Origin of the sequence: Clostridium sp. UBA4395 (genome assembly GCF_002390995.1) — a bacterium.
In the GTDB taxonomy this organism is placed as follows: domain Bacteria; phylum Bacillota; class Clostridia; order Clostridiales; family Clostridiaceae; genus Clostridium_J; species Clostridium_J sulfidigenes.
In genome coordinates, this window is record NZ_DGRF01000050.1 from 115,343 (window position 1) to 173,013 (window position 57,671).

General features: G+C 29.9%; 48 protein-coding genes, 2 pseudogenes and 2 riboswitches (2 of these 52 running past the window's edge). Of the genes and pseudogenes, 7 read left to right on the forward strand and 43 right to left on the reverse strand.

The window, feature by feature from the left end; translation table 11 throughout:
• The 14 genes from recJ to B2694_RS08915 form a co-directional block, all read right to left on the reverse strand.
• On the reverse strand, nucleotides 1-519 hold the 5' portion of the coding sequence (gene recJ, locus B2694_RS08850) for a single-stranded-DNA-specific exonuclease RecJ (RefSeq protein WP_346885410.1). 1,257 nt of this gene lie to the left of the window's left edge; the window shows 519 of its 1,776 coding nt (coding positions 1-519); it begins with the start codon at nucleotides 517-519; the stop codon falls past the left edge of the window.
• Nucleotides 520-534: 15 nt separating this feature from the next.
• Nucleotides 535-1,860 (reverse strand): pitrilysin family protein, encoded by a 1,326-nt coding sequence (locus B2694_RS08855; protein WP_346885411.1) that lies wholly within the window; start codon nucleotides 1,858-1,860, stop codon nucleotides 535-537.
• A gap of 21 nt (nucleotides 1,861-1,881) precedes the next feature.
• Complete coding sequence (locus tag B2694_RS08860; RefSeq protein ID WP_346885412.1) at nucleotides 1,882-4,797, reverse strand: DNA topoisomerase IV subunit A; 2,916 nt, start codon at nucleotides 4,795-4,797, stop codon at nucleotides 1,882-1,884.
• An 11-nt stretch (nucleotides 4,798-4,808) separates the two neighbouring features.
• The gene (locus B2694_RS08865; RefSeq protein ID WP_346885413.1) at nucleotides 4,809-6,764 is read right to left on the reverse strand and encodes a DNA topoisomerase IV subunit B; all 1,956 of its coding nucleotides are present in this window, start codon (nucleotides 6,762-6,764) and stop codon (nucleotides 4,809-4,811) included.
• Nucleotides 6,765-7,183: 419 nt separating this feature from the next.
• The gene (gene mnmH, locus B2694_RS08870; RefSeq protein WP_346885414.1) at nucleotides 7,184-8,218 is read right to left on the reverse strand and encodes a tRNA 2-selenouridine(34) synthase MnmH; all 1,035 of its coding nucleotides are present in this window, start codon (nucleotides 8,216-8,218) and stop codon (nucleotides 7,184-7,186) included.
• 181 nt (nucleotides 8,219-8,399) lie between these two features.
• Nucleotides 8,400-9,341 (reverse strand): alpha/beta hydrolase, encoded by a 942-nt coding sequence (locus B2694_RS08875; RefSeq protein WP_346885415.1) that lies wholly within the window; start codon nucleotides 9,339-9,341, stop codon nucleotides 8,400-8,402.
• A 148-nt stretch (nucleotides 9,342-9,489) separates the two neighbouring features.
• A complete protein-coding gene (locus B2694_RS08880; RefSeq protein ID WP_346885416.1) occupies nucleotides 9,490-10,890 on the reverse strand; it encodes an MATE family efflux transporter in 1,401 nt (466 codons plus the stop codon).
• A gap of 203 nt (nucleotides 10,891-11,093) precedes the next feature.
• Nucleotides 11,094-12,368, reverse strand: a complete 1,275-nt coding sequence (locus tag B2694_RS08885; RefSeq protein ID WP_346885417.1) for a serine dehydratase subunit alpha family protein — start codon at nucleotides 12,366-12,368, stop codon at nucleotides 11,094-11,096.
• Nucleotides 12,369-12,667: 299 nt separating this feature from the next.
• Nucleotides 12,668-14,425 (reverse strand): ABC transporter ATP-binding protein, encoded by a 1,758-nt coding sequence (locus B2694_RS08890; RefSeq protein ID WP_346885418.1) that lies wholly within the window; start codon nucleotides 14,423-14,425, stop codon nucleotides 12,668-12,670.
• Nucleotides 14,426-14,517: 92 nt separating this feature from the next.
• The gene (locus B2694_RS08895; protein ID WP_346885419.1) at nucleotides 14,518-16,380 is read right to left on the reverse strand and encodes a YcaO-like family protein; all 1,863 of its coding nucleotides are present in this window, start codon (nucleotides 16,378-16,380) and stop codon (nucleotides 14,518-14,520) included.
• Nucleotides 16,381-16,438: 58 nt separating this feature from the next.
• A complete protein-coding gene (locus B2694_RS08900; RefSeq protein WP_346885420.1) occupies nucleotides 16,439-16,615 on the reverse strand; it encodes a hypothetical protein in 177 nt (58 codons plus the stop codon).
• 199 nt (nucleotides 16,616-16,814) lie between these two features.
• Nucleotides 16,815-17,684, reverse strand: a complete 870-nt coding sequence (locus tag B2694_RS08905; RefSeq protein ID WP_346885421.1) for a radical SAM protein — start codon at nucleotides 17,682-17,684, stop codon at nucleotides 16,815-16,817.
• A gap of 200 nt (nucleotides 17,685-17,884) precedes the next feature.
• A complete protein-coding gene (locus B2694_RS08910) occupies nucleotides 17,885-18,682 on the reverse strand; it encodes a hypothetical protein (protein WP_346868479.1) in 798 nt (265 codons plus the stop codon).
• A 210-nt stretch (nucleotides 18,683-18,892) separates the two neighbouring features.
• Nucleotides 18,893-20,068 carry an FprA family A-type flavoprotein gene (locus B2694_RS08915; RefSeq protein ID WP_346885422.1) on the reverse strand — a complete coding sequence of 392 codons (1,176 nt, stop codon included), beginning with the start codon at nucleotides 20,066-20,068 and terminating at the stop codon, nucleotides 18,893-18,895.
• Between the two features lie 447 nt (nucleotides 20,069-20,515).
• Between B2694_RS08915 and B2694_RS08920 the strand changes: the two genes are divergently transcribed.
• Nucleotides 20,516-21,094 (forward strand): sigma-70 family RNA polymerase sigma factor, encoded by a 579-nt coding sequence (locus tag B2694_RS08920; protein WP_346885423.1) that lies wholly within the window; start codon nucleotides 20,516-20,518, stop codon nucleotides 21,092-21,094.
• A 193-nt stretch (nucleotides 21,095-21,287) separates the two neighbouring features.
• Here B2694_RS08920 and B2694_RS08925 read toward each other — a convergent pair whose 3' ends face one another.
• Nucleotides 21,288-22,103: an SGNH/GDSL hydrolase family protein gene (locus B2694_RS08925; protein WP_346885424.1), complete on the reverse strand. Its 816-nt coding sequence runs from the start codon at nucleotides 22,101-22,103 to the stop codon at nucleotides 21,288-21,290.
• A 138-nt stretch (nucleotides 22,104-22,241) separates the two neighbouring features.
• Nucleotides 22,242-25,085, reverse strand: coding sequence for a M4 family metallopeptidase (locus B2694_RS08930; protein WP_346885425.1), 2,844 nt, complete (start codon nucleotides 25,083-25,085; stop codon nucleotides 22,242-22,244).
• 289 nt (nucleotides 25,086-25,374) lie between these two features.
• Here B2694_RS08930 and B2694_RS08935 point away from each other — a divergent pair, with 289 nt between their 5' ends.
• The gene (locus B2694_RS08935; protein ID WP_346885426.1) at nucleotides 25,375-25,803 is read left to right on the forward strand and encodes a CBS domain-containing protein; all 429 of its coding nucleotides are present in this window, start codon (nucleotides 25,375-25,377) and stop codon (nucleotides 25,801-25,803) included.
• A gap of 65 nt (nucleotides 25,804-25,868) precedes the next feature.
• Here the strand turns inward: B2694_RS08935 and B2694_RS08940 are convergent, their stop codons facing one another.
• Nucleotides 25,869-26,891: a PTS sugar transporter subunit IIC gene (locus B2694_RS08940; protein ID WP_346885427.1), complete on the reverse strand. Its 1,023-nt coding sequence runs from the start codon at nucleotides 26,889-26,891 to the stop codon at nucleotides 25,869-25,871.
• A gap of 94 nt (nucleotides 26,892-26,985) precedes the next feature.
• Nucleotides 26,986-27,089, reverse strand: a riboswitch (glycine riboswitch).
• Nucleotides 27,090-27,487: 398 nt separating this feature from the next.
• On the opposite strand from B2694_RS08940, the gene B2694_RS08945 reads away from it, so the two are divergent.
• The 4 genes from B2694_RS08945 (at nucleotide 27,488) to B2694_RS08960 (ending at nucleotide 29,680) form a co-directional block, all read left to right on the forward strand.
• Nucleotides 27,488-27,892, forward strand: a complete 405-nt coding sequence (locus tag B2694_RS08945) for a zinc ribbon domain-containing protein (protein ID WP_346885428.1) — start codon at nucleotides 27,488-27,490, stop codon at nucleotides 27,890-27,892.
• A 143-nt stretch (nucleotides 27,893-28,035) separates the two neighbouring features.
• Nucleotides 28,036-28,422, forward strand: coding sequence for a DUF2085 domain-containing protein (locus B2694_RS08950; protein WP_346877331.1), 387 nt, complete (start codon nucleotides 28,036-28,038; stop codon nucleotides 28,420-28,422).
• A gap of 29 nt (nucleotides 28,423-28,451) precedes the next feature.
• Nucleotides 28,452-29,303 carry a zinc ribbon domain-containing protein gene (locus B2694_RS08955; protein ID WP_346885429.1) on the forward strand — a complete coding sequence of 284 codons (852 nt, stop codon included), beginning with the start codon at nucleotides 28,452-28,454 and terminating at the stop codon, nucleotides 29,301-29,303.
• 32 nt (nucleotides 29,304-29,335) lie between these two features.
• Entirely contained in the window at nucleotides 29,336-29,680 is a 345-nt protein-coding gene (locus B2694_RS08960; protein WP_346885430.1) for a zinc ribbon domain-containing protein, read from the forward strand.
• 80 nt (nucleotides 29,681-29,760) lie between these two features.
• On the opposite strand, the pseudogene B2694_RS08965 reads toward B2694_RS08960, so the two are convergent.
• The 22 genes and pseudogenes from B2694_RS08965 to B2694_RS09070 all read right to left on the reverse strand — a co-directional run.
• Nucleotides 29,761-29,973, reverse strand: a pseudogene (locus tag B2694_RS08965) (polysaccharide biosynthesis protein); the annotation flags it as partial.
• A 286-nt stretch (nucleotides 29,974-30,259) separates the two neighbouring features.
• On the reverse strand, nucleotides 30,260-30,667 hold the full coding sequence (gene tagD, locus B2694_RS08970; protein ID WP_346878695.1) for a glycerol-3-phosphate cytidylyltransferase: 408 nt from the start codon (nucleotides 30,665-30,667) through the stop codon (nucleotides 30,260-30,262).
• Between the two features lie 282 nt (nucleotides 30,668-30,949).
• Entirely contained in the window at nucleotides 30,950-31,288 is a 339-nt protein-coding gene (locus tag B2694_RS08975; protein WP_346885470.1) for a HepT-like ribonuclease domain-containing protein, read from the reverse strand.
• Between the two features lie 268 nt (nucleotides 31,289-31,556).
• Nucleotides 31,557-32,537, reverse strand: a complete 981-nt coding sequence (locus tag B2694_RS08980; protein ID WP_346878694.1) for an Rpn family recombination-promoting nuclease/putative transposase — start codon at nucleotides 32,535-32,537, stop codon at nucleotides 31,557-31,559.
• A gap of 247 nt (nucleotides 32,538-32,784) precedes the next feature.
• Nucleotides 32,785-33,831, reverse strand: a pseudogene (locus B2694_RS08985) (UDP-N-acetylglucosamine 4,6-dehydratase family protein); the annotation flags it as partial.
• Between the two features lie 16 nt (nucleotides 33,832-33,847).
• Nucleotides 33,848-34,393 carry a dTDP-4-dehydrorhamnose 3,5-epimerase gene (rfbC, locus tag B2694_RS08990; RefSeq protein WP_346885431.1) on the reverse strand — a complete coding sequence of 182 codons (546 nt, stop codon included), beginning with the start codon at nucleotides 34,391-34,393 and terminating at the stop codon, nucleotides 33,848-33,850.
• 22 nt (nucleotides 34,394-34,415) lie between these two features.
• Nucleotides 34,416-35,297 (reverse strand): dTDP-4-dehydrorhamnose reductase, encoded by an 882-nt coding sequence (rfbD, locus tag B2694_RS08995; protein ID WP_346885432.1) that lies wholly within the window; start codon nucleotides 35,295-35,297, stop codon nucleotides 34,416-34,418.
• 92 nt (nucleotides 35,298-35,389) lie between these two features.
• On the reverse strand, nucleotides 35,390-36,298 hold the full coding sequence (gene rfbA / locus B2694_RS09000) for a glucose-1-phosphate thymidylyltransferase RfbA (RefSeq protein WP_346885433.1): 909 nt from the start codon (nucleotides 36,296-36,298) through the stop codon (nucleotides 35,390-35,392).
• 26 nt (nucleotides 36,299-36,324) lie between these two features.
• Nucleotides 36,325-37,380, reverse strand: coding sequence for a dTDP-glucose 4,6-dehydratase (gene rfbB, locus B2694_RS09005; protein WP_346885434.1), 1,056 nt, complete (start codon nucleotides 37,378-37,380; stop codon nucleotides 36,325-36,327).
• Between the two features lie 353 nt (nucleotides 37,381-37,733).
• Nucleotides 37,734-39,134, reverse strand: a complete 1,401-nt coding sequence (locus tag B2694_RS09010) for a mannose-1-phosphate guanylyltransferase/mannose-6-phosphate isomerase (RefSeq protein WP_346885435.1) — start codon at nucleotides 39,132-39,134, stop codon at nucleotides 37,734-37,736.
• Between the two features lie 508 nt (nucleotides 39,135-39,642).
• Nucleotides 39,643-40,596, reverse strand: a complete 954-nt coding sequence (locus tag B2694_RS09015; protein WP_346885436.1) for an O-antigen ligase family protein — start codon at nucleotides 40,594-40,596, stop codon at nucleotides 39,643-39,645.
• Nucleotides 40,597-40,873: 277 nt separating this feature from the next.
• Nucleotides 40,874-41,539, reverse strand: a complete 666-nt coding sequence (locus B2694_RS09020; protein ID WP_346885437.1) for a CatB-related O-acetyltransferase — start codon at nucleotides 41,537-41,539, stop codon at nucleotides 40,874-40,876.
• Entirely contained in the window at nucleotides 41,536-42,975 is a 1,440-nt protein-coding gene (locus B2694_RS09025) for a polysaccharide biosynthesis C-terminal domain-containing protein (RefSeq protein ID WP_346885438.1), read from the reverse strand. Before B2694_RS09025 ends, B2694_RS09020 begins: the two co-directional genes overlap by 4 nt.
• A gap of 3 nt (nucleotides 42,976-42,978) precedes the next feature.
• Entirely contained in the window at nucleotides 42,979-44,166 is a 1,188-nt protein-coding gene (locus B2694_RS09030; RefSeq protein WP_346885439.1) for a Coenzyme F420 hydrogenase/dehydrogenase, beta subunit C-terminal domain, read from the reverse strand.
• Nucleotides 44,150-45,352: a polysaccharide pyruvyl transferase family protein gene (locus tag B2694_RS09035; RefSeq protein ID WP_346885440.1), complete on the reverse strand. Its 1,203-nt coding sequence runs from the start codon at nucleotides 45,350-45,352 to the stop codon at nucleotides 44,150-44,152. Before B2694_RS09035 ends, B2694_RS09030 begins: the two co-directional genes overlap by 17 nt.
• A gap of 23 nt (nucleotides 45,353-45,375) precedes the next feature.
• Entirely contained in the window at nucleotides 45,376-46,221 is an 846-nt protein-coding gene (locus tag B2694_RS09040) for a hypothetical protein (RefSeq protein WP_346885441.1), read from the reverse strand.
• Nucleotides 46,222-46,244: 23 nt separating this feature from the next.
• Complete coding sequence (locus tag B2694_RS09045; RefSeq protein ID WP_346885442.1) at nucleotides 46,245-47,300, reverse strand: glycosyltransferase; 1,056 nt, start codon at nucleotides 47,298-47,300, stop codon at nucleotides 46,245-46,247.
• 119 nt (nucleotides 47,301-47,419) lie between these two features.
• Nucleotides 47,420-48,061 carry a sugar transferase gene (locus B2694_RS09050; RefSeq protein ID WP_346885443.1) on the reverse strand — a complete coding sequence of 214 codons (642 nt, stop codon included), beginning with the start codon at nucleotides 48,059-48,061 and terminating at the stop codon, nucleotides 47,420-47,422.
• Nucleotides 48,062-48,219: 158 nt separating this feature from the next.
• Nucleotides 48,220-48,303, reverse strand: a riboswitch (cyclic di-GMP riboswitch).
• Nucleotides 48,304-48,423: 120 nt separating this feature from the next.
• On the reverse strand, nucleotides 48,424-49,194 hold the full coding sequence (locus B2694_RS09055) for a tyrosine-protein phosphatase (RefSeq protein WP_346885444.1): 771 nt from the start codon (nucleotides 49,192-49,194) through the stop codon (nucleotides 48,424-48,426).
• A gap of 36 nt (nucleotides 49,195-49,230) precedes the next feature.
• A complete protein-coding gene (locus B2694_RS09060) occupies nucleotides 49,231-49,884 on the reverse strand; it encodes a CpsD/CapB family tyrosine-protein kinase (protein WP_346885445.1) in 654 nt (217 codons plus the stop codon).
• 50 nt (nucleotides 49,885-49,934) lie between these two features.
• The gene (locus B2694_RS09065) at nucleotides 49,935-50,609 is read right to left on the reverse strand and encodes a YveK family protein (protein ID WP_346885446.1); all 675 of its coding nucleotides are present in this window, start codon (nucleotides 50,607-50,609) and stop codon (nucleotides 49,935-49,937) included.
• 51 nt (nucleotides 50,610-50,660) lie between these two features.
• The gene (locus B2694_RS09070) at nucleotides 50,661-51,335 is read right to left on the reverse strand and encodes a YveK family protein (protein WP_346885447.1); all 675 of its coding nucleotides are present in this window, start codon (nucleotides 51,333-51,335) and stop codon (nucleotides 50,661-50,663) included.
• 429 nt (nucleotides 51,336-51,764) lie between these two features.
• Here B2694_RS09070 and B2694_RS09075 point away from each other — a divergent pair, with 429 nt between their 5' ends.
• Nucleotides 51,765-52,736 (forward strand): LCP family protein, encoded by a 972-nt coding sequence (locus B2694_RS09075; protein ID WP_346885448.1) that lies wholly within the window; start codon nucleotides 51,765-51,767, stop codon nucleotides 52,734-52,736.
• 67 nt (nucleotides 52,737-52,803) lie between these two features.
• Here the strand turns inward: B2694_RS09075 and B2694_RS09080 are convergent, their stop codons facing one another.
• From B2694_RS09080 to B2694_RS09095, 4 genes are all read right to left on the reverse strand, one after another.
• Nucleotides 52,804-54,129: a nucleotide sugar dehydrogenase gene (locus tag B2694_RS09080; RefSeq protein ID WP_346885449.1), complete on the reverse strand. Its 1,326-nt coding sequence runs from the start codon at nucleotides 54,127-54,129 to the stop codon at nucleotides 52,804-52,806.
• Nucleotides 54,130-54,247: 118 nt separating this feature from the next.
• Nucleotides 54,248-55,372: a DegT/DnrJ/EryC1/StrS family aminotransferase gene (locus tag B2694_RS09085; RefSeq protein ID WP_346885450.1), complete on the reverse strand. Its 1,125-nt coding sequence runs from the start codon at nucleotides 55,370-55,372 to the stop codon at nucleotides 54,248-54,250.
• Nucleotides 55,373-55,660: 288 nt separating this feature from the next.
• Complete coding sequence (locus B2694_RS09090; RefSeq protein WP_346885451.1) at nucleotides 55,661-56,620, reverse strand: hypothetical protein; 960 nt, start codon at nucleotides 56,618-56,620, stop codon at nucleotides 55,661-55,663.
• Between the two features lie 9 nt (nucleotides 56,621-56,629).
• Nucleotides 56,630-57,671 carry the 3' portion of an MBOAT family O-acyltransferase gene (locus B2694_RS09095; protein WP_346885452.1) on the reverse strand. The gene runs 428 nt beyond the window's last position, so the window shows 1,042 of its 1,470 coding nt (coding positions 429-1,470); its start codon lies beyond the right edge, outside the window; it ends in the stop codon at nucleotides 56,630-56,632.

The window sequence follows — 57,671 nt, forward strand, 5'->3', positions numbered from 1 at the left end:
CTCCTCAAAAGGAAGCTCATGATGATCTGTGATAATAACCTTTAATCCAAGTTCCTTAGCTCTTTTTACCTCTTCTATAGCAGAAATCCCATTATCGCAACTTATTATAAGATTAAAGCCTTCCTCTGCTATGGTCTCTATTCTAGAAATACTCATACCATAGCCTTCATTTTCCCTATGTGGTATATGATAAGCTACTATTCCACCACAGCTTTTTATAGCCTTATAAAGAATGGCAGTACTAGTAACTCCGTCTGCATCATAATCTCCGTAGACCATAATTTTTTCCTTATTATTTATAGCCTCCACCATAATTTCTATGGCCTTATCCATATCCTTCATAAGATAAGGGTTATATAGCTTATTCAAAGAAGAATTTAAAAATTCATCTACCTTTTCCTTAGTATCTATTCCTCTATTCATAAGCACCCTAAGAGTAATAGGAGTAACCTTTATATCCTTAAGTAGCTCCTTTAAAACCTCCATAGAGCACTGACTATCTTTCCAAACAGTATTCACCAAATCACCTTACCTTTAATTCCTTATGATTCCTATTGTTTCCTTAATAAATACCTTATCTATTACACCAAGGATTTCTTCTTCTGTGCAATTACTTAGGTTATAAAACTCATTTAAAAGTAGTTCTCCACCACTGTGCATTATTTCATAAACAGCTAGGTGCATAGATAAAACTATGGATTTCTCTAGAGCTAACATTCTCTTTAAATTTTGACTCTTTATATATTTTTTAAAGAAATCTTCAGTAAATATGCCCTTTAAAGCTTTTACTTTATCAATGTTTTCTTTAATTATCTCTCTAACCAAATCAATATTTTCCTTAGATGTAGATAAAGTTATGGTATATAGTTTTATGCCCTTTTCTCCCTTAACTTTTCCTTGAATATCATATACTAAACCTCTCTTAGTTCTGATTTCATCATAGAGCAAGGAGCTAGTGCCCCCTGCAAAATATTCATTAAATAATTGAAGTAAGGTAACTTCCCTTTCACTTAGGTTATGAATGGGAAATATATATTGAACCTTGCATCCATTAATTGAGAGATTCTCTTCAATATACACTCCAGCCTTGGGATTCTCGTAAAGGGAAAAAGTCTTTTCTTCTTGACTTTCCATTGATGAAACTATTTCAGAGCTCTTTTGGGTGAAGGATGATTTTATCCCTTCCAGCCCTAGGGCTTCTATTTCACAGGTGTTATGCGTTAATAAAGGTTTTGTCTTATTCAAGGATGCTATTTCACCTTCAATAATTTCAATAACCTCACTTAGGTCTAAAGAAGTTACTACAGAAACTACACAGTTATCTAGGGTGTAAAACTTCTCATGATACTCCCTTATCTCTTCTAAGGTTAGAGCCTTTATAGTTTCTTCTCTACCTATGATTAACTCCTTTATTCTTCTTTCTTCAAAGGTTTCATAGAATAAAAAATCTTCACAGTGCTGAACTACATCATCACTCCACTCCTTAAGTTCCTCTATGATAACTGCCATTTCTTCCTTAAAACCCTCTTCTCTAAAGGCTGGATTAAATACTATATCAAAATATATATTAAAGGCATTTTTAAAATCTTCCTTTAAGGAGCTTCCATAATAAACTACATAGGGATAATTAGTCATAGCATTATGAAATCCTAGGTACTCATTGCATATCTCATTGATTTCCTTCTCGCTTTTACTATGGGTACCCTTAAATACCATGTGTTCTACAGCATGGGCAATGCCCAGATTATTAGAATTTTCACTATTAGCTCCTGCTTCTAACCCTATGGTAAAAGAAGTTATATTCCCTGGAACTCTTTCATAAAGCAACCTAACTCCATGTTTTAAAAATATCTTATCCATGCTACCCCCACTTCACTTCTATTACTTAGTTAGCTCTACCTTTTCTATAAAGTCATCATCCATAAATACAATGACATTTTTACCTCTACCAGCTCTATTTTGAATTGGTAAGGCTCCTAAATCCACTATGTTCTCTTGACCATTTTGGGTAGTTATTTTCAGGTTTTCTTCAAATAAATCTACGCATAATTCATTATTTTTATTTGAAACAGCACCGCTTCTTGCTTTTGCAAAGATAACTTTATCATCATCCTTTAAGCTAATTCCCATAACTCCAGTGGCATTTTTCCCCATGACATTTATAGCTTCTAAATCAAATTTAAGGCACATACCCTTTCTTGTGAAGAGTAACCCTTCTCCTTTGTCAGCTTCAACCTCTACTTTAATTAGCTTATCCTCCGGAGTCTTAAATTTATATGCTGAGATATTAGTAAAATCACCAGTGAATTCTTCTATACTAGTTTTCTTTACTACACCCTTTTCAGTAAAGAAGTAGAACTTTTCTTTAGAGCTTCCTTCATTATCCACAGATATTATTGCAATCACCGGATCCTTAGAATTATAACCTTCAAATAGCTTTTCCAGTTCAATACCCTTTTTATCTATGTTTTGTATCATTAAGGCTGACATTTTAAATAACTCTCCACCAGCTGTAAATAGGAATAACTCACCGTTAGAGTTTGATGTAGTTATAACCGGTTCTCCGCTTCTTCTACTTGAAGTTCTCAAGATCCCCTTTTTATTAACAGTTATATAAAACTCTTTATAATTAAATTCATCTACATAACTACACTGAGTTATACTATCTCCATGGGTTAAATTAACTATAGGTTTTCCAACTATACCTCTATCCACTGGCTCAACCTTAGGCTCCTGTGCAATGAAGTTTAATCCCTTAGCCGTAGTTATTTCAATAAATCTTTCTTCTCTATCTTTATCTACTAATTCAGCACTTATCAATTCTTCATCCTTTTTAAGCTTAACACCTTGAAGTCTTGAATTATTAGTAATAAACTTGCTAAGTTCAGTTTTCTTGATAAGACCTCTAGAGGTCATAAGAAGCACATCCCTAGTAATAGAGAAATCCTGTACTACAAAGGCATTTACTATGTGTTCCTTATCTAAATCTAGAGTTCTAATAAATCCTTGAATTCTCTCACCCTTGTCTCTCCACTTAAACTCAATTAAATTTGCAACCTTACATTGATACATATTTCCCTGATTTGTAAAGATACATAGGGTATCTCTGGTATTACATTCAAAGAAGAATCTATTAAAGTCTCCTTCTCTATATTCTATATCCTCAGTATTTTGTGTTGTTCTAATAAAGGATTTTAAAGCAGTTCTCTTAACATATCCATCCTTAGACATGGTTACTACCACATCTTCCTCTACTATAAGTTCTTCTAATTGAATATTAGCATCACTATCATCTTCTAAAATAGTAGTTCTCCTTGGGTCATCATATTTTTCCTTAACCTCTAGAAGCTCCTTTTTAATAACTTTAATAAGCTCCTTTTCACTACTTAATACCTTCTTAAGTCCCTTAATCTTAGTCTCTAATTCCTTATGTTCCTTTTGGAATATCTTAATTTCAAGACCTGTAAGTCTATAAAGCATCAACTCTAAAATAGCTTCTGCTTGAGGGTTAGTAAAGCCAAATTTGCTTATTAAATTTTCTCCTGCATCCTTTTTAGATTTAGATGCCCTAATAGTTTTAATTATTTCATCCATGATTCCAATAGCTTTAATAAAGCCTTCTACAATATGGAATCTCTTTTCTGCTATTTCTAGCTCTCTTTTTGTTCTTCTTGTAATAACTTCCTTTTGATGCTTTATATAGTATTTAATTATAGTCCTAAGTCCCATGGTCCTAGGCTTTCCACCAGCTAAAGCCACCATGTTAAAGGATATATTACATTGAAGCTCCGTTCTCTTAAATAGATATTTAAGGACTCTATCCGCCGTTTCCTCTGTAGTGTTTTTCTTAAATTCTACAACGGCTCTAATACCATTTCTATCAGATTCATCTCTAATATCCGCAATGGCTTCCACTGCTTTGCTATGCTTTTTATCCCCTGTTAAATCAGATATGGCTTGAAGAAGCTTAGCCTTATTTTTTCTATAAGGAAACTCTGAAATAACAAGACCAAGTCTACCATTATCCAAGGTTTCAAAATGAGTTTTAGCTCTTAAAACCACTTTTCCTTCCCCAGTTTCATAGGCAGCCACTAAAGAATCCTTTCCCATTAATATTCCACCAGTAGGTAAATCCGGTCCCTTTATGTATTCCATAAGTTCTCTAGTGGTTATTTCCTCATTATCTGCATAGGCAATGGCTCCGTCAATAACCTCTCCTAAGTTATGGGGTGGAATATTAGTAGCCAATCCTACAGCAATACCAAAGGCTCCATTAACTAAGAGGTTTGGATATTTTGCAGGTAAAACTGTAGGTTCCTTTTCTGTATCAGAGTAGTTATCCATCATATCAACTACATCTTTATCAATATCTTTAAGCATTTCTAAAGCAATGCCAGATAGTCTAGCTTCTGTATAACGCATGGCAGCTGCACTATCTCCATCTATAGATCCCCAGTTTCCATGACCATCTATAAGAGGCTTTCTTGTAGTAAAATCCTGAGATAAAATTACCATGGCATCATAAACTGATGTATCTCCATGGGGATGGTACTTACCTAGAATATCTCCTACTATTCTGGCAGACTTATAATATGGCTTATCTGGGAATGCCTTAAGCATATAAGCTCCATATAAAATTCTTCTATGAACAGGCTTTAGTCCATCCCTTACGTCTGGAAGAGCTCTATCCTTTGATACTTCTACAGCATAGGGAAGATAGTTCTCTGGCATAGCCTCATCTATAGAAACATCTATAATATTATTATCTATTGGAATTGGTTCTTTTTTCTTTGCCATTGTAACACCTCCTAAAATTCACCGTGATTGTACATATAGTTTCTTCTTGGTTCTACCACATCTCCCATGAACAAGGAAATCATCTTTTCAGCCTTAGTAGCATCCTCAATGGTAACTCTTTGAAGAGTTCTAGTAGCCGGGTTTAATGTAGTATCCCAAAGTTGGTCTGCATTCATCTCTCCTAACCCTTTGTACCTTTGAATCAATGCACCCTTACCAATTTCCTTCTTAGCCTTATCTAGCTCTTCATCATTATAAACGTACTTACTAACCTCACCATTTTTGGTGATTTTATAAACCTTATAAAGAGGTGGTAATGCAATAAATAAATTTCCATTTTGAATAAGTTGTCTCATATATCTATAAACATAAGTCATCCAAAGGGTTCTGATATGATATCCATCAACATCGGCATCACTTAGTATAATTATCTTTCCATACTTTAATTCCTCTAGTTTAAAATTTTCTAAAACTCCAGTTCCTATAGCAGTATTAAAGATTCTAAGTTCTTCACTTGCAAGAACATTTTCTAATTTTTGTTTTTCCGTATTCATAATCTTACCCTTAGAAGGCATTATGGTTTGGAATCGTCTATCCCTTGCTTGTTTTGCAGAACCTCCCGCAGAATCTCCCTCCACCACTATAAACTCAGTAAATTCTCTGTCTTTCAAGGTACAGACAGCTATTTTTCCTGCCAGTGGTGCAGTACCATTTCCTATCTTTTTCTTCTCTGCTTCATTTATTTTCTTAATTTTCTCTCTTCTAGCTGCAGCTGAAATGGCATTGTTAATAATTACAGTAGCTAGTTCTTTGTTATCCTCTATCCATTCACCTAGCTTAGTATAGGCAAGTTCATTCATTGCAGAATAGGCTTCAACATTTCCTAGCTTAGTCTTAGTTTGACCCTCAAAGACTGGATTTGTAATTCTTACCTTTACAATGGCAGTCATACCTTCTCTAATATCGTCCCCTTCAAAGTCCTTATCCTTTTCCTTTAAAAGATTTAACTTCTTACTACCTTCTTTAAAGGCTCTAGTCATACCAGTCTTAAATCCTGTTTCATGAGTGCCAGCTTCCTTAGTAGGAATATTATTTACATAGCTAGCAATATGCTCTGCCGTAGAATCTGTAAACTGTATGCATATTTCTCCTGATACCATAAGTCCATTAATTTCTCTTTCTCCTTGGAAAATTATTGGCTCTTTGTGAAGTACGGTTTTACTTTCATTTAAATAATCTATAAAGTCTAAAAGGCCTCTCTCTGAATGATATACTTTTTCTACAACATCATCTTTCCTTGCATCTCTTAGAATTAAGGTAATGCCTTTATTTTGAAAGGATAGCTCCTTTAATCTTTCATCAATTATTTCAAACTTATAATCTACATTTCCGAAAACTTCACCATCTGCTAAAAAAGTTACTTTAGTACCAGTTTCATTAGACTTTCCTACAATCTTCAAAGGTGTAGCTGGGGTTCCCGGCATGTCCCTTTTAAGTTCTTTGTCATATCCATAGTGAAATTTTTGCAGATAAATATTTCCTTTTTGTTTAACTTCTACCTCTAACCACTTAGACAGAGCATTTACAACAGCAGCTCCAACTCCATGAAGTCCTCCTGAGGTCTTATAGTTATTATTATTGAATTTACCTCCTGTGTGAAGTTCTGTATAAACCATCTCCACCCCAGATTTATTTTTAACAGGATGTATTCCTGTAGGTATTCCTCTTCCATTATCTTCTATAGTAACGGTTTTATCCTTATTTAAAGTAACTATTATCCTGTCTCCAAATCCATTGGCAACTTCATCAATAGAGTTATCTAGTATTTCCCATATACAATGGTGCAGACCCTTAGTACCCGTTGAGCCAATGTACATTCCAGGCCTAACCCTTACTGGCTCTAATTTTTCAAGAGATGTGAGATCTGTAACTTCATAAGTACCTCTATTATTCTCCTTTTGCGCCATATTATCCCTCCTTAAAAGTTGAGTTACATTTGTTATTGTATAACTTTATTCCAAAGGAGTAAAGTTTTTTCTTAAAATTCCAAAACAAATGTTCTTATTTTTGCAGTATTTTTTTGTTTCTTTTCTAATTTATTTAAAAAAATTAAAATTCTATCCCTTTAATAAACCGCAAAGTTCTTTATTTAAAATATAGTAAATATTAAAATTTTACATGAAAAAGCCTATAATTACTGTTCTGCTATGTTTTCGTAAAATATTTATTAATCTTATATTGAATGTATAGCCTGTGCTTTAATATTATTGTTAGCGAATAATATTAGTACATGCTATACGTTCATTTAGATTAGTTTATTTTACGAAAGTCCCATAAACATTAATTATAAGCTTTACTTAATATACATATTTTATTCAGAACTCTGTTATTCTTCACATTTTAAATTATCTATAAAGCTTTTTAATTCTTCTACTCCTTCATCTATGGAGTTTATCATAAGCTTTTTGTCATATTCATACTTATCAGAGCTGTGAGTATATAGTGGGTCATAGTACCTTACCATAAGTTCCTTAACTACTTCTTCATACTGATCATTATTAACCATATCACAATATATTTCTATGTTTTTTTCACTGATGTGTTTCTTTAATCTTCTCAGTGCATCACAAATTTCTTCATTACAGCTATTATTTTTAGTGTATTCATCAATTATTATCTTACTTCTAAAATCTATTGGAGCATCTACAAATATGTGAAGTCCCCTTTTCATATCAGAATGTATATATTCCGGAATTAAAACCCTTCCTATCCTTCTACTTTCCGCTTCAATGAATACATATTTACCCTTAACAGCCTTTAATTCCTCATAGATATTAGATTCAAACTGCTTTTGACTAGTACCATCACCAAGGCCTACAGCACCTAATATGGAGCCTCTATGATTAGCACATCCTTCTAAATCCAATACATCATATCCATCAGCTCTAAGTTTTTTTAAAATCTCAGTTTTTCCAACTCCCGTATTACCATGAAGTACTATATAGGTAACTTTTTCATTAACCTTAGGCAACTCCTCATTTATGAAGGCTCTATAGCCTTTATAACCATCCTTGATTCTGCTAACTCTCATGCCAAGGGCACCTAAAAGCTCTGTAATAGATGCACTTCTCATGCCACCTCTAGCACAAAATAATACTACATTTTTATGTTGTTTTTCAAGCTCATGAATTTTATCATATATATAAGGTAGTTTTTTAGATACGGTCTCTACCCCTAATCTCTTTGCTTCCTCAGTACTTTTTCTAGTATATATGGTTCCAATAATTGCTCTTTCTTCATCATTAAAAAGAGGAATACTTACTGCACCGTTAATAGTAGCCTCATTAAATTCTCCTGTACTTCTCACATCAACAAGGACATAGTCTCCAGTTAGATCTTTATATTCTATGGTTTTTGACATAATCATTCCTCCAAATTAAGTAACATCTTTCCATAAGAAGTCATTTGTTTTACAATGGCAAAACTTCCTATAATTTTCTCGTAAACAACACTTGCAAACCATAGTAAATTCAAATAACTACAACTCTATCTATTCTATATTGTAATGATTGATATGTCAAACTAGCGATAATCCTACTAATCTAATTATCCCCTTTAACCCAACTGTTTAAACACGCCTTAATATCCTCTGTAACCATATCCCTATTTATTTCATTTAATATTTCATGTCTTCCACCTTCATATAGTTTATAACTTAAATTTTTAATACCTAAACTTTTAAAAGTATCAACTAGAGATAATATTCCCTTGCCATAGTTTCCTACTGGGTCCTTATCACCACTAAACATGGTTATAGATAAGTTCTTTGGTATGCTAGCAAGATTGTCCTTTTTATGTATTGCCTTCATTCCCTTTAAAAAATCATAGAAAAAGGATACCGGAAACACTCCTCCACAATAGGGGTCTAGAATATATTTTTCTACTTCCTCCTCGTCCCTACTTAACCAATCATATTTAGTTTTTTGATTTTCTACTAGCTTATTGTAATTTCCAAAGCCTAAATCATCCATTAACTTTCCACTAGATCTTCTACCCCTAAGATTCATTATAACCTTTGACAAAAATATTCCCATATTCATTGAAGTATTAGGTTTACCACCAGTTCCAGATAAAATTACACCCTTAACAGTGTCTCCATATATCTCCATATACCTTTGTGCTATGAAAGACCCCATACTGTGACTAAAAATATAAATATCTAGTGATGGGTTTTCTTCTTTTATAAAATTATTTATTTCACATTGATCATGAACCATGTCATGGAATCCATCATTGTCGCTAATATATCCTAAAGCACTTAGGCTTTCTGCAGATTTTCCATGGCCTCTATGGTCATCAGCATAAACTATAAAACCATCCTTAACTAATTCCTTTGCAAATCTATCATATCTGATACCATATTCAGCCATACCATGAATAAGTTGTATAACTCCCTTAGGTTTAACACCTTCATCTAGCTCCCATTTGTATAAATAAATCTCTTTTCCATCTCGCATTTTTAACTTCATTTCTTTATATGTCATAATATACCCCACCCAAAATATTTTATTTAAATAATTTTCAAATAATTCCCTTATAATAAATTATATATAATTTTTTTTCGGCTGACAACAGTTCACTAAAAAAATCGGTATGATAATTGCTAAGCAACACATACCAATACACAAAGAATTATATAACTATTTCTATACTTTCCTTAGAAACTTGATTAACTATATTATTTATCCACTTGTTACTTCTATATCTTCTAACTACAATAATACATTTTACAATCTCCTCTGCTGCAGTAACTGAAACCACCAAATATATTGGAAGATGTAATATAAAGGCTGCAACAAAAGATAACGGGATTCCGATGCCCCATAGAGTTATACCCTGTACAATAGCACCATATTTAGCATCACCACCTCCTCTTAAGATTCCAACTACCAAAATTACTGTAAATACTCTAAGAGGCATTAGAGCAGAATATACATATAGAATCCTTAAAGAATTTCTTAGCACTTCCTCAGAAACTTTAAACACAGTTAAAACTATTGGTGAAGTTATAGCTAAAACTACAGCTAATATAACTCCTGTAATCAAAGAAACTACACATAGTCTTCTAGCATAAAGTAATCCTCGTTTTTCTCTTCCAGCTCCAATTTCTTTACCAATAACTACTACCGCCACATTGGCAAGTCCAAAGGTTATAATCATAAATAGATTAAAGATGGTTGTACATATTTGTATAGATGCGGTAGCTTGAGTTCCTATTCTTCCATAAATTACTGCATAGGTTAGGTTCCCTAAACCCCAACAAGCTTCATTTAAAAGCACTGGTATCATAGTTACAAATACACTTTTAGTCAGCTCCCTTGTAATATTAAATAAATCTTTAACTTTGGCAGCTAAAATATTCTTAGAAGTATAGGTATATAAAACTAAAAGTGCACATTCTGAACATCTAGCTGTTATGGTGGCAATAGCTGCCCCCCTAACTCCCATTGCTGGAAAACCTAATAAACCAAATATAAGGACAGTATTAAGAACTCCATTTACAACTAGCCCTAAAAAACTAGCTAACATTGGAAGTACAGTATTTTCTACACTCCTTAAAGCAGCTGCATAGTTAAAAGATATAGCTGTAAAGATATAACTAAAACAAACTATTTTTAAATAGCTAGCCCCTATCTTAATAACTTCAGGATCTATGTTGAAAATTGAAATTATTTTCTCTGGAAATAATACTCCTACTAAATTAAAAACAGTGGTTATAAGAACACTACTTATAATTCCAATACCTAAAACCTTCTGTATATTATTTTTATCTCTCTTCCCCCAAAGTTGAGCTATAAAAACTGCACATCCTGAACTTATTCCCATTATAAATAAGCTAAATATAAAATAAAATTGATTAGCAATACCTACTGCTGCTAACTCTACTTCTCCAACTCTTCCTATCATCAAAGTATCTAACATATTTACTGAGGATGCTATTAGGTTCTGCAATATAATTGGTAAAGCTAGAAATAATACCATCTTATAAAATTTCTTATCATAAAATAATTCTTTTAAAGTTTTCTTAGTCATATATATTCTCCTTTCCGGCAAAAAAAATACCACTTTGAAGGTTATCAAAGTGGTTTGCTTCAGCACTTGTATAATTTAAAAAATTACACTTCTATTTAGTTTTACAAAACTTAATTTCCTATAAAATTATAGATAATTTAAACCATACTGTCAACTATTACGAGTTAAAAATTTATCCCTTCCAAGTTAAAAATTCATCCCTTTTATTTACACATCATCAAATTAAGGATAACTCTGTCTGCATCAGCCATTCCAACTACCCCTAAATCTGCCATGTTCTTTATAGTTCTCTCCACATCCTCATGAACAATTCCATCATGAGATGAAACTTCTACCCCTTCCAATGCAAGGGCTGCGCATAGCACTGATGTACCTACTGCTGTAGAAATTTTTAGAGCACATCCTGGCTTTGCCCCATCACAGACCATACCAGAAACGTCTGCCACCATATTTTTTATAGCTTTATTTATAGCACATAGTTCTCCTCCTAGCATATAAACAATGGCACAGCTAGCTCCAATTGAAGCTGCAACTCCACATCCACATAGAGCTGAAAGTCGTCCTATAAAGCTTTTTACGTGAATAGTTATAAGATCACTAAGGGCTACGGCTCTAACTAAAGTATCATCACTAACTTCCAGTTTTTCCGCCGCTGCAATTACAGGTAAAGTAGCTGTTAATCCTTGGTTTCCACTACCTGCTGTACTCATTACTGGAAGTGTACATCCATCCATTCTTGCATCAACACCTGCAGCAGTTAATCCCATAGCATAGGTTTGAAGTGAATCTGCAAACATCCTACTGTTCTTTCCATCTAATAAAATTTTTCCTGCTTTAAGTCCATATTCTTCTTTTCTTCCAGCCTCTGAAACTCTACGATTCATCTCTATACCTTCCATTAAGAACTCTATATCCTCATAGGGTACAGTTTTTATGAATTCATATATATCTTTAACAGATAGCTGCTCATCATCTCCATTATCATCTGTAGCTACAGTTTTAACTTCTTCGATTTCAAACAATATCTCTTCATTTCTAGTAATTAAAACTATATTGTTATGTTTATTTTTAATTATTACAGAAGAGCTATCATGGCCCTTATGTCCAATAACCTCTACATAAAGTTTTTCTGGTGCTTTAGTAAGGTCTATTGTAACCTTACCCTCTGCTATATATTCCTTTGATTTTTCAATATCTGATTTAGTAACATCCTTTAAAACCTCTAATCCTGCCTCTGCATTGCCACCAATAGCTCCAAGGGCTGCTGCAATATTTAAACCAACCATTCCTGTACCAGGTATCCCTACTCCCATACCATTTTTCAGAATATTACAGCTAACAAGAACCGTAACTCTATCTGGAACTCCTCCTAAAGCTTGACTACATTTCGCCGTTGCAAGGGCTAGAGCTATGGGCTCTGTACATCCTAAGGCTGGTATAACTTCTCTTTTAAGAATATTTATGTATGTATTTTTCATTATTAACATCCTTCCTTAATAGACTGTTTTTAATTTAACAGCTCTTTAATTTAAATAGTACATTAATATTTCGGCTCTGTTGAAATTAGGTAATGGTTTACATTTTGCGCTGACATTCTTCATTAGATTTTAAAGTTATTTAACATACTAATTATATCAAAGTAATTTTTCCATTTCAATGTATATTTAGATAACGGTGATTATGCATGATATTTTTACTATTATTTCAACAGAGCTTAAATTTTTCTCAAAAAAATAACTAGCTACTTTGCTAGTTATTCTTAAAAAATCTCACTATTTCAATATCCAATCAATGAAGCATAAATCCCCTTAAAACTAATAAGTTCATCTTCCGTTCCACTTTCAACTAATTTTCCATTGTCAAAAACTAAAATAACATCACAATCTTTTATATTTTCAAAGTTATGATCAATAATAAAAACTATCATATCTTTACTAAGTTCATCTATTGATTCTAATATCATGTTCTTAGATACATTATCAATATTTGATGTAGCTTCATCAAGAATTAGAATATCACACCCCTTAGCTAAAGATCTTGCAATTGATATTCTTTGCTTCTCACCTACTGATAATTTATTCCCACCTTCTCCTACTTTGGTATGGATTGAACCATTTAATTTTTTTACAAATTCATCTGCCTTAGCTTTCTTTAATGCATTATTAACTTTAGTTTTATCTACTTCTACTGAACCTATAGAAACATTTTTAAAAATACTCTCATTAAATAAAAAGGACTCCTGTGGAACTATTGAAACTTTTTTAGACAATAAATTTCTTGATTTTGAATTAATTATTAAGTCATTTATAACTATCTCACCCTGAAAATCATAAAATCCTGCTAATATTTTTGTCAAGGTTGTTTTTCCACATCCTGAATGTCCAACAATAGCAACCTTCATCCCTTTAGTCACAGTAAAACTTATATTATCTAGAACCTTTTTATTTTCTTCATAGGAAAAGCTAACATTATTTAACTTAATCTTTGTAATCTTCTCCTCATAGCAAACTTCATTGGAGTTATCCGTCTCCATAATAAGCATATTCCCTATCCGCAACAATGCAACATCTATTTTTTTAAGTTCAGGATAGAAAGATATAACTTCACATATAGAACCCACCGAAGTTGATAGTATGCTCATAAAGGTTATTAATAATCCCAAAGTGAAATTTGAGTACATTATATCATATACACCTATGGAAATAATTGTCATAGGTAAAATTGAACCTAAAATTCCCATAACAAGAGAATTGGCACATTCAAGTTTTCTTAATGATATACAGTGTTTTAATGTAACTAAACTTGTCCTAATATACCTAGTAACATTATAATTTGTAGCCCCAAAGTATTTACATGTTGGAATCATATTAATATTTTCATGTAAAGACTTACTTAGCAAAGATACATGCTCAAATACTTTATCAGCTTGTTTTTTTATTTTATTTCCATAATAGTGTACTGTATATACTAAAAAGGGTAATTGCAATATTGTAATAATCGCTAGTTTAAAATTAATAAATAGTAAGGCAACTATACTAATTGTAAAAACTACAACTTGTTTTAAAAGGTTAATAATTTGATCCCCAAAAAGTGCTGATACCCTAGGTGGATCATCTTGTATTCTTGACATTAAATATCCTGTACTAAAATTCTCTATATGTTTTAATGGAAGTTTATTAGTTTTTTCAAAAAGTCTTTTACGAATATCTATAGTAATCTTATTATTCACCTTAAAAAATATCATTTTTACATTATAATTAAAATATGTAATTAAGATTTTCAATAACAACATACATAAAACAAATATAATGAATATTTTGTAATCTTTCCCTGGTAAAATCCTATCAACTATTATTCCAAGAAAAAAGTAGTCTGGCAATGCTAATAGGGATGTAGTAATTATAAGAAAAGCACCCATAAATATTAACTTCTTATATTTTTTTATTTCATAAAAAACCAAGCCTAATGCCTTCTTCATTTTTAAGGTTAAAATTTGGTCATTTTTATATTTTCTTATCAATAATTTACTAATCATATTTAATAACAAAATATCATCCCCTTCAATCTAAAAAATTAAATTCATTAGATGGAGATTACTCCACCTAACAAATTTAAATTCCAATACTTTTATATAGAAACCCCTTGAACACATTCCTCTAATCTGCTTTGATCTAGTACATTCTTTTTCATTTCTTCATATAAAACATTAGAATAAATATATTGATACTTTGAAAGACACTCACTACCCAACTTACAGTTATCACAATCAGGACATTTAGGTAAAGCAATATATCTAAAAACATCACTGGTGGCTTTTAAATCATCACATACCTCTTTAACAAGTTCTAAATCAAAATCACAATTAGATAGCAATTTTAATATTTCATCTTCTTTAATATCATCTCTTTTAAATTCAATATATTTCTTAGCTACTGAATAATATGGATCATTTTTAGTTCCTTTAGATGTATATACTTTTAATGAATCTAAAGCTTTATCATATTCCTTTAATTCATATCTTAATAAAATTAAGAAAAAGGATAATGCCACTTTACCAATTTCACTTCCCTTTTTAACCTTTATACTAAATAAATCTGTTAAAATAGTATTTGAAAGTAATGGTGACAATACTTGATCTATTTTTTTTAACTCATATTCTCCACAATTATCAAAATCAAATAGTAAATTCTCAATTTTATCTAGTTCAACCAGATTAAACTTATTTGTACTACTTATTACTGGTACATTTTTTTTCCCTAATGCTGCTACTTCTGGTATGTATACCATTACTGAAGGAAATCCTAAATAAGAAAAATCTCTAATATAAACATCGTACCCTGCTTTATGAAAATTAGAAATTACACTTTCAACTTCCTTTTCATAGCTATCCTTAGGAATAAATACTTCTGGTTCAAATTCATAACTAGGATTATTACCAAATAAACTAGGTGGAAAAACCCCACTATCATTTTTACAAAACTGTGAGAAAACTACATATCTATCTAACTCACTTTTAGGACTATTATTTAAAAAATATTCTGGGACTTCTTTCGGAATATCATTTAAAGTACGTTCAAAGTTTTCTTTATTTTCTATTCCTTGATAAATTTCTGTAATGCATCTACTTAAAGCTATTTGAAAAGACGTATCCGAACCAACATTTAATCTATACTTATTAGTTTTTGGGTCAATTATTATAATTCCTACTGAAGGTAATTTTTTACCTGCTGAAAAATCCTTAACAATAATTTTGTATTGACCATCCCTTTGTATATTTTTAATAATGTTACATTCCTCTTTAAACTGTGATAAATATTCATCTGGAACTGTAGGTGGTGTAAGCTGCTTATAAAATATCTCTGCACTTCCCCATCTTTCCATAAGTTCACATAAGGCTTGAAATACAGCTTCGCTAACTGTATTTCCTGCAGCCATACCGTTAGATCCAACGCACATCAAAAGAAGATTATAAGGTATGCTAACTAACTCTTTAGTATTTGTATTATAAAAAGGAATAGCCACTATACCTTTCCCATTGTTTTGTGAATTTCTATTACAATAAGCACTAATAAAATTATCTTTATCTTTATCTTTAAATCCAATTAAATCTAATAAAATATTTTCAGGTAATTTTCTAAATTCCTTTTCTGTTATATATTCTTCATCTGGAACATAGTAAAAACCATGCTTTTCTTTAAGTTTCTCCATCATTGTTCTAGGCAAAGTAGCATATAAATTGTTTTGTAATCTCTCAATAAATTCTGCATATCCACTAGCAATAGAATATTCTTCAGTCCTACCCTTTCCATTACTACCAAAACCGCCCTTCTCATTAGGTAAAGCAACTCGAACTGAAAAAATTTCTGGATATGGGTTTGCTTGAAATTCATAATCAGGACACATATCTATTCTCTTTAAAATTGTTTCTATTAATTGTATAGTATCTTTTGCACTCTTATCTTTATATGGTCTTTTTAATGTTGAAAACATAATTAACACCTCATCAAATAAATTTTAGTGGATGCACAAAAGTGCATCCACATTCTGTCTAAAGAACAGGTCTGCCTACTTCACCGCCGTCATTTTCCAATACATTAGTTCCTAATACTATTTGGGTAGGAACTACTACTTTCTGTTGCTCAACATAGGCTTCCTTTGGTTTTAATTGTTCCATATTCTCTTCTCTAGCTACATCTTCTGCTGCTGAATTTGAAAAATATTTCATTTTTATTCCTCCTTTCATAAAATTTTTTTAATCAATTAAGACTAATAGTGGAAATTGAAACATTTTTGAGCTTCATTTGTTTCCTACTATATATATAGTATATTAAAATTATATGTTAAAATATTACATTCAAATATAAAAAGGGTCAGTTAAAAAAAACTGACCCTTTTGTGAAAGGATATTTTAATTATAAGTTTAATTAAAGCCCTCTAAAATATTCTGGTTTAAAGTTATTTTGTCCTGCTAAAAAACCTTCTATATCTGAAAGTAATCTTTCCTTTTCTTTACCTAGTACTGCAGCTAGTGGTGCATAGTTTGATGCATGATTGCTTCTAAATATGCAATTTGTAAGATCTAGTTCTTTAACAAGGTGATAAACCTCCTCCATTACTTCCCTAGGATTTAAAAGCATAAGAGCTCCTCTTTTTATTTCTTCACATATAGGTGCATCTTCAGGAGTCATAAGGGTTAAAAGGCCTAGATAATCTGGATCTATGGCATTAATAACCTTTGCTGAGTTTAATGCATGATTTTTCCAGTTCTCTACCCCACCTAAGCCACTTATTAGAGTGCAAGATAGTTTTATTCCACTATCCTTAATTTTTCTTCCAGCCTGAATAAGTTCCTTTGAGGTTGCTCCCTTATTCACTTTAAGCAGAACCTCATCATCTCCGCTTTCTATACCTAGATATACCATTGCCAAACCCTTACTTTTTAAAAGCTTTAGTTCTTCTGGAGTTTTAAGTAAAATAGACTTGGGACTAGCATATACAGTAATGCTTTTACATTCTGAAAATAATTCTTTAATTTTATCCAAAATTGTAATAAGTCTTTCTGTAGGCATGATAAGAGCATCACCATCAGCTATAAATATTTTTTCTATATATCCATACCTCTCCCTAGCCAAAACTAAATCCTCAATTACCTCTTCTAAAGCTCTCATTCTAAACTGCTTTGCCTTATACATATTACAAAAACTACATTTGTTGTGAGAACAACCAATGGTAGCTTGAACTATTAAACTTCTTCCTTCACTAGGTGGTCTATAAACTGCACCTTCATATCTCATAAATTTTCCTCCTTCATATATAGAAATCCTTATCCTAGGATATATCAGCTCTTTCCTCCACCTTTAAATAAGAAGGGAATACTAAAGCTTATAGTCATGGAATAAAAAAGGAATACATCAAAATTTAACTAACCTTAATAGTTAGCATTTAATTCTGATGGATCCCTTAATTTTTTAACAAATAGTCATGGTATACACTACTAATCATTAATATGTTCATGATTTTTCAAGTGATTCATACAATATTCCTTATGTCCACTACATTTTGAACAATATCTAAACTCCATATTAGGGTCATCTCTTTCAGTTATTCCACATACAGTACATCTATGACGTACATAATCTTTCATCTCTATGACTTTAAATTTTTCTTTATTCCTCTTAACTTTCTTCTTAGTTTTAAATAACTCTATAAAGTCTTTTCCAAAGAAAATAAAGTAGTTAGCTAAAGATGCAAGGATCATGAGTTTTATTCCAACTCCACCCATTATAAACTGTTGTGCCAAAAGTACTGCATTTAAAATTCCTAAATACTTAACTTTAACTGGTAAAATGAAAAATAGTAAAACTTCATGGTTAGGATATATGGATGCAAAGGCTAAAAATAAAGTTAAATTTATAAATACCCCTGTAGCAGGACTACCTCCAATTAAAGATACAATTATGGTAGCAATCATCCCTACTAAATAATATATATTAAATTTAAAGCTTCCCCAGGCCTGTTCTAACCCCATACCTATAATATAATAGAAATAAAGGGTAAAGAGTATCCAAAAGGCACTGGTTGCTGGTGGAATTAAAATAAAGGTAACTAACCTCCACACTTGACCTGCCATTACTGCCTGAGGTATTAACATTAGGTTTGCCTCTAACCCTGGATTTATAACCTCTAATAAAAACACAGCCAAATTAGCTGCTACAATGTATTTCATCAATCCACTAATGGCATACCTGCCATATTTTCTCTCTAATTTATTTAACCACTTCAATATAATCACTCCTATAAAAATGCAATGAAATTTATCAGCTTTCTTACATTTTACCATATTTTCTCTCTATAGCCTATTCCCTAATAATATCTTTCATGTAAACATATTATTAAGTTTGTAATTAGTATTGGCTATGAAAAAAAGGTATGTAATATAACATTTTTTATATTATATCTCATACCTTAATAATATACCATAATCTATTATTATATACTAAATTTATTTTAACATTCCAAGGAAGTTATCAGCAAATTCATCTGCTAGCTTAAGTTCTTCTTCACTTGGTACAAAGTTAAATTTAAAACCTGGATCAATTACATTAAATTTAAGGCTCTTTAATCTCTCTGAAAGCATAGGCACACTTTCTCCACTCCAACCATAAGATCCAAAAGCTCCAGCAATTTTACCTCTATTTACAATAGCACTAACATGAGCAAGCAAATTCCAAGCTGGCTCCACTGCATCTTGATTTATAGTAGGAGAACCTACTAATATACCACTTGATTTTTCTACAAGAGATACAAGTTCCTCTAAAGGTGTAGTTGTTATTTCATGAACTCCAGCCTTAATTCCTCTTTTTTCAATGGCATCCTTTAAATGATTTGCAACCTTTTCTGTATTTCCATAGGCAGAAACATAGAATATTTGGATGTTTTTTTCTTCGATATCAGCTTCCTTAGCCCAAGTTTTATATAAATTTTTATAATACTCTCTATCATCAATATGAATTGGACCATGGCTAGGAGCAATAATTTCAGCTTCCGTATTTTCAATCTTATCAAGAGCCATATTAACAAATCTTTTGAAAGGTCCCATGATAACATCAAAATAATACTTCATTTCAGTTTCATAGTTTCCAGAACAACTGTCAGTAATACATCCACTTGGTGAATAATGACATCCCATAAAATCACATGTAAATAATATCTTTTCATCTGGTAAGTAAGTAAATATACTATCAGGCCAGTGAAGATTTGGTGCATTTACGAATCTTAAGGTCTTCTTTCCTATAGATAGCTCTCCTGAAGCATCTATAGACTTAAATTCCATGTTTATAATTCCTTTAAGATATCTTACTGCAGCCTTTGATCCAACAACCTGAGCTTCTGGATATTCCTTTAATAGCTCCTTTAATGAACCACTATGATCAAGTTCTGTATGCTGAACTACAATATAATCTATTTTTTTATCACCAATAATAGATTTAATATTCTTTAAATATTGTTCAAAGTATCCATCCTTAACTGTGTCAACAATAGTGATTTTCTCATCTTCAATTAAATAGGAATTATATGTAGTTCCCATTTTTGTCTCCATTATTATGTCAAATACTCTAAGTTCAGGATTATTAACCCCAACCCAATGAACTGAATTAGTTAATTTTAAAGGTTTCATTTCATTACCTCCGCATTCATATTATCTTCCATACTTACATATTAACAAACAATTATTATCTATTGCAAGATATTCTGCATTATTTTAAAAATTTTTATAATACAGAAAGAATATATTCAGACCATTTAAATCTCTTATCTTTTGATAATATATATTATTCTGTTTTAATTATCAACTAATACAGTGTATCAACATCCTGTATATTTATCCCATATATATTTCCCTTATATATATTGTTCCTCTTTCACTATATATTATAAGAGAACATATAAATATAGAATTAAATTTTTAATCCAGATATTTTTATATGGATATTTTTTACCCAAATATTTCAATTATATATTTACACAAACTAATGTTTGTGTTAAAATTTCTTTATCAGTTATATTTCCACTTTTTCAAAAAAATGCATATATATTATTAAAGTATTTTAAGGGGGTTATATCTATGGATTATTCCAATTTAAAGAATCTTATATTAAAAGCAAAAAATAAAGACCAAAGTGCAATGGAAGAACTGATTAATGAATACAAATACCTAATAATTAAACAAGCTTCAAAGGTTCATGTCCGCGGCTATGAAATGGAAGACTTAATTCAAATGGGAAACATAACCTTAATGCGTTGCCTTGAAAAATACACTCCGGAAAAAGGCAATTTTACAGCTTATATATCCTATGCAATAAAAAATAATTTTAATTACCTAATAAGGCAAAGAGCAAAAGATAATGAAGTACAAACCATCGAAGCTCCAATTGAAACTAACCTTAGAATAGAGGATACTTTAATAGCTGATGCATCAACTGAAGATAGTTTTATAGAAAAAGAAATGTATAAACTTATGAAAAGAGAAGTGGACAACCTCCAAGATAACTTAAGAGATCTAATAACCTTCATATACATAAATTGTGAAGGCAACCTAAAAGATTATTCAAAATCCAGAAACCTTAACTATTCAACAGCAGCAAAAAGAAGAACCGTAGCTCTTAACAAGCTAAGGTCCTTACTTAATTCTTTATGTGTATAAATACTTTCAAAATAATAAGCAATTTAAATAATTCCTATTGAAAATTCTTATTCATGACAAGTTAATCATTTGAAACCAAAATTTAATGGTTTCTGCATTGATTAACTTTTGTCATTTCTAAGAATTTTCATATATATCACAAAACTACAATATTATTATGCATATCTACTATGTGTATCCAATTTAATATATCCTACTTAAATATCTCTTTTAAACCCTCGCTGATAGTCTTGGCTACTTTTTCGTTTCCAGCTTCATTTAGGTTCATATTATCTACAGTATAATCAGCTATGTTATCTGCTTCTATTCCACTTTCATTAAATAAGTCTATTACTGGTATAGAATTTTTATTACATACTTCTTTAATTGCCATGGAGTAATCCTCTAGACCAAGATCAATATTGTTTTTATCAGGATAGCTTGGCTGTCCTTCAATATATCCATGCTTTAATGGAGTTAAAAATACAAATTTTGCCTCTGGCTTAGCCTTTTGTGCTGTATTTATAACCGCTTGCACATCTCCGTAAAAAGATTCAATTTCTCCCCCATCATCTTTAGTTCCTAGAGCTCTTCCTTTAGTGTAGTCATTAGTACCTACCATAATAATTATAATATCTATATCCTTGAGGGCTTCTCCATTAATTAAGTTAAGCATACTACTCATAACTAAGCCATTATTAGAGTTATTTGTTACACTTTTTAAATTCAAAAGAGTTTTTACCTTTTCTTGATATGTACTTCCTTTTGAAACTCCATCTCCAAGAGAAAGTAGAGTTTTTCCTTCCAAAATGAATTTTTCTTCACTTTCTTTGGTTTCTCCCTCTACATTACCTTCTTTTTTCTCTTCTTCCAGTTTAGATGTTAGATTTATTGAGCTTTCATATAGCTTCTTACTTTCTAAAATCCTTTCTTTTTCCTTCTTAGATCTATTTATACCTAAAGCTAAAGTAGCAATTAATGCAACGGATAATACTATGCATAATATGGTTTGTATCCTATCTTTTCTCATATATTCCCCTCCTTACCAGTATATTATATCCTATATTTGTATGTTTTCAAAGTAATATTTGAACCCATAAAATGGAATGGGATCAGACCCCATCCCATTTTATGGGTGGGGGTCTGACCCCGTGGTATTAAATGATATCTATTGGGCTATGCAGCTTTTTAATGAGTTTACTGCTTTATCTGCAATTCCGCCACCAGTTCTTATGATGATATTTCCATATCTCTTATCTAGCACAGTTTTTTGTTCTGTTGTTAAGTCAACACCTGATAAAACCACTGGTGATCCATTAAGGGCTGCAACTGGACCTGCAGCTAGAGCATCTATTAGTTGTAGTCCTTTTGCTATATAGGTTTTATCTACAACACTTCCATAGAATTTATCTATAACCATGGCATTAGTTGCATATCTATCTTTGCCACCTAATCTATTCTTTGTTATATTTGTTGAAGTGATTCCATTAACTTTGTTTAAAACATTGTCAGAAACTACACCAGTACCACCTATGATATAGGCATTTTGTAAAGATTCTGATTGTAACCAACTATAAACTTTTGTTGGAACTACGTCCTTTTGTACTAAAACTATTGCCATCTTATCTCTACCTGCTACGGAAGCTATGGATAGAGCGTCTGCTTGGCCTAGTCCATTACTTATAACTACCTTATTTACATCATAGCAATTTTTATCAATATACTTAGCAATCTCTAAAGATGTGTCATATCTATCTCTTCCACCAATTCTTTCTACATTCGTTACACCTAGTAATTTTAATTCCTTTATTACACTGTCATTAACTACTCCACTTCCACCTACAATAATAGCATTTTTTGCACCTAACCTCTTTATTTCACCTTTAGTTCCTTCTGGAAGACTACTTGCTCCTGTTAAAAGTAAAGGTGCTTTTTTAAATGTTGCTAGTGGTGTAGCAGCTAATCCATCTGCTAAAGCTCCTCCATTTGCTATCATTACAGTGTTTGCAGTTGTAAATTGACCCTTACTTAGTCTAACTGCTGTATCGTATCTATCAGTACCTATTAATGCATTAATTTGTATATTTCTAGCAACAACATTAATAACTCTAGGTATACTTACTTTATTTCCATCGCTATCTGTTACTGTATAAGTTAAAGTGTATTTACCTACTTTATTTGTATTTATGGTTCCACTAACAGCTATTTTAGTAGTTAAGCTTCCATCTTCAAGATCAGCGGCTGTAACTCCAGCCTTAGCATCAAAGACATTTCCTACTGTTACATTCTTAGCTGTAGCTCCTGAAATAACTGGCTTTTGTCCTTTATATGCCACTCCAGTTGAATCAAAACTATTCTTTATTGCAGTAATCTCATTAGATCCTTTTCCATATAAGTCTGCAGTAGCTTGTACAAGGCAATATGCTGCTTGCTGAAAATTAGTATCTGGATGCATGTACTGAGTTAATGCTCTGTAATATATCTTTGCAGTCTTATCCATTCCTATATTACTAGCTATATTATATGCTGCTTTATTTGGAATCCCTGAGTTAATATGAACTCCTCCCCAATCTTCATCTTCTGTATCAGCAAACTCATAGTAATCAGTCATATGAGCTGGTTGTCCATATAGATCAGGATCTTTTAAACTTCTTAAAGCATCACCTTGAATGTGAGGAGTATAAATGTCATCTCCTACAACCCAATCAGCTGAGTCAAATTTCCAAGCTCCTCCATTAGCAACATTATACTTATCATAAGTTGAAATAAGTACTCCAAACACATCAGCCATAGATTCATTTAGTGCACCCGATTGATTATGATATGCAAGGTCGGCTGTATACTCTATTACTCCATGAGTCATTTCATGACCAACCACATCTAAATCTCCACTAAGATATGTAAATTCTACTCCATCTCCATCTCCATAAAACATCATATCTCCAGCCCAAAAGGCATTATTGTAATTTGAGCCAAGATGAGTAATTGAGTTTATTTCCATTCCCTTATTATCTATACTATTTCGATTAAATAAATTTTTATAAAAACCTACTACCTTATCTGCATTATAGTGGGCACTTACTGGAGCTTTATGTTCTTCAGCTGTAAACTCCTTAGTAGTATTTGATACTAAAAACATATTAAATTGCTTCTCAGTACTATTTTTTGCATCATAGGTAGCTATAGCTTCTGTGGCTACATTTGTTAAATTTACCATTCCATATTGTACTTTATCTTCAGCTTCATCTTTATATTCACTTAACTTTAGCTCTCTAGTTTTTCCTAGAACATCAATACCTGTTCCAGTTACTGGAGTATTATATCTTATCTTATTTTCTGTTTTTATTACCTTACCAGAATTTACTTCAACATAAACATTGTAACTTCCTATGGTAGGCTCCATAAAGAAAATATTTATCTTGTAAACTTCATAGTTCACACCATCTTCAGTTATTACTAACTTTTCAGCCTTTGGCGTCTTTTTTAATTTTTTAATTTCAAATTGACTTTTTGCTATTTCAATAGCTTCCTCAGGAGAAATAACCTTACTACCAAGAGTAGTGATTTCTTTATTTTCTTTGAGGTTACCGTTAACACTAACTATAACTCCATTTTTATCATAGTGCACATTTATTAAACTGTTATCTACTTCTGTTCCCTCAATAACTTGTGCAAACTTTACAAAAGTATCTCCTATGTCATCTTTATTTACTTCAACAACCTTTAGTTCCTCTTTTGTATTGTCAATTCCAAAGATCTCTTTGTTTTCCTCTAAAAATTTAGTTGCTGAACCCTCGCCTGGAACTTCTTTATCAGAAAGCTCTCCTGATAAAAAGACTTGTCCATCATTTTCCTTTAGTTCCACTGTTTCATCACTTAACTTTTCAAGTTTCTCTATAGCTTGTACTTTTTTTGCTTCTTTATCTACCTTTAATTCTGCAGCAAAGGCAGGTGCTGAAACAGTACAAGTTAATGATAAGCCTAAAATAAGTGAAATTAATTTTTTTCCCATAATTATCCCCTCATTTCTCTAGCAAATGGTCTGACTTTAATAATTCAGCCAAAACCTACTTATCATATTACCATAAATATTAAAAAATTGTAACTATTTTGCTAGGATTTATAGGTTGTTTTTAGGATATTTTGAATTTTTTAGGCTAATTAAAAAATTCTTTAGACTTTATTGCCATTTATAGCCTCATACATAGATCTATATCTAGTATGAATTTCACAAAAATTTCAGCATATCAAGCTAATAAATAATAATTTAATTGGTTACTCTATATATGGAGGTGAAATTTATGAAAGTAAAAGAAATCATGTCAAAAGATGTTGCTTGTTTAACCCCAGAGGATTCTATTGAAAAAGCTGCTCAACTTATGAAACAATATAATGTTGGTTCCATACCAGTATGTAGTAACAAAATGGTAAATGGTATTGTTACTGATCGTGATATTGCTTTAAGATCTGTAGCCTCAGGTCAGGATTCAGCTCAAACAAAAGTGAGAAATATCATGACTTCAAACCCTACTGTAGGGAACCCAGAAATGGATGTTCATGATGCTGCTGAAATAATGAGTAGAGAACAGATACGTAGACTTCCAATCGTAGAAAATAATAGTCTTGTAGGTATTGTTTCACTAGGAGATATTTCCCTTGAACCTATTCTTTCTGACAATGCCCAAGATGCTCTTAAGAGTATATCTGAACCAACAGGTAACCAAATGTAATTTTAAATTAGGGTCAGACCCCCTCCCATTTTATAGGAAGAGCTCTGACCCTATGTTATTAAATGTTAAACCACATCTGAACCTATTTTAACTTTTCTATATTTTCTTATTACAGTAGTTATTGTAGAGCCTATATATCCAGCTATTATTCCACCAATTATGGCAAAAGTAATAGCAAAGATAACATTCATAGGGTTATTGAATCCGAAAGGTGCTAATAAACCTGGTATTGGTGATGCAGTTCCGGGAGCATTATTTATAATATTGAAATGTGCAGCTGCAATTCCTGCTAATCCTCCACCAAAGAAGTTTGATACATAGATAGGTAATGCATTAGATGTTACAATATCTGCTTGAGTTAATGGTTCTAACATTACTGCCATTACATTACTTGAATCACCTATCTTAAGTCTTTTAAATACCATACCATTTGTAAAGGATCCCCCTACACATGCTATAGACGCTATTCCCATAGCAAGTCCCTGTAATCCAAGCATAGCTGTCAATGCCATTGAACTTAGAGGGGATGTGCAAATTACTTTAATTATTCCTCCTAATAAGAAGCCCATTAGAAGAGGTGATTGTTCTGCTGCAATAGCTATCATATTTCCTATATTACCTAAGGTAGAATCAACAACAGGTGCTGTTACACCAGCAATGACTCTTGATAGAACCGTAATTACTAAAGTGCCAACAATAACGTCTAATCCCTTTGGTAATTTCTTTTCTATATATGGTCCGACTAATCCTACTATATACCCTGCTATAAATCCAGGTAAAATACCATATCCTGCTACTGATACCCCAGCTGCAACTGCATATACTGGATTTAATCCCATGTTTAATGCTACCAATATTACTGCAGCTACACCTCCCATACTTCCAGATGCACTACCTACTTCACCTAAAAATCTAACTTTTAATAAGTCTCCACCTATATACTTGTGAATTGCCTCAATTAGAAATGTTGCTACAGCTGCATTTGCAAGTCCAGACATAGCCTTTTGTCCTTTAGGCATTTTTAAACTAAATACTGAAAACATAATTAAACTTAAAATTAGTAATCCCATTCCTTTTATAATTTCCATTCTAATTCCTCCTAATTTTTTCTTTAGTTTATTATGCTTAAATATGTCTGAACGCAGAAAAACAGGGAGTAAAACAGCATAGTAAACTAACGCTATTCTACTCCCTGTCCTTTTATCTGAAAGTTTCCTTATAAATATATAAGTCTATAAGTTTCTCCTTTGATGTCTCATTTAAGAGATCTCTCCAGGGGCGTGTCTAATCATTGTAATCTACCTGAAAGCTTCGAAATAAATCCTTAGCTAAATTTACTTCTTTCTTCTACGGTTATCCTTATGGATATCTCCAATAATCTTCATACACCAATATTTTATTTTCAATTTTATTGTATATTCATCTGTAAAGTTAGTCAATATAATTAACTTAAATTTATTATCAGTTTTTCTAATAGAATAATTAATACTTATTGAAAATTGCTCTCATATTATTTATGTAAAATGTAATAAAGTGATACCTTCTCCCATTTTTTAGGTGGAGTCTGCCTCCTCCAATAGATGTACAACAATAATTGTGAACAAGCCGTGAATATATCTTATTTTGCCTCAGCAGGCTTAGGGAGTTACTTTTGTACCTAAATTGTTTACTATTTCTACAATAAATGATACAATTGTTAATGGAATTTATACAATATTTTAATTTTAAGGGGGATATATACATGTTTTGTTCAAAATGCGGGAAATCAATTCCTGACAATGCCATCTACTGTCCTGAATGTGGCAATAATACAAATCCAACTAGCCAACAACAATCAATGGGAAATATTCAAAATACATATAACAATGGGCAACCAATTGTTAACGATGAGCCAAACACCCTTGCAAACATAGCAAGTTGTTGTTTTCCAATAGTTGGACTAGTACTTTATTTAGTTTGGAAGGATACAAAACCAAAGAGTTCAAGTGCAGTTTGCAAATGGGCCATCGGTGGGGTTATTGCCGTAGTTATTATATACATACTCTGTATTATATTAGGCTTAGCTGGAAGTTCATTTTATTCTTACTAGAATAACTATAAACTTTTAATTATTTTTATATTATAATGTTTTGATTAAAGTAGTAGCTTAATATATTAGCTACTACTTTAATCAAAATCCGCATGAAATCATAATTGCATACATATTATTCATTGTGTTTAGGCTAGCAACTAATGGGTTTTAATGAGAAAGGAAAAAATCAAAATATGAAAATACTTGACTATCTTTTTATATGTCACAAGCTACCTGAGCGTTCATTCTTTTATAAAGGAAAGCAGTTTCCTATTTGTGCTCGTTGCACTGGTATATTAATTGGATACTTAATAGCATTACTAATGGCATTTTTCATAGAAATACCCTTGATGTTTAGTTTTGTTCTATTGATACCTATCGGAATTGATGGTATAGGACAATACTTAGGAAAGTGGACAAGTACAAATACAAGAAGGCTAATCACAGGTATTTTAGCTGGCATTGCTACAATATATATTATTATTTTTATTGGGAAACTTGGTTATAGTCATGGAGTTAAATTACAAAAAATTTTGAGGGGCCTATAATATATGCCTCATTGGAGGAATTAAATAGAATGATTAATTATGATAAAAAATCCATTAATACTAAAAAAATAATTTGCCTTGCCATTGCCACGTCTATAGCTATAATTACATCTTTAATTATAGATTTTGTACCTTTTAATGATGTACTTTATGAAGTTATATTATGCTTCCTCTTAGCAATTCTAGTGTTTATAGGGTATGCTTCCTCTAACATCTTAGACGTGGGATTAAGTACTTGCATTTTTTTATTTCTAGGTCCAATTTTAGCTATACCCATAAATATGTTTAAAAATGATATTAGCATAGATAATGTGCCATTCTTATTATTAGAATTATGTTATTACGGAATATATATTATTACAATTCTAATATCATACTTGATAAGTTTATATTTCAAAAATAAATCTAAAACTATTGACTTAGTTATACAAATATTATTAATAAACCTTGGGATTATAACATCATTTTCATTATACTCTTTTATCAGATGTTTTGTATTGAGTATGACTTTTAATGATAATTATTTTACTGGCTTGGGTGATTTCATTTTTGGAAACCTTAAATATTCTCCAATACTTATATTGTTTGTTTCATTAACTTTATTTATTAGTAAATTGATATTTAAAAAGAGAGTTATCACAAATTCTATAAACTTTAATGAAAAACTTGTACTAAATAATCTCGATAATGTTTGTAGAAACTGTAAAACTCCACTTAACCCTGACAGTAAATTCTGCACAACTTGTGGTACTCCTATAGTGAGGGATACAAATGCCATTTCAAATATGGATGAAAATGAAACTCTTTGTAATAATTGTAAAAAAGTAATAAGTGTTGATGCTAAATTCTGTATACACTGTGGTAACCCAAAAATCAAATAAAAACTAACTTAATTTTTAAGGAGGATTCGCATATGTATTGTTCTAAATGTGGAAAAGAAATTCTAAATAACGTCACCTTCTGTCCTGAATGTGGCAATGCTACAAATCCAAATAACCAGCAATCAATGAATAATAATTCATATAATTATGGCCATCCAATAGTAAAAGATGAGCCTGACACTATTGCAAATATAATAGCTTGTTGCTTTCCTATCGTTGGAATAATAGTTTATTTTATGTGGAAGGATAATAAACCAAGAAGTTCAGATGCTATAGGTAAATGGTCATTGTTTGGATTCATAGCTTCAATCATTTTTACCGTTGCTATATATATATTCTTCTTTATAATTGCACTAGCATGTAGTACGCCTTACTAATAATATAATAAAATGTAATGGNNCCCCATTACATTTTATTATATTTAACTATTTAAAATTTTCCTTAGGAAACTATATAAATATAACCCTATTATGTTGTTTTTAATTGCATCAGCCATATTCTCTTCCATCAGAGGAACATGCTTATGAGCAGCAGCATGAAATACCACATCAGGTCTATACTGGCAAAATACCTGATCCATTCTCACCAAATCCCTCACTGAAGTAATTATCACACTTTTACACAGCTGAGGACATTCTCTATTAAGCTCCATTTGTAAATCATAATCATTATATATCCAAAATTACATATATTCACCTTTAGTTTTTGTAACCACATTATACACGATTGCAGAATTGCACTTTAATAAGGTTACTATCTAGATTTTCTTTGGTATCAAATATACCATTTTACCATACTTTCCGTCCTATATTAACATTCTATTCACATCCCCCGAGGGTCATTGCAAAAGGCTTGCCTTGAGCTTCCTAATTATTTAACTTATACTGTTTTTATTTATATCTTAGACAATAAAATTAGGACTAGTAAATCAATAACTAGTCCCATGATAATGTATATTATTTACCTATCGCAACTTGTCCTATACCTAGTTCCTGTTTTATTTTAGTTGTTGATATTTCAGGAGTTCTCCCTAAATATATAACTTTACAGTATTCTTTAAGAAAATCAAACTTTCCTTCCCAATCATCTCCAATGACAAAAGTATCTACATGAAATTCTTTTATATCATGAATTTTTTGTTCCCAATTATTTTCTGGAATAACTAAATCCACATATCTAATTGCTTCTAATAATTTTTTTCTCTCCTCATATGAAAAATAACACTTCTTACCTTTAACTTCATTAAACTCATTTGTCGATAAAGCTACTATTAAATAGTCTCCTTGCTCTTTGGCTCTCTTTAATATGTTTATATGACCATAATGCAATAAATCAAATGTGCCGTATGTAATTACTTTTTTCATTATTAAATTCCTCCCAAAAAATAAATTGCTTTATTTTTTATATTTCCCTTTATTACTTATTATAATACTATATATGGTAATCAGCAACTGTCTGGAATAATATTGACAAGTGCTATTACATAATTTCTAATTATTTTATCATTATTAAGGGATTTATCTTAATATAGCTTCCCTCCCCCTCGGAACCATCATAAGTTTTTAATTCTAGCTCCCTTACTACATTACCAATTAAAGTTACTTTATTCATAAAACATTACCTCCATAAGTTAATTTGCTAGTCTCTTAACCTTTGTCACTAACAACTAATCTTATTTTTTCAGAAGATGTTTCTAGAAATAAATCTAAAGTTATCATTTCAAATTTGCATATAGCTATAATTCTTTTCCTTACTAATTTCCTTTGATAAAAATCATGAGTATGTCTATTCCTAAGTCTCACTATTCCTTGAAGTTTCTTAGAATCCTCTGAAGATATGAATCCAAAGTTTGATGATAATTCTATTATATCAACTCCTGATTTATTAGGTATATAATTTTCTGTTGCTACTAAATATGTTTCACACATATCTAATATAAATTCACAGAAAGAATTAAAGTAAGATATCATGGCTTCATCTACTATTTCATCATCACTATTTGGATTTCTCTTTAAACACTCTCATATTCTCACTAAAAAGACTTTACTTTCTACAAGCTTTTCTTCTAGCTTTTCTTTTTTATATTTATAATATCCTCCACTCTCTAAATCTACTTATTTATATTATAACCAAACTCATTAAAACCTGCACTAGATTTCATGTTTTTATGTTCTTATGTTCTTCACGGTGTAAACCCTTATTACTACTAAAGTTAAGTCTCCTAGAAACAAATTAGAGACTAACTTTAATTTGCTAGTCTCTTAATCTTTTTACTTCTTCTATTGTTAAGCCTGTTTTCATAGAAATAGTTTCATCATCTAAAATATCTAATAAGTTTTTAGCTATCTCTATAGCTTTATTTTTTTCGCCTTTTTCGATGCCTTTTTCGATACCTTCCTCTATTCCTTTTTGAATTCCTTCTTCTCTTGTTTTTTCAAAAGTTTCTTTTATTGTCTTTGAAATGTTAGAAGTCATGATAGCCACCTCCTCTTTATTTGCAATTAAAATATCTTCTATTCTTTCTCCTAATTTATCTTTAATTTCATCTGATAAAGTATTCTTTAGCCAACGCCTTAACATGATTTTTTGTTCTTCACTTAAGGTATTAAATCCTATGGCAATATCCTTAACTCTACTTATAAATTCTTCAATGTCAACTTTTTGATCTAATAAAAACACTGCTGATGCTATATTCTTTAGTTCCATTAATTGTTCTTTTTCATATTTATTTATATCTATTAATATATACTCAAAATCGATTATGTTATTTCCAAATAATTCACTTTTACTTATAACATTTTTAAACTTTTTCTCTACTGTCCACTTATATTCACCATTATATAACACTATAGGTACTATTGCTGGTAATTTAAAGTCTTTGCTTTTTACTTCTACTTTTTTAGTGTTTTTTAAAACTTCTCTCCAAATTTCTGTCATATATAAAAATAATCTTATAGGCATACTATAATCCACATATGACTGAAATTCTAACAAAATATAAAATATAACTTCTTTATTTTCTATTGTAGCCTTATAAACTATATCAGATTCTAACTCCTCATAGTCTGAAAGAATATATGACTTATTTACTAACTCAATATTATCTTTTGTAATATCTTTTCCCCATGAACTTTTAACAAAACTTTGAACCATATTTATTAAAATTTCTTTATTAGAAAATAAATCCTTATAACTTTTATCATGTATATGATGTATTTCTTTTTTTATCTTCATTTTGTTCTTCACCTATCATTTTAAAATATATTTACTTACTTATATTATAACCAAACTCATTAAAAACTGCACTATATTTTATGTTTTTAGTTTCTTCTATTAGCAAGCCCCGGTGGGGAAGCTAAATTCTTTCAGCCTACCGGCTCAGCATAAATGCTGATCACGCAAAAAAGAAGAATACATAAATATTCTTCTTTCATTGAACAGAGTCTGTGTAATAAAACTATATAACTAGTTAACTAGTTGTTTACGTAGCAATGGTTTGCGAGATTTCAGCTATTTGGGATACCCCGTAATCTAACCCCATAGGGTAGTAAGTAGGAACCTTTTCTTTCATTAATTTTATAATTTCTTCTTTAGGCATATTTTCTACATTTTTAAATTCTTTTATAGATGATTCTATGAAGTTTATATTTGCTTCTTTAGGTTTTTCTACAAATATTTTATCGTGTTCTGTAGAAGTTAAGGCAACTTCATCCATGAGTAGTTCTTCATAAAGTTTTTCTCCAGGTCTTAGACCTATATACTCTATTTTTATATCAACCTCTGGCTTATAACCTGAAAGAGCTATTAATTCCTTAGCTAGGTCCACCATCTTCACTGGTTTACCCATATCAAGGACAAATATTTCTCCACCCTCGGCAAAGCCTCCTGCTTGAATTACAAGCTGAGCTGCTTCTGGTATAGTCATAAAGAACCTAGTTATCTCTGGATGTGTAACTGTGACAGGGCCACCTTTTTCAATCTGCCTTTTAAATAGTGGTATCACAGAACCATTACTTCCTAAAACATTTCCAAATCTCACTGCTACAAAATCAGTTTTGCTAACTTCATTAAAAGCTTGTACTATAAGTTCACAAAACCTCTTAGTAGCTCCCATTATATTAGTAGGATTCACAGCTTTATCTGTGCTTATTAATACAAACTTATCTACTCCATACTTATGAGCGCAATTAACAACATTATAGGTGCCTATTATGTTGTTTTTAATTGCATCAGCCATATTCTCTTCCATCAAAGGCACATGCTTATGAGCAGCAGCATGAAATACCACATCAGGCCTATACTGACAAAATACCTGATCTATTCTCACTAAATCCCTCACTGAAGTAATTATCACATTTTTACACACCTTGGGACATTCTCTATTAAGCTCCATTTGTAAATCATAAGCATTGTTTTCGTATATATCTAAAATAAGAACTTTCTTTGGTGAAAATTTAGTAATTTGTCTAATTATCTCTGAACCAATACTTCCTCCACCACCAGTTACAAGGATAACCTTATCCTTGATATTTCAATCTCCTATGTTATATTTCACAAAGCTTATTTCTATTACTATCTTTATCAGATAAAATTACTTCATCTATGCCTTCTATTGGCCATTCTATACCTATTTCAACATCATCCCATGCTATGCCACCCTCATCTTCTGGATGATAAAAATCAGTACATTTATAGCAAAACTCTGCTTCATCTGATAAAACTAAAAATCCATGCGCAAAACCTTCTGGTATATAAAATTGTTTTTTATTTTTTTCATTTAAAATAACTCCCACCCATTTTCCAAAGGTTTTTGAATCTTTTCTTATGTCTACTGCTACATCAAATACTTCCCCTTTTATAACTCTAACAAGTTTTCCTTGAGGATGAATCTTTTGAAAGTGAAGCCCACGAAGAACTCCTTTTCTGGAACTCGATTGATTGTCTTGAACAAATACCATGTCAAGACCTGCAGCTTTAAAATCATTGTAATTATATGTTTCCATGAAATATCCTCGATTATCTCCGAAAACTCCTGTTTCTACTATATATACTCCTTCTATTTCTGTTTCTATGAAATTAAACTTTCCCATTCTAAACCTCCATATATCCCTATTATGAGTTCAACTTTTTAATAAAGCTCATTAATGCTTCCTGCCAATGGCGCATTTCATCTCCGGATGTTACGCGAAGCATCATATTATCAAGTGATGAATATGCTGGTCTTTTAGCTGCCCTGTTGATTTTACCAGAAGTTATAGGGTTTACTGTGCACTCTATACCACTATACTCTACAATTTTGCAAGCAAAATCATACCAAGAACATTCCCCCTTACCTGTACAATGATAAATACCGTACTCATCAGTTAAAATAATCTTTAATACATGATGAGCAAGGTCTTCTGCATAAGTAGGATTACCTCTTTGGTCTTCAACTACATCAAGATGTCCTTTTTCTTTAGCAGCTTTCATTATGGTATAAACAAAGTTATTACCCCATTGTCCATAAAGCCATGCTGTTCTTACTATAAAATAGCGGTTACAGTTTTCTCTTACATACTGTTCTCCCATAAGTTTTGTCTTCCCATAAACACTTACTGGATGAGGAATGTCATATTCCTTAAATGGAACAGTACCTTCTCCATTAAACACATAATCAGTAGATACATGAAGAAGTTTAGCATCATATTTTTCACAAGCTATAGCTAGGTTTCTTGGTCCTATAGTATTCACTTTAAAGGCTATATCTCTTTCACTTTCACAGCCATCTACATTAGTAAATGCTGCACAGTTTATTATTACATCCGGTTTAAAGGAACTAACAAAGGATATAACTTCATTGTAATTTGTTATATCTAATTCATCATAATCTATGAATTTGCATTGACAATCTTTAAACCTTCCATCAAGTTCTCCAATATCGGAGCTATTTTTCTCTATGATGTATTTAAGCTGACATCCAAGCTGACCTTTTCCTCCAGTTACTAGAAGTTTCATATTTACCCCCATAAAATTAAAGGCATGATATTGTAATATTAAAACTCCATCATGTCTTATATGATTATTATTTAATTGAGTCTTTTAATTCTTTAATCCTCCATTGTAGCAGCAACTTCTTTTAATGCTTCTTCATTCATATTAGTAAGTTGTAGAAGATACTGTCCATACTCTGTTTTATTCATAGAATTAGCAATCTTACGTAATTGTTCTCTATCTATAAAACCTTTTCTATAAGCAATTTCTTCTATACATGCTATAAAAAGGCCTTGTCTTGTTTGTACTGCCTCTACAAAATTTGAAGCATTTAAAAGTCCTGATGCAGTCCCCGTATCAAGCCAAGCCATACCTCTTCCAAAGAGCTCCACCTTTAAATTACCTCTTTTTAAATACTCATTATTTACTGCAGTAATCTCAAGCTCCCCACGCTTTGAAGGTTTTAAATTCTTTGCAATTTCAATTACATCATTATCATAGAAATATAAACCTGGAACAGCATAGTTAGATTTTGGTTCTATTGGCTTTTCTTCTATGGAAACAACGTTAAAGCTTTTGTCAAATTCCACTACGCCAAAATCTCCCGGATTACTTACATGATAACCAAATATAGTAGCACCTTCTTTTCTTTCCACTGCATTTTTCAACCTTTCTGTAAACCCATAACCATAGAATATATTATCTCCAAGTACAAGAGCAACATTATCATCGCTTATAAATCTTTCACCTACTATAAAAGCATCTGCAAGCCCTCTTGGTTTATCTTGAACTGCATATTGAATATTAAGACCAATCTCACTACCATCTCCAAACAACTCTTTAAATGTTTCAGTATCTCTTGGTGTGGATATTATAAGAATATCCTTAATGCCAGCAAGCATTAAAACCGAAAGCGGATAATAAATCATTGGTTTATCATATATAGGAATAATTTGCTTGGAAATAGCCTTTGTCATAGGATAGAGTCTCGTGCCAGAACCTCCGGCAAGTATAATTCCCTTCATTGCTAAGTACACCCCTTTAAATTTTGTTATCTAACTTCATACATTTTTTCATAATAACTTTGATATTCACCAGAGGTGATACTGTTCATCCACTCTTTATTATCAAGATACCACTTAATAGTCATCTCAATTCCATCTTCAAACTTAGTTTCAGGATACCACCCAAGCTCTTCTTTAATTTTAGTTGGATCAATACCATATCTTTTATCGTGACCTTTTCTATCTGCTACGTAAGTGATTAAACTTTCACCTATTGTAGAATCTACATTATCATGAAGGTAGGATATTATTGTCTTTATAATATGTATATTGGTTCTTTCATTATGACCACCGATATTATAGACTTCACCTAACTTCCCGTTGTTAATTACCATATCGATAGCCTTACAATGATCTTCTACATAAAGCCAATCACGGATATTGAGTCCATCACCATACACTGGAAGAGGCTTCTTATTCAAACAATTATTTATAATAAGAGGAATAAGCTTTTCTGGAAACTGATAAGCACCATAATTATTTGAACAACGAGTAATATTAACTGGCATTTTATATGTATCATAATAAGCCTTTACTAATAAATCTGCTCCAGTCTTACTTGAAGAATATGGGCTATGAGGGTCAAGAGGTGTTGTCTCCATAAAAAATCCTGTTTTTCCTAAAGAACCATAAACCTCATCTGTAGAAACCTGAAGATATTTCTTACCTTCTTTAAATTTACCGTCTACTTCCCAAGACTTTTTAGCCGCATTTAAGAGTACTGAAGTACCTAAAACATTAGTTTGAACAAATATTTCAGGCTCAGTTATACTTCTATCTACATGAGATTCTGCAGCAAAATTTACCACATAATCTATATCATAGTTCTCAAATAATCTTCCCACAAGATCTTTATCACAAATATCACCTTGTATAAAACTATAATTAGCATTATTCTCTACATTTTTTAAATTCTCAAGATTTCCAGCATAGGTAAGCTTGTCTAAATTTATAATTCTAATATCATTACTCTTTTTAAACATATAATGAATGAAATTCGAACCTATAAAACCAGCTCCACCAGTAACTAAATAAGTTTTCATTTTAATTCCTCCTCGTATAATTAATTTTACAGTTAATTTTAAATGAATTTCCAGTATGATGTCTAGTTATATTGTTATTACTTCTCATAATCTTATTGTAACTAATGGTTATCTACCCATTTCTCTCTCATTATATCTAACTAGTCAGTTATATTCTGTTCCTTTTTTCAATTTTGAGTTTTTTATCATCACCACTTCATCAAGATTTATATATACTTACATATTTTCACGACTTTACTTATTTATTAACTAATCAAATTATATCTAGCTAAATTCACGTTTTACACTCATTGGATTTTTACTTTACTGCTATACTTAACGTTCCTAGGATATTTATTTATAATCATATATTGTTAGTATTTGCAGCCAACTCTTTGTTCTCTACCATATTCATCATTAAATCTAACTATATCATCTTCTTCTAAATAATCACCCATCTGTACTTCAATTATTTCTAGTGGTGTTTTCCCTTCATTCTCAAGCCTATGCTTTTGTCCTGGTTTTATAAAAATGCTTTCTCCAGCCGGCAATAATTTTTCTATATCATCTATAGTTACTTTAGCCATTCCTTTAACAACAATCCAATGTTCACTTCTATGGTGATGCATCTGATAGCTTAACTTTTTTCCTTGACTTACCTTAATTCGCTTAATCTTAAATGAATTTTTCTCTTCTTCAATAACTTTATAGTTACCCCACGGTCTGTAATCTTGAACATGATATTCAGCCCTAATATCATTTCTTGACTTTAAAGTTTCCACTATTTCTTTAACTTTTTGCGATTGGTCTTTTTTACAAATAAGTAAAGCATCCCTGTTGTCTACTATAATTAAATCATCAATTCCTACTGTTGATACTAATTTCCCCTTTTCCGAGTGTATATAATTATTCTTTGAATCAATAACTATATTATCTGAATCAACTATGTTATTATTTTCATCTTTATCAAAAACATCATAGAAGGTATCAAAACTACCTAGATCGTTCCATCCAATATCTATAGGGGTTACAGCAATATTTCTGCTCTTTTCCATAATCCCATAGTCAATTGAAATCTTTTCATCAATCTTATTAAAAGCTTCTTTGATATTACTGCTTGTTTTAAATGCATCATAAATATTTTTTGCGTACAATTTTACTTCATTAATAAAAAATTCAGTATTAAATATGAATATTCCTGCATTCCAATAATAACCCTCATTAACATATGTAACAGCTACTTCATAGTCGGGTTTTTCTTTAAACTCTTTTACTTCATATCCATTTAATTTTTGCTTTCCTGGTGCAATATATCCATATCCAGTATTAGGTCCATCAGGTTTTATTCCAAAAGTTATTATTGAGTCCTTAGTTAATACTTCAGAATCTTTAATAATATCTACAAACTCTTTACCTTTTAAAATCATATGATCAGAAGGGAAAACTACTACTGAATCATTACCTTTTTTAGCTATTTCATAAACTCCAGCATATATAGCTGGCAATGTATTTTTAGCTTCAGGTTCTACAATAATATTAGTTTCATTATACTTATATCCTAATTCTTCAACAGCTCCCATGACCAAAAATTTATACTTTTCATTAGTAACTACATATATATCATCTACATCTGCTAATAATAAACTTCGCCTAAACGTTTCTTGAAATAATGATGGCTTATCCCCTTGTAATTTAATGAATTGCTTTGGATACCTATCACGGCTTAATGGCCATAACCTCGTCCCACTTCCCCCTGCTAAAATTATTACTTTCATTGTACTAAGCCTCCATTCAAATTAATTTTTAAAACATTTCTTATATTTTCACAGCTTTCTCTGTGTCTATATTTTATTCATCATATAATCAATTATCTTTTTCTATATAATAACTCCATTGCAGATACTAATTAACACAACTGCTTCTAATTGTATTTATGTAGTTTATAAGGTTTATCCATTTTCCAATTTGAAAATATTATAAATTAAGTATCTAATATTTTCTATCATCTTATTTAAAATACATTAATATATGTTTTTTAATTTTTACTAAATATGTAATTTTAATGTAATTATTCAAATTCTTCCGAGTTACATATAAAAAACAATCTACTAAGTATTTTTTAATAGTGCTTGATACTCCCCTTAAATTATAGCTTTATCTACCATAGATTATCGGTTTTTATAGGTTATATTCTCTACTTAACTATGATAAGTTCTTTACAACGTTATAAATTTCTAATATTATATTTTTAATTTCTTATATATAACTTTTTAAATAAGAATATTACTTATTTAACTTGATTTTAGATTCTATAATTAATTTGTTTCCTATCCAAAGTATAAATATGTTGCTTATCAAAATCTTAAAATTTAATAATGCACCTCCACTAATGCAATTATAAATTATAAAATATAAATATATATATTTAAAATTGTTATGTATTTTATTTAAATGGTAATAATTTTTTATATACTGATAAAAAATATAGATCCCAAGTGGACCCAATATAATATAGTAAAATATTACAGATACATGCGCAAAAGTTGGATATTGCTTTAGCTGCATATTTTCTTGTGAATTGTAAAAGCTAAAAGTCACACCTAGTGGGTTATCTTTTATTACATCAATTCCTGATTTTATTGATTCTATTCTACCTTCACCAGAACTGTCCTCAATTATATAATGTATTCCTTCAGTCAATAAACCATTAATAGCGTTCATAGTTCTTTCAACTTCTAATTTTTCCAACAAATCATTACCTCTAATAATTATCATCCCCCCTACTAATAACACCATAAAGAAATGTATCGCTAAGCTTTTAAAAGTAGTTTTAATTTTAAGATTTTTAATTGAGGTAACATTATTAAGAATATATATTACATATACAATTAAAACATAAATAATATCTTTTCTTGACCCAGTAGCAATTAATAATACTAAAGATATTCCAGAATATATAAACTTGTACTGATTATCTTTTACGCACAGCAAGTAAGTTATAAATAGTCCTATTAATAAACCTGTTTCACCGTACGTCAAATTACTAGCATGATATCTATTTCCTGTCCAAGCCGTAGTACCAATTCCTGTTATTATAGATATTATTAATGTAATTATAGTAATAATACTAAATGTTTCCCAAAATTTAAGTAGTTCATCAGATGATTTGTTTTTAGAAAATATTAGACATACTGAAGATATACTAACTAACATTTGACCATATAGTTCCCAACTCATATTTATAAATAAATATGAGTTACCTAATAAGGTTAAAATTAAATCTTTAATAAATATACACATTAAAAAAATAAAAATATTGCTCTGCATATATTCATTTTCCTTCCAATATAAATATACTCCATATAGTATAATCGGAGTAAACAAATAACTAAAATGGAAAAAGAATATCTTGTATATAATATTTTCAGGTGGATAAAAATTTTTTATAGCAGTCAATCTATAAAAATCATCTGGTAACACAAATAAAAATAGCAGATAATAATACATTAAATCTTTAAATTTCACTTTTTTTATCATTAATTTTTTCATAGTTTTCTCCTAATTTATTTACAAAATTATTTATATTATAAAATTCATTACAATATATATTAATATCTTTATTTTTAATATCCCACCATTTTAGGTTATTTAATTTATCAATTATATCTTTTGAAAATCTATATTTAATTAACTTTGCAGGATTACCAACAACAACTGCATAGTCAGGAATATTTTTAGTCACAACTGAACCAGCTCCTATTATTACGCCATTGCCAATATTAGTGACATTAGCTAATATTATTACATTTTGTCCTATCCAAACATCATTACCTATTGTTAGTTTATTTCTTGTTATGTTTTCTTTCGTTACTACTCCAAATTCAGGATTATAATATATAGGATGAGTTGTAAAACTATTTGTAGGATGATTAGCATTATAATAATATACATTCTTCGCAAAAGAACAGTATTTCCCAATCCTCACATTAGCATTTATATTTTTATAATTAAAACAACCTCCATAACTTCCATAACCTATAATTATATTATGATAATCCTTGTATATCCTTCTAATTAAGTTAGATTTAGATTGAACTACACAATTAGGAGCTATAACTTTAATTATCATTTTTCTTAAAAATTTTAATCTGTATAATTTATATAAACATTTACTTATCATTTAATTACACCTTCTAATTTTATAATCAATTTTTTATTAATGTACAAAATTATAATTAAACTAAAAATAGCATTTAATCCTCCAAAAATAAATAAATTCAATACACTATTTAAGTTAAATAGTTTAGAAATATTATAAAATAAAAGACTTATTATAAAGGTTATAAATAATTGAATACCCATTCTCTTAAATGGTAATAGGTTTGAAATTTTATAGCCTGTACTTTTTGATATCTGCTTTAATTGTAAGTATATTAAAATTATATGTATTAGAACAGATGATATTGCTGGTCCATTAAATCCTATACATTTTATAAATATGTAATTAAGAACACAATTTAGCAATAATGCTAAAATCATATTATATAATGTAAGTTTCCTTTTTCCTATTACAATTAATATATTTCCAAATACTGTACATGAAAGGGGAACTTTAATTAAATATATAATAAATATAGGTAAACTACTTATATACTTCTCTGAAAAAATAAAACTAATGTATCCATTACTGTAATATACTATACTAAAATAAACAATGGATAATAAACTAAACACAACTAGTGTCGAATTACCCCATATGTCTAAAACTGCTTTAAATCCTTCATTCTTATACTTTTTAGCTAAAATAGGTAATATTACACTAGCTACTGATATCGATATCAAACTCACAAATGGTATACTCATCGCTCCATTAGAATAAATAGCTAACTGAGTTGGTGTGTAGTTATATGAAATAAATAATTTATCAAGTTCAATATTAATAGTCTGAATAATAGTTGATAGTCCTAAAGGAATACAAAATAAAAACTGATGATAAAAAAACTTAAAATCTGTTATAAATTTCAATTTGTTTATTTTATAAAACTTATAAAATAAACAAATACTTCGTATAAATTCTAGTATTCCCATTAATATAAATAGACAGTTTATATTGTTTGTTTTAAGTATAAATATTCCACATAAAACATAATAAATAGTATAATATATTACATTAATCCTACCTATGTATGATGAATGGCCACTAGATATATAACTATTTTCTATATTGCTTGAAATAATCAGACTATATGAATAAAATATTAACCCTATGATATTGGAATATAAAAATTTATTATTCAACCAATCACTCAATATATTCTTAAAGAGAAATAAAAATACACTGACTATAATTCCAACTATTAGCATAAAAAAATTAGAATTTGTTATTAATTTACTTTTTTTCAAATTATCCAAATTACTATAATAATAACTTATAGATGTAGGTATTCCTAAAGGAATAAGTGTAAATATTAATGTAGAAATCATTAATATTTGTTTATATGTTCCTAAATCATTCATTGAAAATATTCTTGATATTATCATAGTAAACACTAGGCTTCCAAAAGTTTTAAAACTTTTTCCTAACATCATGTAGAAAGAATCTTTTGCTATGTTCATATATTAACCTCTTTTGAATTTTATTATTATCAATATGTTTTTAGTAATTCTTATATATTCATTTAAATTAAATTTATATTTTCTAAACATATTTATTACATTTATATTCTTCTTAATAAAAATATTGTATGCTTCTATCATATATTTAATATTCTGGATTTTTTTTAAAAGTTCATGTTGAAATCTGCTGATATGATTAACTGAACATTCTATAGCATCTATTTCCTTATTCTTAAGCATTTGATTTATTATATCCATAGCTCTTTGACTTCTAATTAAAAATACAGATTTTCCATAATATTCATCTTTATACTCATCTCCCCATGGATCTCCAACTACAATATCTGCATTTTTTGCAAAAGGATTTGCACACATTCTACATGCTATATTACTATATTTACATATATATTTTCCCCAAGCATCAAGGTATGACATTTGAAACACATCTTCATCTTTTGTAATAATTTCAAACTTGCCAGGCCATCCATTTCCCCTATACTTTAAACTTTTTATCTCGTCCATTGGTATATTGTTTTTGTATAATATTTCCATAGTCCCTTTAATTGAAGGGTTTTGATGACACATAATTGAAATAGTAAATATAATTCTACTTTTTATTTCCCTATCAATCTCCATAATATTTTTTAATGCTTCTACTTCACATGGCTTTCCTACAAAAATAAATTTACCACTGATATTCTTTATCTTGTTTAATCCTAAGCACATAGATATTGGAGAATATCTTGATCCCATAGTATCCATTAACTCGCTTAAGTCTTTAACCAAAATTATCTCATTATTAATAGGTTTTTTTTTATCGGCTCTTACTGTTATTACTCCATCAACTATTCTGTTTGCTATTGCATATTTTAAAATACTAGTTACTATTCCTCCAGAAGCAGCATTTTTTCTTATATGATTGTTAGATGAATGACCAACCATGCATTTCTTTATTTCTCCAAAATAATTTAAATTTATTTCATCTTCACTATTTATATGGTTATAATTACTTACCGAAGGACATATTTTCAAACATATTCCGCATTCTATACACAAATCTTCGTTCACTATTGCTACATTTCTACCATTTACCAAGTTAATATCTATACATTTTTTAGGACATATGACTTGACATCCTCCACATCCTGAACAGAGAAATTTATTTACTATATCACTAACACATTTTTTCATATAATTCACCAATCAAATTTTTATAAATATTATTTTTATCTTGTAATTGTTTTACAATTTCGACTTTATCCTCGTATAGCATATTAAATATACTAACTATACTCCTCAAATCTTGTTCTCTAGGATCCGCCACATACTTATTCATATTTAATAACTCCCATATACCTATAAATTTTCTACTATATGCTATCGGCATAGTAGGTATATTGGTTGAAACAGCTGCTATGCAAGCATGCATTCTACTTCCAATAAATAAGTCACATTTACTTATAATATATTTTATTTCATCAGCATCATATGGTATATTTATCACTTCTATTCTATCACCTAATATATCCTTATATCTTTCATATACTTTAATAGATACCTCTAAATCATTTTCTATATCAATATTACTAATAACATGTGGAATAAGTAATATTTTATTTTTTTTATTTGAAGCAATTTCCTTTATAATTTCATCAATTAATATATCATATTCAACTTTAAACCCAAACATATTTTTTTTATTATATCCACCATTATAAAGTAATGCACTTATATTTAAACCTATTAATTCATACTTATCTTTGTTAATTTGTAACTCTTCTACTTCTTTAGGTTTCATATAAAAAGCCATATCAGGTGACCACATAATATTAGAACTATTTTCATTCATGATTTTAGCCAAATTTAAACTAATCATATCTCTGGTAAAAATATATTTACACTTACATAATATATCTTGGGCTATTTTATGCACTAATTTATTGTTAAATGGGCCTATGGTCTGTGGCATTATAACCAATTTTTTCTTTGATATAATAGCAATTTTCTTTCCTATAATATTTAAGATAAATCTCTTATAACCATAAATATCGCTGAAGCTATCTCCTTCACTTATATCCAATATATAATCTGATTCCAAAATATATTTCGTACATTTAGTTTTTTTTAATTGACTTACTTTTTTTATTTTTAGAGATAACATAATTAAATCTAAGAGTCTTCTTTTTGCATGAAAAGGTATTTCTCTAATCTCAATATTGTCAACATAATGAGTAATTTCCACATTCGTAGAATATGATAGTATAACAATATCTTTAACACCTTTTTCGCTAATTAGTGTATTTATTGTTCCTTTAGTTAATGCGTTAACCCCTCTGTTTCCAGAGGATAGTGATGCTCCTAACAATACAACTTTCATAACATCCTCCTTTTAGTAAGTTTTTATATATGTTTACGTATCATATTATAAAATTTAACACTTAATTTAGCTATTTCAATCCAAATTTTATTTTCGCCAGATGAGGAGAAATAATAAGACATACTCTCTATATCATATCTACTTACTGTTTTAACCCCATTTGACCCGTGTACATGATTAATTTCACAACTAGGATCGAAATAGACATGTTTATTTATTGATTTCAACTTTAGTGATAATATATCTTCTTCCCAGTACAAAAACGTATTTTCATCAAAAAATTGTATCCTATTAAATACATTAAAGTCTATAATCATAAATGCACCTATTATTCTCCATACCTTCTGTACATTTATAATTTTTGATATGTGTCTTTCTCTAATCAACCAAAATGGATACCATAAAAAAGGAAGAAAATGTTTTAGAATATATAATTTAATGTTTGGTTCCAAATAAGGGCCTTGTTGTCTATTGGAAGGTGTAATTACTTTAGGTCCAATTATTGCACAATCGTTAATACATTTCATTTTTTTTAATAAATCGCTTAATAAATTCTCATTTTGCACTCTTATATCCGGATTGCATATTACTACATAATCAATATTATCAATATGCATCATAGCTTTTTTTATTATTAAGTTATTTCCACAAGCATATCCTAAATTTTTATCTATAGTAAAATAATTAATAACATTTTTACCACCTATATTTTCTATATATTTATTTATATTCTTTTCTTCATCGTATGATGGTTGTACATCCCCGATATATATATAACAATTACTAATTTTTTGAGAAATTAAATCAGTTAATAATTTTTTCACAAGTTCAACTTGGTGATAATTTAAAATACATATTATAATTTTCATCCTATTCTCCTACAACTATAAATCTATTCTATCAGTTTAATAATTGCATTTACAATTAAACTAGTAGAACAATTATTTCTACCAAATTTCCAACAATTTAACTGCATATCATATCTCTCTGTATCTTTCAAATTGAAATATTTATATATGCATTTTGAAAAATCGTTGATATTTCCTGCATTAACCAAGTATCCCGTTATGTTATTTTTTACTTGTTCTTCTATCGCACCAACCTTAAATGCTACAACTGGAGTTGAATTTCTATATGCATCAATAACTACACCAGATTGTGTAGCCGATTTATATGGTAAAATAATAATATCATTTTTATCAATTACATCCAACATTTCATTTTCCGATACATATTTATCTATAATATTAACATTTTTTACATTGATTAACTCACTTTTTAAATTTATTACCTCATTTGAAAACTTACCGACTATATTAAACTCAATTTCTGGCATTTTTTCTGCTAGTATTTTAATATATCCTATACCTTTATATGGATTAACTCTTCCCAAAAATAAAACATTATTTTTGCATTCATTCTTTTTTTTGAAATCACTCCATGTTCTCCATAATGGTGAATAAATAATTTCTCCTTTAAACTTATAATGTTTTTTGAATGACTCGATATATTTTTTATTATGTAAAACTATATATTTAACATTGTTACATATATATCTGTTATACATAACTACATTTTTTGTTTGCTTTTCACCTTCATGTGGAAAAGCATCATGTATTGTATGAATAATTTTAATTTTATTCATTAACAATTTAATTATTAATATATTCCATGTATGTGAGCTAAAAAAATAAATTAAATCTACTTTTGACAACATATTTACTATTCTAAATATTTCTCTAAAATTAAATGTTTTTAATTCAATTCCAGGTCTAATCGGAACATTAAACAACTTATTGTCATTACTTTTGTCTATACTAACCTTTAGGTTGTTACTTCCTAGCGTAATCACTTCTAAATTACACTTTTTTAAATCATAATATAGATTATATAAAGACTGCTGCATGTCGAAATTGTTTGAAAAACTTATTAACGCTACTTTTTTCATGAAACCCCCTCCAATCTTACAAGTAATTTATATATAATTATTATCTATCTAAATTATAATGCCATTTTATCTGATATTTTATAATAATGTTATTAATCTGTATTAATTAATTTATCACATTATCTAGCACCTAATCCTGTTAATATAACCTTTATAGTTTTTATAAATATTTTACCTTCAATTTTAAATCCTAAGTTTTCAATATAATACAAATCCAATTCTAACTTTTCACTAGGACCAATATCATATCCACCATTTACCTGCGCCCATCCTGTAAGTCCAGGTTTCACCTTTAATCTATCTCTAAAATTTGGTATATCTTTTTCAAATTTTCTATAAAAAATCTCTCTCTCTGGTCTTGGTCCTATTAAACTCATATCTCCTTTAATAATATTAAATAATTGTGGAAGTTCATCAATTCTTGTTTTTCTTGCAAATTTTCCAAATTTAGTTATTCTACAATCATTAATATCTGCCCACTTTGCACCTTCACTCTCTGCATTCTTAATCATTGATCTAATTTTATACATTTTAAATTCTCTATTCCCTATTCCTACACGCTTTTGTATAAATACTGGATTATTAAAATCTTGAAGATAAACTATTATTAACGCTAGTATAATAATTGGACTAGTTAATCCAATTAAAGTTACGCTTAACGCAATATCCAAAAACCTTTTTAATAGTTTATATGAGTATTTTTTCTGTATACCGCTATCTACAATTTCTAAATGTTCTTCTGCAAGATTTAATCTTTCCACACTAACTCCCCCTAAAACTTTATCTTTATATTAACCACTAATTAAGACTGCCCACCAATTCTTAATTTATAAAACCAGATAAAAATAACCCACCGCTATCTTTTACTAACTCATATTCCATAAATTTCCCCTTCAAACTTATAGTTACCCCGAATTAGCAAGATAAAGGTGGGTTGCGCTACTAACTCCCTGTAGTCCAAGCGCCCAAGTACAGACTACAGTTCATAATTCCCTTTAAATTTAAGTTATTTATGTCGAATTTTATTTAACCCCTATCGATTCTAAAAAGTTCCCCCAATTTCCCGACTTTTATATAACCGATACACCCAGTTTAAATTTATGTACATTGAACATTGTTCAATTTATCTTCTAAATATATTAAAAATCCCACCTTGTTTTCTAATTCTTTCTCCTCGAAATTCAACCTTATTGTTCATTAAGATTTCCTGAGAAATGTTCTCCATCTCCCTTACATATCCAGGGTTTATTTTTTCTATAGCTTTTATCCCTGCTGTCATATCTGTGGTTCTAACTTGGGACCTATGACCATCGGAACCTATAGTGCTATATATTTTATGTTTTACAAATAATTTAGCAGTCTTTTTAACTCCACCACCAAAATCTCCTGTTATGCTCCCTGTGTTTAGTTGAAATAAAAAACCCTCTTCAATAAACTTATTTATAAGTTGAGGGGCTTCTATAAACTTTTTATACCGCTCAGGATGAGCGATGATAGGTACAACTCCCTTTAATTGAAGTTCATAGATGTCATTTATAACTTCATCCACAGAAAACTCTCTTAAAGGAAATTCTATTAACATATATCTACTGTTTTCTATGGTACCTATATCACCACATTGAAAGCTTTCTAGAATTCTACTAGTATAGTAAACCTCTTGCCCACAATATATTTCTATATCTATATCCTTATTTTTAGCTAAAATTTTCAATTTAGCTACTTCTTTTTTAATTTCTTTATAAGGTACTTGAAACCTACCCCTAAAAAAATGGGGAGTGGCAACAATTCCTGTGGTTCCTGACTTTTTTGCTAATTTAAGCATGTCTACAGTCATATCTTCATCTTTAGATCCATCATCCACTCCATGAAGTATATGGCTATGAAAATCTATCATAAGCACTCCTCCAACCTTTAAGTGAAATTTTATACATTATTTATCACCATAATAGTAATAATAGGTATTTCTTTTAGTGTCTACTCCATTTAATATGGTACCGATGATATTTGCATTAACCTTTTTTAAAAGATTAATAGAATTTACAACAGAATCTTTTTTTGTTTTTTCTGCTCTAATGACAAGTAATGTTCCATCGGCTCTAGTAGATAGTATTTGCGCGTCAGTAACGGCTTGTACTGGTGGCGTATCTAATATTACATAATCAAAAACCTTTTTTAAGGCATCTATGAGAGCTTTCATAGATTTTGAACCTAACATCTCAGATGGATTAGGTGGAATCTTACCTGAGGTCAATACAGTAAGATTATTATTATATCTATGACCTACTATCGAAATGCTCTCTTTCCCAACTATTACATCAGAAAGTCCTGCAGTATTAGATATTTCAAATTTTTTATGTAGTGATGGTTTTCTTAAGTCACAATCTATAAGTACCACCTTTTTATCTCCTTCAGCTATGGATAATGCTAAGTTTCCTGCTGTAGTACTCTTTCCTTCTCCTGGTTCTGCACTAGTTACTACTATTACTTTATATTCCTCATCAAAGGATGAATATTGCAAATTTGTTCTTAGGGTCCTATAACTTTCTGAAGCTATAGACCTGGGATCTTTTTCTACTATAAACATTAATTTCTCTCCTTAAGTAAAAATCTATTAAGATTATCTGCTGTAACTTTCTACTGCTCAGTGTGAGGTATAGTTCCTATTACAGGAATATCTAATTCCTTTTCTAATTGTTCCCTATTTTTATATGTATTATCTAAAAACTCAAGTAAAAAGCTTATTCCCACGCTTACCATTAATCCTAATAAAAAGGCTATAGCTATATTCATTTTTTTATTAGGACTCACTGGTATTTCTGGAACTTTTACTGATTCTATAACTTTTATATTACCATTTGGCACCAAAACCTTAGATGTAGTTACAAAGTCATTAGTTATGGCCTCTACTAAGGTTACTGCCATATTAGGATCCTTATCATCAATTTTAATTTGAAGGATTTGTGTATCAGCTACAGTTACCACTGTAAGCTTTTTAAGAACTTCTTCTTCTGTTAACTTACTATTAGCAACCTTTATAGCTCTACCTACTAAATCTCTAGTTTTTATAGTTTCAGAGTAAGTCTTCATTAACTTTTGATACATGGCTATTTCATTTTGATCATAACCTGCCTCTGCTCCTGCTTCTTTACCTATAAATAACTTAGTACTTGCTTCATACTTAGGACTTATTAAGAAAAAGCTTACCAAACCTGATACTAAAGTAGAAAGTAAAGTTACCATTAGTATCATCTTCCACCTTTTCTTTAACACTTCTAGAATTTCTCCAAGGCTAATTACTTGCTCATCCAAAATTATTATTCCTCCGTTTCCATCTTGTGTTAATCATCCTACTTAAGATTTTTATAGGTCTATCTTTGGTATTATTCCTAAAACTGGTATGTTTAATTCTTCTTCTAGCCTATCTTTATTTTTATAGGTGTTATCCATAAATTCTATAAGGAAGACAACGCCTATTCCTATAAACACTCCCAATACTATAGCTATTATAAGCCCCATACTTTTGTTAGGACTTACTGTTCTTAATGGAAATCTAGGTTCTTCTAGGACTTGTACATTTCCATTAGGAACTAATTCTGTTGATAACTTAACAAATTCATCTTTTATAGCAGCTACTAACTTTGCAGCTTCTTCTGGAGAGCTGCTTTTATACTTTATTTCTATAATTTGCGTATCAGCTAGGGATACCACTATTAAATTTTCAACTGCTTCTTTAGGGTTTATTTCGAATCCTGTTTTATCTATAGCTTTTTTTACCAAATCTTCAGTTTTAATAATTTCAGCATAGGTCTTTAATAATTTTTGATACATTTGTATATCTAAAATATTATATCCTTCCTGCTGACTTTCTTCTTTACCTATAAATACCTTAGTGGTTGATTCATATTGTGGAGTTATTAGTAAAAATAATGCTATTGATGCTACTAAAGTAGAGGTCAAAGCAAATACTAATATAATCTTCCACTTTCTTTTTAAAATTTCGAAGATGTCATTTAAACTAATAATATTCTCTTCCAAATTAATTCTCCTTACAAAATCAATTTATACACATTACAACATTTTATGTATATTTTTAATATATAAAAATATAATTTGAATACCTAGTTGTAACATCCGTATAATAGTACATATTTCTTTATATTTCAATCGCATACATAACTGTCACATTTGTATAATATCATATTTCCAGTAACATTACTAGTAAAAAACTAATGTTACTAGTAATATTATGTATAATTATGAATAATAACCTAATGTATTCTACAATATCCTTGATTTTGCGCCTATATATACTATTATTTTTATTATTAGTTCATAATTATATCATCGTATCATGTTCATAAAAATTTATAATAAACTTCATGGAATAATCCGCCATTATGCATTTCTCTATATTTACACCTTTAACATATGGTGATAGAATTAGGTACAGAGAGGAGTGTAACTATGTCACAAAACAGAATTGATCCTGAAAAAAAGAAAAATAAAAGAAGAAAAAAGAAGAAAAAGTCCCTGGGATTTAAAATTTCAATGGGAATTCTAGGAGTGTTGATATTTATAATAGCTATTGGAGGAGGATATTTTTATTCATTATATAATAAGATGGATAAGGTAAAGATAGACAAATCTAAGTTAGGTATTGCTTCAAAGGATGCCTTTAAAGAATACGACAACCATGAATCTATAAAAAATATAGCCTTATATGGTATTGATGCGGAAGAAGGACAAGCTGGTCGTTCTGACTCTATAATGATAGCTACCATTGATCCAACTCATAATAAGGTTAAGGTAACATCTATAATGAGGGACTCTTATGTTAATATCCCAGACCATGGTATGGATAAAATAAATCATGCCTATGCCTTTGGAGGAGCTCCCTTAGCTTTAAGAACCTTAAATGAAAACTTTGGACTTAATGTAGAGGATTTTGTATCAGTAAACTTTTCTTCATTGCCAGAAATCATTGATATCCTTGGTGGAATTACAATAGATATTACTGAAGAAGAGGTATCTCATATTCCTGGAGTAAGTTCTACGGGCCCTACCTTATTAACAGGTAAACAAGCACTAGCCTATTCTAGAATAAGATATGCTAGTGGTGGAGATTATGAAAGAACCCACAGACATAGAAATGTAATGTCTGCAGTGTTTAATAAAGCTCTTGCTGCATCTCCTACATCTTATCCTGGTATTCTAAATAACATCCTTCCTCTAGTTCAAACTAACCTAAGTTCTGGTGATTTTATATCTCTAGCAACTAAGGTAGCTGGTTTAGGAGATGGAGATTTAGAGCAAGAAAGATTTCCAAGGGATGGAGATGGAGCTGGTGATATGAGCACCGGAATATACTACTTAAAGTTTGATATTGAAACTGTTAAAAAGCAAATGAGAGATTATATATTTGCTGATAAAAAATAATAGTAAAAACACCGAATACCCTAGATATTCGGTGTTTTATTTATGTTATTTATTTTTTAATCTTAAATTATAATCTCCAGTAAACCATAGTATCTGTATCTACACTATGTCTATCCATGATGCCTTTTACATCTATGAATACATCTTTTTCTACTTCATCCTTAGCTGCTGCTACTTCATCTAAAGCTTCACTTCTATATAGTGGAGCAAAGTCTTTAATGGTCATTCCTCTGTAATTATGATGAGATACAGCAAGGATAATAGCATCTACCTCTTTAATATCTTCCATAGAAACCATATCTATTCCATACTCATGTTTAATTTCTTCTTTACATGCTACAGGATCTGTGGCTAATACATTAACTCCATAATCTTTAAGTTCATCTATGATATCCACTACCTTTGTATTTCTTGTATCTGGACAATCTTCCTTAAATGTAAGTCCAAGAACTGCTACCTTTGCATTTTTAACTCTCTTATTAGCTTTTATTAAACTTTTCACTGTGTTCTCTGCGATATACTTAGCCATTCCATCATTTATGTTTCTTCCAGCAGCTATAACCTTTGATTCAACACCAACCTCTTTAGCTCTGTGGATTAGGTAATATGGATCTACTCCAATACAGTGTCCTCCTACTAAACCTGGGTTTAGTTTTATAAAGTTCCACTTACTACCTGCGGCATCTATTACAGCTTTAGTATCTATACCCATTCTATCAAAGATCATAGCAAGTTCATTAACGAAGGCTATGTTAACATCTCTTTGACAGTTTTCTATTAATTTAGCTGCTTCTGCAACCTTTATGCTTTCAGCTCTATATACTCCAGCTTCTATAACTAGTTCATAAGCTTTAGCAACTGTATCTAAAGTTTCTTCATCCATACCAGATACTATCTTCATTATGTTTTCTAATCTATGAACCTTATCACCTGGGTTTATTCTCTCTGGAGAATATCCTATTTTAAAATCTTGTCCACAGATAAGTCCAGATTCTCTTTCTAGTATTGGTACACAGATTTCTTCTGTTACCCCTGGATATACTGTAGATTCATATACTACTATAGAACCTTTAGTTAAGTTTCTTCCTAAAATTTCACTAGCACCTATAACTGGTCTTAGATCTGGAGTTTTATCTTCATTAGTTGGAGTTGGTACTGCAACTATGTGGAAGTTACATCCTCTTAGTTTTGTCTCATCACTTGTAAAATCTACAGTAGATGCTTTAATAGCTTCATCTCCAACTTCATTAGTTACATCTACTCCGCTTAAGTACTTATTTATCTTTTCCTTGTTTACATCAAATCCAACTACAGGAACCTTTTTAGCAAAAGCTACTGCTAAAGGCATTCCTACATAGCCAAGTCCTACTAAGGATATTTTTAAATCTTTCATTATATCGTCTCCTACTGTTCAAATTAGCAATTATTATTTTAATAAACATTGATACTTTTTTAACAATTAATTAGGTTTATCCAACAACCTGATTATTGCTGGATAAACACAGCCGTTATTAATTATAAAATTCTTTTATGCATCCACATATATATTCAACTTCTTCATTAGTAAGCTCTGGATATATAGGTAATGCAAGAATTTGCTTACACATCTTTTCAGTTACTGGGAACTGACCTTCTTTGTATCCTAGGTATTCAAAACACTTTTGTAGGTGTAATGGCTTTGGATAGTATATACTAGTTGCCACACCTTTAGATTTCAAGAATTCTGCAAGACCATCCCTGTTTTCAGCAAAGATATTAAATACATAATAAACATTCTTTTGGTTTGCAGCCTTAATGCCTTGAACTTTTACACCTTCTACATTTTTTAATCCTTCAGTGTAGAGCTTAGCAACTCTTCCTCTATTTTCTATGGCATTGTTTATATATTTAAGTTTAACCCTTAAAACAGCTGCTTGCATAGCATCTAATCTTGAGTTATAGCCTACATAGTCATAGTGATATTTCTTTGATGCTCCATGAACCCTAAACATACGGCACATATCTGCTAGTTCATCACTATTAGTAACTATCATTCCACCGTCACCATATCCACCTAAGGTTTTAGTAGGAAAAAATGAAAACACACCCATATCTCCAATGGTTCCTGCGTGTCTATATCTTTCTTCACCTTGCATCTGCCATCTCATTCCAAAGGCTTCAGCAGCATCTTCTAGCACCTTTAAATCATGTTTCTTAGCAATTTCCATTATCTTATCCATATCACACATTTGATTGAATAAATGTATTGGAAGTACTCCTACGGTATTATCATTAATAGCAGCCTCTAATTGAGCTACATCCATGCCACAAGACTCTTCATCTATATCAACAAATACAGGTTTACCACCATGCTTTGCAAGACAAGATGTCGAAGCTAAAAAAGTAAAAGGTGTGGTTACTATTTCCTTATTATCACTAAAACCAAGGATATCTGATGCTATAACTAAAGCATCCGTTCCTGATGCCACTCCTATGGCATGTTTAGCTCCAGTAAAATCTTTTATTTCTTCCTCAAAGATTTTAACTTCATTTCCTAATATAAAAGCTCCACTATCTATTATATTTTTTATAGCTCCATCAAACTCATGTTTTTTTTCTTTATATTCTCTTTGTGATTCATAAAAATTGATCTTCATTCTTCTTCCTCCTATTTTTACACATACAATTGTACACCAATTTATAAAAAAGTAAAATATTTTTTTCTTATGTTTAATAAAATTTCATACTAAACAAATATACCACAAATTAGGTATTATATCATCTATTAATATATTATCAGTTTTTTTCTTTAAGATTATGATAAAATTCTTAATAATTTTGATGTGTATGGAGAAAGCGTTGAAATTTTATTATTAGTATAAGTTATATAAAATAATAAAACTACCTTAGAAAATGTTTAATTCTAAAATAGTTTTATTTATATATCACTTATAATCTATTAATGCGTTATTTATATCCTCAGCTAATTTGTTACTGCGTATCTTCTCACCTTCACTATTCAAATGATATATAGTATCATACATATATTTAGTATCAAAGAAATACTCTGTGGGATTTGATATATATTTAATATTTAACTCTTTTTCCACTGTATTAACCATATTACTATACTTATAACTATCCGACCTATTAGAAGACTTCATTATAGGAGCTGCGGTAAAGAATATCTTTGCACCCTTTTTCTCTACAAATTTACGATAATTAATCAAAAATTTCTTAGTATCATCATAAATTTTAAAGTCATCTATATTTATATTACCATATTTTTTTTCATCATACTTTTCTGTTATAATCGACTTTTGTCTATCATAAATCATTTGCCCTTTATCATTAAATGAGCTTGAAGAATATACATCTTTTTGTATTTCATCTGTACTTATTCTCTCGGCTTTTTTATTTGCATACTTAAAAATATAATCTATAATATCATCATAATTTTGAAATCTAATATGCTTATATAAACTTATATGATTATCTATTCCACTCATAACTAGGTCCACACCTAGTTTATCAAATGCACCTTCTTCAATCCATCCATATTCATAAGCCAAAATAACTATATCTCCATTATTAATGTTAGCTTTTGATAACTGCGTAGGAAAATTACTTCCAAAGCCTGCATGTAACCCTAAGTTAACTACATCATAACCTGTACTCTTACTGATAATCTCTTCATTAATTCCAAATGCTGCACTTGAACCACCAATAATTATTATTTTAGGGGTGTTAGTAGTAATTAACTTATCATATTTTCTCACTATTACAGATTGGTATGTATCGGCAAATCCAGAACCCATCACTTCAACTACTCCAATAAATATTGTACTCATTATAGCAATTACTAAAGCTATAACAATGGTAATCTTAATAAAAAACTTCTTCATTGTGCCTCCTTAAAATTGAAAATATATAAATGAAGAATCTCCAGCAGCTTGTCCACTAACCCAATAAAAAATCAAAACGACTATAACCACGGAATATATGCTATACCTAAATATACCATGCTGATTTTTAATAAAGTCTCGAATGCTGTGATTTCTTCTATATAAAGAAACTAGAACTAAGCATAATAAGCTTATAAATAAGTAAAATAATTGATAGGTTGTAAATCCTAAATCAAAGATCTTATTGCTAAATAATCCAATTAAATCTATTGAGAATATTTTTCTTATAATTTCTATAGCTATTTTTGCTGATGGAGCTCTAAAAAATATCCATGCAAAACTTGTTAAAATGAAAACCCATGTAATTTGTGAAGCTTTATAACCAAAGGATCTCTTATTAATATTTAATATATTAATAATTTTAATTCTAATTGGCTTTAAAATATCTCCTACAACTTGGTATAACCCATGCAATCCTCCCCAAATAACAAATCCCCAACTTGCTCCATGCCATAATCCACTTGCCAAAAACACTATCATTATGTTTCTATATTTTTTAATTGTTCCTTTTCGATTACCTCCTAGTGGAATATACAAATACTCTCTAAACCAAGCCCCTAAAGTAATATGCCATCTTCTCCAAAATTCACTTATACTTTTAGAAAAATATGGTCTATGGAAATTTCTAGATAATTTAAATCCCATTACTTCTGCAGACCCCATAGCTATATCTGAATAAGATGAAAAATCACAATATATTTGTAATGAGAAGCAAATAGTGGCTATAATCAAGTAGAATCCACTGTATTCAGTATAGTTATTATATATATTATTTACTATAATAGCTAATCTATCAGCTATTATTAATTTTTGAATGAAACCCCAAACTATTAGTAGTAATCCACTTTTAACTCTTTCAAACTCAAACTCATGAGTTTCTTGTAATTGAGGTAATAAATCTCTAGATTTTTCAATTGGTCCAGCTACCAATTGAGGAAAAAATGAAACAAACAACGCATATCTAAAAAAATTATATTCAGCCTTTATATTT

Coding starts and splice junctions, on each gene's coding strand:
- B2694_RS08855 (WP_346885411.1), bottom strand. CDS start 1,860: ATGGATAAGATATTTTTAAAACATGGAGTTAGGTTGCTTTATGAAAGA.
- B2694_RS08860 (WP_346885412.1), bottom strand. CDS start 4,797: ATGGCAAAGAAAAAAGAACCAATTCCAATAGATAATAATATTATAGAT.
- B2694_RS08865 (WP_346885413.1), bottom strand. CDS start 6,764: ATGGCGCAAAAGGAGAATAATAGAGGTACTTATGAAGTTACAGATCTC.
- mnmH (WP_346885414.1), bottom strand. CDS start 8,218: ATGTCAAAAACCATAGAATATAAAGATCTAACTGGAGACTATGTCCTT.
- B2694_RS08875 (WP_346885415.1), bottom strand. CDS start 9,341: ATGACATATAAAGAAATGAAGTTAAAAATGCGAGATGGAAAAGAGATT.
- B2694_RS08880 (WP_346885416.1), bottom strand. CDS start 10,890: ATGACTAAGAAAACTTTAAAAGAATTATTTTATGATAAGAAATTTTAT.
- B2694_RS08885 (WP_346885417.1), bottom strand. CDS start 12,368: ATGAAAAATACATACATAAATATTCTTAAAAGAGAAGTTATACCAGCC.
- B2694_RS08890 (WP_346885418.1), bottom strand. CDS start 14,425: ATGATTAGTAAATTATTGATAAGAAAATATAAAAATGACCAAATTTTA.
- B2694_RS08895 (WP_346885419.1), bottom strand. CDS start 16,380: ATGTTTTCAACATTAAAAAGACCATATAAAGATAAGAGTGCAAAAGAT.
- B2694_RS08900 (WP_346885420.1), bottom strand. CDS start 16,615: ATGAAATATTTTTCAAATTCAGCAGCAGAAGATGTAGCTAGAGAAGAG.
- B2694_RS08905 (WP_346885421.1), bottom strand. CDS start 17,684: ATGAGATATGAAGGTGCAGTTTATAGACCACCTAGTGAAGGAAGAAGT.
- B2694_RS08915 (WP_346885422.1), bottom strand. CDS start 20,068: ATGAAACCTTTAAAATTAACTAATTCAGTTCATTGGGTTGGGGTTAAT.
- B2694_RS08920 (WP_346885423.1), top strand. CDS start 20,516: ATGGATTATTCCAATTTAAAGAATCTTATATTAAAAGCAAAAAATAAA.
- B2694_RS08925 (WP_346885424.1), bottom strand. CDS start 22,103: ATGAGAAAAGATAGGATACAAACCATATTATGCATAGTATTATCCGTT.
- B2694_RS08930 (WP_346885425.1), bottom strand. CDS start 25,085: ATGGGAAAAAAATTAATTTCACTTATTTTAGGCTTATCATTAACTTGT.
- B2694_RS08935 (WP_346885426.1), top strand. CDS start 25,375: ATGAAAGTAAAAGAAATCATGTCAAAAGATGTTGCTTGTTTAACCCCA.
- B2694_RS08940 (WP_346885427.1), bottom strand. CDS start 26,891: ATGGAAATTATAAAAGGAATGGGATTACTAATTTTAAGTTTAATTATG.
- B2694_RS08945 (WP_346885428.1), top strand. CDS start 27,488: ATGATACAATTGTTAATGGAATTTATACAATATTTTAATTTTAAGGGG.
- B2694_RS08950 (WP_346877331.1), top strand. CDS start 28,036: ATGGGTTTTAATGAGAAAGGAAAAAATCAAAATATGAAAATACTTGAC.
- B2694_RS08955 (WP_346885429.1), top strand. CDS start 28,452: ATGATTAATTATGATAAAAAATCCATTAATACTAAAAAAATAATTTGC.
- B2694_RS08960 (WP_346885430.1), top strand. CDS start 29,336: ATGTATTGTTCTAAATGTGGAAAAGAAATTCTAAATAACGTCACCTTC.
- tagD (WP_346878695.1), bottom strand. CDS start 30,667: ATGAAAAAAGTAATTACATACGGCACATTTGATTTATTGCATTATGGT.
- B2694_RS08980 (WP_346878694.1), bottom strand. CDS start 32,537: ATGAAGATAAAAAAAGAAATACATCATATACATGATAAAAGTTATAAG.
- rfbC (WP_346885431.1), bottom strand. CDS start 34,393: ATGGGAAAGTTTAATTTCATAGAAACAGAAATAGAAGGAGTATATATA.
- rfbD (WP_346885432.1), bottom strand. CDS start 35,297: ATGAAACTTCTAGTAACTGGAGGAAAAGGTCAGCTTGGATGTCAGCTT.
- rfbA (WP_346885433.1), bottom strand. CDS start 36,298: ATGAAGGGAATTATACTTGCCGGAGGTTCTGGCACGAGACTCTATCCT.
- rfbB (WP_346885434.1), bottom strand. CDS start 37,380: ATGAAAACTTATTTAGTTACTGGTGGAGCTGGTTTTATAGGTTCGAAT.
- B2694_RS09010 (WP_346885435.1), bottom strand. CDS start 39,134: ATGAAAGTAATAATTTTAGCAGGGGGAAGTGGGACGAGGTTATGGCCA.
- B2694_RS09015 (WP_346885436.1), bottom strand. CDS start 40,596: ATGAGTTGGGAACTATATGGTCAAATGTTAGTTAGTATATCTTCAGTA.
- B2694_RS09020 (WP_346885437.1), bottom strand. CDS start 41,539: ATGATAAGTAAATGTTTATATAAATTATACAGATTAAAATTTTTAAGA.
- B2694_RS09025 (WP_346885438.1), bottom strand. CDS start 42,975: ATGAACATAGCAAAAGATTCTTTCTACATGATGTTAGGAAAAAGTTTT.
- B2694_RS09030 (WP_346885439.1), bottom strand. CDS start 44,166: ATGAAAAAATGTGTTAGTGATATAGTAAATAAATTTCTCTGTTCAGGA.
- B2694_RS09035 (WP_346885440.1), bottom strand. CDS start 45,352: ATGAAAGTTGTATTGTTAGGAGCATCACTATCCTCTGGAAACAGAGGG.
- B2694_RS09040 (WP_346885441.1), bottom strand. CDS start 46,221: ATGAAAATTATAATATGTATTTTAAATTATCACCAAGTTGAACTTGTG.
- B2694_RS09045 (WP_346885442.1), bottom strand. CDS start 47,300: ATGAAAAAAGTAGCGTTAATAAGTTTTTCAAACAATTTCGACATGCAG.
- B2694_RS09055 (WP_346885444.1), bottom strand. CDS start 49,194: ATGATAGATTTTCATAGCCATATACTTCATGGAGTGGATGATGGATCT.
- B2694_RS09060 (WP_346885445.1), bottom strand. CDS start 49,884: ATGTTTATAGTAGAAAAAGATCCCAGGTCTATAGCTTCAGAAAGTTAT.
- B2694_RS09075 (WP_346885448.1), top strand. CDS start 51,765: ATGTCACAAAACAGAATTGATCCTGAAAAAAAGAAAAATAAAAGAAGA.
- B2694_RS09080 (WP_346885449.1), bottom strand. CDS start 54,129: ATGAAAGATTTAAAAATATCCTTAGTAGGACTTGGCTATGTAGGAATG.
- B2694_RS09085 (WP_346885450.1), bottom strand. CDS start 55,372: ATGAAGATCAATTTTTATGAATCACAAAGAGAATATAAAGAAAAAAAA.
- B2694_RS09090 (WP_346885451.1), bottom strand. CDS start 56,620: ATGAAGAAGTTTTTTATTAAGATTACCATTGTTATAGCTTTAGTAATT.